Genomic DNA, 57,671 nt, shown 5'->3' with positions numbered 1-57,671 from the left:
AGAATTTGGCCTCGCTTTTCATCCCATCGCCAATGAGGCCTTTGAACTGGTCATCCCCAAAAACATCTATTTCCGCTCTTTGGTTCAGCAACTAATGCAACATCTGGATGACGAGGAGATCGTCAAACAAAGTGAGCAGTTCGGCGGTTACAACCTTCAACATGCTGGCAAGCAAATGTGGGCGGCTGGCTAAGCGCCCACATATTTACCCTTACTCCATTACCTGCAGCGAAGTGATTTCATCATCAGTCTGGATTTTCTCACGCAGATAAAGCGTGAAAGTGGTGCCTTCGCCAAGCTTGGATTCCACCTTAATCTCCCCGCCCAAACCACTGACAATGCCGTGGGTTACCGCAAGCCCAAGCCCAGTTCCTGAGCGGCGCGTGGTGAAGAACGGGTCGAAGATTTTGGTGAGGTTTTCATTGGCAATGCCACAACCAAAGTCCTGCACAGAAATGGTCGCTCCGATGGGATTGCCACTCTCATCTAACCAATCAGAGGAACGCACCACCAGCTTCCCTTTGTCATTCATGGCATGAACACCATTCATCTGCAGATTCACCAGTACCTGCAATAACTGATGGCGGTTGATCTCCACACAACACTTGGCATTGAGCTCTGTCACGACTTCCACATCTGACTTCTTGGTTCCCGAACGAACTAAAGTGACACTCTCTTCAATCACCGGATTGACGTGCTGCCAGGTGATTTCATCCTGCACCCCACCCTGGCGGCTGTATTGGAGCAAGCTCCGGGTGATATTGCGAATACGGTCAATCTGCTCCAAGACCGCACTCATTTCTTCGGACACCAACGTCGCGTTTTTGCCCAGCTCATATTCCATCAACTCAATGTTGCCAAGGATCACCGCAGTCGGATTATTGATTTCGTGGGCAATCCCCGCTGTCAGCTCACCCAGAGCAGCAAGCTTCTCATTTAGCAACAGCTTGCTTCGGGTTTGCTCTAACAAGGTGATGTTCTGGCGGAGTTCTTCGGTGGTTTCGTGAAGGCTTGCAGTGCGCTCTTTGACCTTATCTTCCAGCTCCAAAGCATTCTGTCGAATAGCCTCATTTTGCTGTTTGAGCTGGTCGAGCATAGTGTCGAACTGACGGGCAAGAATCGCGAGTTCATGCTGCGGGTCTAGCCCCAACTTGCCAATGCGTACATCCTGATCAAAGCGCACCAGACGTACGACCCGGTGAATGCGCTCAATGGGCCTGAAAAGGTCTTTCGCGCCACGGTACACCAAAAGCCCTGTGACAAACAAAGTTGCCAAAATGCCAAAGCCTAATTCCACCAAATTAGTGAGATAACGAGAGATCAACGGCCATTCGAGATAGCCCGTGTAAAGCATGCCAATCACCCGGTTATTGAAGTCTCGGATTGGCTTGTACGCCGAGATGTACCAAGCATCGTAAACATAAGCCCGATTAACCCACACATCGCCATTTTCTAGCACTGACTTTCGCACTTCATCCGACACGCGGGTACCGATAGCACGGCCAAACTTGTTGTCGGAATCAAGCGGGACATTAGTACTGACACGGATGTCGTCCATAAACAGGGTGACGGTTCCCACGCTGGCATCTGGCAAGGTACCATCAGGGAATACCAAATCGCGGATCCTATCCACCAGCTCTGTACTGTTATTCAGCAATATGCCGCCATCAATGATCCACTCTAGCTCGCCTGCCTCGTTGAAAAGGGGGAGTAAGCTTCGGCTGATCAAACCTCGGGATTCAATCACCTGCTCGTTGAGAAGCGGAATCTCCGCACGTACAGACAAGTCCGGCGTAATCGCTTCCAGTTCAATGTCCGACATCACCTGAAAGAAAGTGCGCTCGCGACCTTCAATCAGTGGTTTTCGTAAGCTTTGCGGGAGTCTGTCTATCTCAGATGCCGGATACACAGCAAGAAAATCGACACCGTATTTATCAGCCCGAGATTGCGCCCATGAGAAAATATGTTTTGGGTCGCGCTCGATTTGTGTTTGGAAATCATAGGAGTCAGCGATAGCGTTCAATTGCTGCCGCTGTTCACGCTGTAACACTTCCATACTGTTACTGGCGACAGCAAGGTCAGCGTTCACGCCCGCTAACGCGCTTTTCCAGGAGTACGCCAAGGTCCAATACATGGTGAGCGCAATCAGTGCAAGTAAAGTAATAATGATAGGAACAGATGTCAGCACCAAGAGGCGGTAGCGCACCATAGTACGAAAACGCTGTCGCCATTTATTGAGACGATTCATCCTTAATGTTCCACCATGTTAATCGTCATTCCACTCTTTAAATTTACGCTCTAGGGTTTTTCGTGCCACACCAAGTTGTCGCGCAGCCGCAGATTTATTTCCTTCGTGAGCATCGACGACTTTTTCGATGTGCGCGCGTTCTACGTCTTTTAATTGCCATTCTTGCGGATAACCATCCTCGCAGACAGTCACGACTTGGGATTCTCCTCCGGAGGTGGCTTTTAGCAATTCTCCGTCACTCCAGTGTCGGGGATCTGGCTTGCCCAGCAGTACCGCCCTTTCAACGGTATTTTTAAGCTCACGAATGTTGCCTGGCCACTCATAGCCTTGCATTGCGGTTAATTCTTCCGCTGACCACACCACAGGTTTCAATCCCATTTCCCGCGAAAGTGATTCGGAGAAATGATTTAGCAACAAACCAATATCTTCAGTACGTTCTCTAAGCGGAGGTAATTCAACAGAAAGTACATTCAGGCGGTAGTAGAGATCTTTGCGGAATCGACCTGCGTTCACTTCTTCCTGTAAGTTTCGGTTAGTCGCCGCAACGATACGTACATCCACCTGCACTTCCCGCTCTGCGCCGACGGGGCGAATAGTCTTTTGTTCAAGAGTCCGAAGCAGTGAAGCCTGCATCGGCAGTGGCATTTCACCAATTTCATCAAGGAAAAGTGTACCTTTGTCAGCCACACGGAAAAGGCCATCTTTGCTCTTGCGTGCGCCGGTAAAGGCACCGGAAACATGACCGAATAGCTCACTTTCCAAAAGCTCCGGCGCTATAGCACCACAGTTTAAAGGAACGAATGGGCCACTGCGCCCGCTCAATGAGTGCAAAGCACGAGCCACTAACTCTTTACCAGTTCCTGACTCCCCTTCAATCAACACTGCAGCGGGCGAAGGAGCAAGGCGGGAGACCATTTCACGCATAGCGAGGGTTTTGGGTGCTTCGCCAATAATGTCGACAGGGAAAGAGCGGGCGACATCACGTTGCAGGGCGACATTACGCCTTTCCATCATGCGTTTATCGAGGCAACGCTGCACAGATTGCAGCATTTGTTCAAGGTTGAAGGGTTTGAGAATGAAGTCTGATGCTCCGGCACGCAGTGCTTTAATAGCCGTTTCCATTTCGGCATAACCTGTCATGAAAATGATGTCGCTGCGTCTTTCATCATCGGTGAAGGCTTCATGCCAATCAATACCTGATCGCCCGGGAAGATTAATATCAACGATCAGCAAATCGAAATAGTTACGTTGCCGCAGCGCTTCAGCTTCTTCCAACGAAGATGCTGTTTCCACCTGAGTGAGCTTCTTTGACAGCGCTTTATTCAAGATTGCGCGCATGCCAGGTTCGTCATCAACGACCAGCGCGGAGAAACCGAATTGCTGTAATGCGTCCTTCATTCAGTCTAAAGCCTTCATGTTTTAGGGTCTGTTGACCTTTGGTGATTGAATTTTATTCTAGCCCTAAGCGTTTGTGGGGATTTTCTGCGGCGTTATCGGCTTCCCATGTAGGCCAGCTACACATCGAAGCCTCTGCCTTGCATAAAACCCCCACAAACTGCTGCAAAAACCATCACCAAAGTTCAACAGACCCTAGAGAGTTTCATCATACATAGGACATTTTGACTCAGTCCAACAAAGCCTTAAATGGATTATGCATATAAAGTCGGTCATTAGATCGAAAAACTGTGACAAACCTATTTAATTTTCAATTATTTATACTACTAAGTACCTATGAGAAATTTTTGGCATTTTTGTTGCTTTATCCAATATACCCAAGCAGGTTAAGCGAAACCTACATAACAAAAAAGCAATCAAATGTCAGGAAGACAGAATGAAATTCAATAAAAACCATAAATTTTTTGCGCTTATCACATTATTAACCGTTTCCGTAACGGCAAATGCCGCGGAGCTTATTAGGCTGGCAACCACGACCAGTACCTACCACTCAGGTTTGTTAGATTATCTGTTGCCCGAATTCAAGAAAGACACCGGGTATGAAGTACAGATCCTTGCAGCAGGCACAGGTAAAGCACTCAAAATGGGTGAAAATGGAGACGTAGATTTGGTGATGACACATGCGCCAAATGCAGAAGCCAGGTTCGTGGGAAATGGCTTTGGGGTACTTCCAAGAGGCCTGATGTACAACGACTTTGTTCTAGTGGGGCCGAAAACTGATCCTGCCAATGTGAAAGAGAACAATGATGTTACCGAAGCGCTGAAAAAAGTGGCAGCAGCCAATGCAGACTTCATTTCACGCGGTGACGACTCAGGCACCAACAAAAAGGAATTACTCCTTTGGGAAGCAGCCGGCCAACGACCAGAGTTTGGCGCCTACAAAGCTGTTGGTCAGGGTATGGGGCCAACTCTTACTATGGCAAACGAAATGCAAGGTTACACGCTGACTGACAGAGGTACTTGGTTGGCGTATCAGAGTAAATTGGATTTGGAAGTGTTGGTGGAAGGCGACAAGCGTCTGTTCAACCCTTACCAAGTGATTTTGATTAACCCAGGTCGCTACCCAAACATGAACTATGAAGGTGCAAAAGTCTTCAGTGATTGGCTTATCAACCCAAAAGCACAAGCGATGATCAACGATTTTAAAGTGAATGGTCAGCAACTGTTTGTGGCGGACGCGGGCTGATGGATATGCTGGAAACAACCCGACAGGCCGCTACCTTGCTGTTTAGCGGCGATACAACACTATGGGGCATTGTCGGAGTATCGTTTTCAGTGTCACTGTTTGCAATTGGGTTGGTGATTTTGCCAGCTCTTTTGATCAGCTTTGCTCTCGCTTATTGGGATATCCCCGGCAAATGGATAGTGTTGTCACTGGTTAACACCCTTCAATCCGTCCCCACCGTCGTCATCGGACTATTGCTTTATATGTTGCTTTCCCGGGCCGGCCCCATGGGCGACTGGAAAATGCTATTCACTCAAAAGGCGATGATCCTGGGACAGATTTTGATCGCCATGCCGATCTTGATTGCCATGATGCATGCAGCCTTTCAGAACAGCGACCGTCGTGCTTGGGAAACAGCCTATACACTGGGCGCTTCGATCCCCCGCGCCATGCTGACACTGATGTGGGAAATCCGATTCCCATTATTAGCCGCGATCATCACTGCTTTCAGTCGCATCATCACAGAAGTCGGCTGCTCCATGATGGTTGGCGGCAATATTTTGAATTATACGCGAAACATCCCAACCGCCATTGCGTTGGAAACGTCTAAAGGGGCATTCGCCCAAGGCGTTGCGTTGGGCATGGTTTTATTGATCCTCGCGCTCACGATGAACTTCTTCATTAGTTATGCGCGTGGCAACGGTCACCTGAGAACGAGTTAGGGGCAAGGATGAGTCAGATAATTTTGGAAGCCTGCGACTTGTCGGTGAAATATAAGCACCGACTTCTGTTTCACATCCCATCACTGAAAATCACTCCCGGCGATGCTATCTACCTCACCGGGCAAAATGGCATCGGGAAAACCTCCTTGCTCAAAGTGCTAGCAGGTATCCAAAAACCCACCAGCGGCGGCCTGAATCTCAGACGTCCTTCTTTGATGCAACGTTTGGCAGGGTTTGCCGGACAAAGTGGTGTCATCTACATGCATCAGGCCGCTTACCTTTTTGACGGGACAGTGGCAGATAACGTCGCTTACGGCCTGAAAGGTAAGCATTTCTGTCAAAGAACCTGTCGCCAGCTTACAATGCAAGCCTTACGAATGATTGGGCTTGAAAGCCTCAGCCGAGAGCATATCTCTCTGCTTTCCGGCGGAGAAAAACAAAAAGTCGCTATGGCTCGTGCTTGGGCACTTAACCCTTCTATTCTTTTGATGGATGAGTCATGTGCCAACCTTGACCCTGATGCTATCGAAGCGCAGAAGGTCATGGTCGAAGATCTGCTAGATCGTGGCTCAAGCTTAGTGATCACCAGCCATCATTCAAATTCGCTAACCGCTTGCTGCAATCAGAACTGGTTGATCGAGAACCAGCGACTGATCCATAAGCCAAAACTCAACTTAATCAACGAGGATAACCATGCAGCCGCTTCCTGAAACCACGTGGGTCATTCTTGCCGGCGGACAAGCCCGCCGCATGGGGGGAAAAGACAAGGGCCTTGTAAGCCTGAATAACAAACCCCTCATCGATTATGTTAATGACCGCCTAAGCGAACAAGGTGCGAATGTTGCGGTCAACGCTAACCGTAATCAGGAAACCTACGCAAAATATGGGCAGGTTTTCAGTGATGTCTTCGAAGGCTTCCCCGGGCCCTTAGGCGGTATTCATGCCGCGATGGCGCAATTGGACAGTGAGTGGTACGGTTTCGTACCTTGTGACTGCCCTAACCTGCCTCATAACCTGCTGGAAAAGATGTATCAAACTATCTCTGATGATACCGAAATTGTGGTCGCCCATGATGGCGAGTCCGTCCAGCCAGTGGTGACTATGTACAAACGCAGTGTGTTTGAGCGATTAGAAAACTTCCTCAATAACGGTGACCGCAAAATCGTTCTGCTCTACGACATTTGTAAGACAGAGTTCGTTGATTTCAGTGATGAGCATGATGCCTTCATTAATCTGAATACACCTGACGAGCTGGAAAAATTCGGGGCGCTTTCATGAGTCTCTCCAACTGTTCCTTACCTGTACTTGGGTTTGCGGCCTTCAGTGGTACAGGTAAAACCACCTTGCTTGAAAAACTCATTCCGCAGTTGGTGGAATCAGGTGTGCGAATTGCGATGGTGAAGCATGCACACCATGAGTTTGACGTCGATAAGCCGGGTAAAGACAGTTATCGCCTCAGAAAAGCAGGCGCATCCCAAATGCTAATCAGCTCGCGCTATCGCAATGCTTTGATGACAGAAACACCGGAAGAAGAATATTCCCTCAACCAACTGCTCGGCCGCCTTGACCAAAACCTCGCCGATCTTGTTCTGGTTGAAGGCTTTAAGCACGAGAGCTTCCCGAAAATCGAACTTCGCCGCGACGAACTCGCAAAGCAATGGCTGTACAAAGAAGACAAGAACATTATTGCCATTGCCTGCGACAGTAACCCTGATTCGGATTTACCAGCACTCGACATCAATGATGTACCGGCAATTTGCGGTTTTATCCTGCGCTGGATGGAAGGCCACAAAGCACAGACAGCCACCTGTGATTCCTTATCCCCCACGATGCTCTCTGTAGATGCTGGAAGGGAAAAGATTTTAGCAGCCATTGATGAGCCAGCCTCCAGCGAATTTCTCCCACTGGAGTCTTTATCTGGACGGGTTTTGTCAGAAGATGTTATCGCACCGGTCAATGTGCCTTCGAGCACCAACTCGGCCATGGACGGTTTCGCGATTCGCAGTGATGATTTAGAGCGCGACAGCTATCAAATCGTAGGCGAAATTTATGCAGGCCATGGTCTTGGCATACCACTGCAAAAAGGCGAGTGTGTCCGCATCATGACAGGCGCGCCTGTTCCCGAAGGCGCTGACACTGTCGTGATGCGAGAGCAAACAGCGATGGACGGCGATTTGGTGATGTTCGACACCCGAAAAGGTGCCATCCGTCCAGGACAAAATGTACGTCAGGCAGGCGAAGATCTTAAAAAAGGTGCTGCGGTATTTAACGCAGGCACCCGCCTTAATGCCGCCTCAGTGGGTATGATGGCATCACTGGGTTTCAATCAAGCCAAGTGTTACAAGCCTCTCACCGTTGCCCTGTTTTCAACCGGTGATGAAGTGCAGGCACCCGGAGCTCCTGCTAAAGAAAGCTGCATCTATGATGCCAATCGTTTTACGGTTCGCAGCATGTTGGAAAACCTCGGATGCCGAATTCTTGATTTGGGCATTATCGAAGACAGTGAGGAAGCACTGACAAACACACTGACCACGGCAATGGAAAAAGCCGATTTGGTGATTTCTTCTGGTGGAGTATCAGTCGGTGATGCGGACTATATCAAGAACGTGCTGGATGCCTTGGGTGACATTAACTTCTGGCGTGTAAATATGCGTCCTGGTAGACCTCTCGCCTTTGGCAAGTTAGGTAACACACCTTTCTTTGGCTTACCTGGTAATCCGGTAGCCGTTATGGTGACCTTCCTTCAGTTTGTAGAACCAGCCATTCGTAAAATGCAGGGGGATATTCACTGGGAGCCCCAATGTTTCTCTGCATTAACCCAAGAGAAAATTCGATCCCGACTTGGCCGCGCAGAGTATACCCGCGGTGTTTATTCCATCAGCGCCAATGGCCAGATTGAAGTGCGTTCAACAGGTTCTCAAGGCTCAGGCATTTTACGTTCGATGCATGAAGCGAATTGCCTGATTGAGGTGTCGCCGGAAGTAGAAAGCGCAGAAGTGGGTGATCGCGTTAATATTATTCCTCTCGCTTCAAGGTTCTAAACTCACCCCCCCAACAAAAATGCCGCTGAATTCAGCGGCATTCTTTATTCAACTCTGGTTTGTAGATGTCCAGATTACTTACCCAGCGCCTCTTTATAGTGCACCCGGCACACCGACACATATTTGTCGTTGCCACCGATGACCACTTGATCACCATCTGCAATGGCATTGCCTTCTGCGTCAGTGCGGATCACCATATTCGCTTTACGGCCACAATGACAAATGGTCTTTAACTCAACCAACTTGTCTGCCCATGCCAACAGGTATTTCGCCCCTTCAAACAGCTCACCACGGAAGTCGGTACGCAGGCCATAACAAAGCACAGGAATACGCAATTTATCTACTACTTCCGTGATTTGATATACCTGCTCTTCGGTCAGGAACTGACACTCATCAATCAGCAGACAATCGACCTTGTTGTTGGCGTTAATATCGCAAACCGTCGCGTAGATATCGTCTTTCGGCGTGTAGAGTTGCGCTTCCGCCTGAAGACCGATTCGAGAGCTGACTTTACCCACACCGTAACGGTCATCGATTGCAGCCGTAAAAATCAGCGGGTTCATACCGCGTTCCTGATAGTTGAACGAGGACTGCAAAAGTGTGGTGGATTTACCTGCGTTCATCGCAGAGTAATAGAAGTACAGCTGGGCCATGGAATTCTCCCGAAATTAAGACTGACGAATGCTACCGAAAAATGGAGAACGGTAAAAGCGGCGCAAAGCGCGTTACAAGAAAAAAGCCCCCGAAATCGGAGGCTCAGAGAGTAGTTTATGCCAGCTTGCCTGGTCGACGTGACATCCAACCAAACACCGTACATACCAAGACGAATACACACATACCTGCCAGCAGGGAAATGCTCAGTGAATCCGTGAAACCCAGCACCAAATAAGACACAGCTGCAATCAGTGCACCAGCCAAAGCGTAAGGTAACTGAGTCGCTACGTGGTCGATGTGGCCACAGCGCGCGCCGGTAGAAGACAGAATAGTGGTATCTGAAATCGGAGAACAGTGGTCACCAAATACCGCACCCGCCAGAACGGCTGACAACATAGGCAGCATCAGCGCGATATCTGTTGCCCCTGCAAGGTCACCCGCGATTGGTAGCATGATACCGAACGTCCCCCAAGATGTACCTGTTGAAAACGCCATTGCCGCTGACAAAAGGAACAGCAGCACTGGCAACAGTTGCGTTGGCAGATTGCCCTGGATCAGGGTCGAGAGGAATTTACCGGTGGCCATGTCACCAATAACACCGCCGATTGACCAAGCAAAGAAAAGGATCAGGATGGCACCGAACATAGATTTCGCACCAATCCAAGTGGTACGAACAATATCAGAGGCTGCCAGACCTTGTTTAGCCACAGTGATCAACGCAGACAGCAAGCCCATCGCACCACCGTATAGCAGCGACATGCCTACATCTGTGTTCTCAAACGCACCCAGTACAGAGAAAGCTTTACCGTCTGATTCCAGCGACTGTGCACCTGAGTAAACCATCCAAGACATGGTCGCCACGATAAGGACGATAATCGGCACAACCAGATCAGACACTCGACCTTTTTCGCTTTCTTCAATACCAAACTCATCATCAATCGGTTCATGGCCGCTTTCTTCATCACCTAAACGGCTCCCAGTTGATGCCTGATATTCAAAGCGGCGCATTGGACCCACATCCATCTGGAACCATGCGACAGCGAACACCATCAAAAGTGCAAACACAGCATAGAAGTTCATTGGGATCATATGTGCAAATGCGCTGAGCGGACTGTATTCTGTCACGCCATGGCTGACCAGAATGCCGCCAATCACAGTGATGATGTAAGCCCCCCAACTTGAAGCGGGCATAATGACACACATTGGCGCCGCAGTTGAATCGAGGATATAAGCCAGTTTTGCTCGGGATACGTGGAAACGGTCAGTGACTGGGCGACTGATTGCACCCACAGCCAGACTGTTGAAATAATCGTCCACAAAGATGAATACGCCAAGGAAAGCTGCCAACAGTTTCGCGCCGCGTTTACTTTTCACCCGACTCTGCGCCCACTCTGCAAACGCACGAGTACCACCGGAAAGTGTCAACAACGCAGTAATTGCGCCCAACAACAGGAGAAAGGCAACGATACTCATATTCCACGAGTTAATACTGCCATCAGAAACAAACAACCCCTTAATCAGGTTGCCGAGATAAGAAGCAGTGCCGATGGCAGAAAAATCATTGAGAAACAATGCGCCGGAAAAGATACCCAATCCAAGAGACAATAAGACGCGACGGGTCACAACCGCGAGTCCCAACGCCAACACGGCGGGAAGCAAAGAAAGAGAAGAAGAAGAAAAATCGACTAAATTCATGATCTCTGTATCAACCTATTCGGTTGGAGATCTACTGCAGAAATGGAAAACCAGACTAAACGAAGACAACGGTTATACACATCATTAAACACTACAGTAGCGCTCCATAGTTAAATCCCATTACTATGGCAGTGTTGTGCCTTTTCGGTCACAACCCCAGCAGAGTCCCTGATAAATGACATTCTGCTTCGGCGCTATCTCCTTTCATTTGTCCTCACTGGCATCACCCTAAGACAAACTAATGATAAACCGCGCACCTCTACGTGTATCAAACTCAAACAACTTTATACGATCAACGGTTTTCGCACCGATATATACACATAAAGTAAGCCCGTTTGAGCATAAAGCTAGCGTATTTTATGTGACAATGGTCTATTTGCAATACAAAGATAATAATTTTTACACACTAAGCTCAAGATGGTTACAAACTAGCCACATTTCACAATTTCGTTATTCTCTCCGCACATAAACTCTCACAAGTATGACGTGTTTATTGTACAGCCTACCGAAAAAGAAGGGATTTCCTATCAAGTCAATGGGAGGCTTAATATTAGATTTGCACTTTAATTAAAATACATATCTAATATGCACGAAGTTTATTTGTTAAATATTGCAAAGAATTATTTATTCTTGCTATTCTTAGTGAAGCAATAAATTATTACATAACGAGAGAATAGGACTGGCATAATGTCTGATGCACTAAAAGTATTGTTAAACCTGCGCAGCCTTCGTGCCGTTGCGCGTGAACTTACTCTGGAACAACTACAAGAAGCTCTGGAAAAACTACAAGCAGTCGTTAGCGAGCGTGAGGAGGCTGAAGCTGAAGCGCGTGAAGCTGAAAAAGAGCGTGTTGAGAAGCTTGAGAAATACCGCGAAATGCTTATCAAAGATGGTATTGATCCAGAAGAACTTTTGGCAACACTTGGCGGTACTAAGCCTAAATCTAAGCGTGCAGCGCGCCCAGCGAAGTACAAATATATAGATGTAGATGGTTCAGAGAAAACATGGACTGGTCAGGGTCGCACACCAAAAGTAATCAAAGATGCAATTGATGCTGGCGGTAAAGTAGAAGACTTCCTGATCTAATCGGGTAACGTCAGATACGAAGATAGAAAAATACTATTGAAAAAGGAGCAAATTGCTCCTTTTTTATGACTGTTGACAAATCTGTACGCTTCTAAGCACAAAGCACAACTGCGGCATACAAAAAAGCGCGTTAAACACGCGCTTTCTTTTTAGTACACTTCTCAGCCAAATTTAATACGATCAGCCAAGTGGCTTACTGCTAGCGCAAAGTAGTGAGAACGATTCCACTTCATCAAGCTTTGATAATTACCATAGACCAAATAGCTACGACCATATTCATCATCAGGCTGAATTAACCAAGCTTTTAAATCGACATCTGGTAACGAAGCATTATTCAAACGGCGTACGCCAAGTGCTTGCCATTCAGCCAAAGTTTTTGCTTTCTCCTGACTTAAACCTGACAAACCTTTATCGAGGTTTTTAGGAACGATAACTTGGCGTCCCCAAGTATATTCATCATCCCATCCGGCATTTTTTAAGTAGTTTGCTGATGAAGCAAACACATCTGGCTTAGAATTCCAGATATCTTTTTTACCATCATTATTCCCATCTGCAGCGAAGGAGATAAAAGAACTTGGCATGAACTGGCACTGACCCATGGCTCCAGCCCAAGACCCTTTCATCTTATCAATGTCAATGTGACCTTCCTGCAATATTGTTAACGCTGAGAAAACTTCATTGCGGAAAAAAGCCTCGCGTCGGCCATCGTAGGCCATCGTTGATAGCGCTTCAATAACATTATAATTACCCGTGAATTTACCAAAGTTACTTTCAACACCCCACAAGGCGACTAAGAAGCGGGGTTGAACGCCGTATATTTCACCGATGCGTTTCAAATCATCGTAATGCTCATCGTAAAGCTTACGAGCCTGGGCAACTTTCCAATCTGGAACTGCGCTCGGAATATACTCATCCAGTGTTAAACGTTTCTCTGGCTGATTTCGATCTGCTTTAACCGCACGCTCGCGATAAGTTAGATTACTGAATGCTTTTCCAATCAGTGCGGTATCGTAGCCCTTTTCCACACTCTCTTTTTTCAGACCTTCAACGTAGCTGTCAAAACTCTGCTTTTCAGCCAATGCTGACGCAGACAAAGATAACGCAGCCCCAATGAGGATCCCAATTAATCCCTTACGCATAGCGCTCCTTTATAACTTGGTGTTTTTTTGTCTAATGTGCTGCAGCGCTGCATCAGGCGCAGGTGGTAGCTGCAGGTAAAATCCATCGTTCTTAAGGTTTTCACGTACTTTATTGATATCGGCAATCGCCAGTTTTTCGCGTTTGTCTAAGTTGACCATCATAACGAACTGCGGGTTCCCGAAAGTTTGTAACAATTGTTCAGGCACGTCTGAAAAATCATCCTTACGGGTTACGTAAAGATAGGTCGATTCCTTTTTCGTGCTCTTATAAATTGCGCAATACACCTTGTACCTCTCACTATTCATGTCAATTTGCAGCAAACGTTTTTTCGCAGCTCCCCATTTGGAGAAATGGCTTAGAAAATCGCAATAAAATCGGCGATTAAAGCAGCATAATCAGCGTTGGCGCTTGCCGCAAAGATGTCATGAATATACCATGCAGGACACTGTCTGATAATGCACGAAACCTGCTTTCTTCCTCCTGAAAATGGCAAACAAATTAAATTTGTCTGCCACCGGAAAAATTGGGTGACGAAAATTCACGTTAGTGTTGTCAAACCCAACAACACCGTGCCAGCTGGATAACTACCCGAATGACCAAAAATGCTGAACTCAAAGGCAGTTCATTTACACTTTCAGTGCTCCATTTAATGGATGACAACTTGGATAGCGCGATGCAAGTGCTGTCTGACAAAGTCAGCAAAGCTCCGGCCTTTTTTGACGGTGCCCCTGTTGTTGTCGACATCTCTCGGCTTCATGCGCAGCTCGATTTTTTTCAGTTGAAAACCACCATCGAAAAGACTGGCATGCTGGTTGTCGGAGTCACAGGCTGTAAACAAAATCAGGTACGTGAAGCAGCCAAGCTCGCCGGGTTGGCTGTCATGAACCCTGCCAAGCAGGCTAATCGTGTTAATGACCCGATCCAAACGCCAACAAAAGTCATCACAACACCGATACGGTCAGGTCAGCAGGTATACGCAAAAAATGCCGATTTAGTTGTATTGAACCACGTCAGCGCCGGCGCGGAAATTATTGCTGATGGCAGCATTCATGTTTACGGCGTGCTCCGTGGCCGTGCAATAGCCGGTGCCAGCGGACAAAAAGAAGCACATATTTTCTGCCAGAACCTGCAATCCGAATTGCTTTCTATCGCAGGCACGTACTGGCTCAGCGAAACCATTCCGGAGCAGTACGCTGCCCGTCCCGTGAAGGTTTCACTGAAAGAAGACTCATTAAACATTGAACACCTCACACTCTAACTTTCCAAAGGACTGAGGAATGACTCGAATAATCGTAATCACTTCTGGCAAAGGCGGCGTGGGTAAAACCACTTCCAGTGCTGCCATTGCTACTGGCCTTGCGCTGTCGGGAAAGAAAACCGCTGTTATCGACTTTGATATCGGCCTTCGTAACCTTGATCTCATCATGGGTTGTGAACGTCGCGTGGTTTATGACTTTGTTAACGTCATCAACGGCGAAGCTAACCTTCACCAGGCTCTGATCAAAGACAAGCGCGTTGAAAACCTATTTGTTCTTCCAGCTTCCCAAACTCGCGATAAAGATGCCCTCACCAAAGAAGGCGTTGCCCGTGTATTGGATGACTTGAAGGCGATGGATTTCGACTTCATCATCTGTGACTCTCCTGCAGGTATCGAAGCAGGTGCACTGATGGCGCTTTACTTTGCAGACGAAGCAATCGTCACAACCAACCCTGAAGTTTCCTCTGTTCGCGATTCAGACCGTATTCTGGGCATCCTTGATTCTAAATCCCGCCGTGCTGAGAATGGCGAAGAGCCAGTGAAAACTCACCTGCTGCTAACTCGCTACAATCCTACCCGAGTTGTACGAGGCGAGATGCTGAGCGTCGCAGACGTAGAAGAAATATTACGCATACCATTACTGAGTGTGATCCCTGAAAGTCCCTCTGTTCTGCACGCGTCAAATAAAGGTGAGCCGGTAATTCTGGATCAGGAGTCTGATGCAGGTCTGGCATACAGCGACGCCATCACCCGTCTGCTGGGTAACGAGTGTCCTTTCCGCTTCCTGGAGGAAGAGAAGAAAGGCTTCTTGAAGCGACTGTTCGGAGGATAATCAATGGCACTGCTGGAGTTTTTCCGTCCAAAGAAGAAGACGTCCGCATCGCTCGCGAAAGAGCGCCTGCAGATTATCGTCGCTGAACGCCGCAGCGCAGGGAGTTCTGAGCCAAAGTACCTACCCCAGCTAAAGCAAGACATCCTTGAGGTTATCCGTAAGTACGTGGATATCTCTCCTGAGCAGGTTTCAGTTGCCCTTGAACAGCGTGACGACGATTTGTCCGTTCTCGAACTCAACGTTACCCTGCCTGAAGACAAATAATCTTATTTGGAAGAGAGAAAAAAACCGGCAAATTCGCCGGTTTTTCTTATTGTGGTCTCGGGCCATCCGTTATTTATCTAGCACCGCCAACACTTTTTCTTCAAGATAAGCTTTACGCCACCCCGAGAGAATATCCGGTGCTTTTTCTGGGTTGCGGTCATTGATCCACGCCCACTTGAGCACTTGGTGAATTTGTTTTTTTGACCCAATGAACTCAGGGACCATACCCAGTTGTTCAGCGACTGCGTTAGTTTGTTCTTTGATGTTTTTCACCGCTTGCTTGTAGCCCGGCATATCAACAAGACGCTGAATCTCTTCTGGGTAATGAGAAGCAGGCGTTTTGTCTGCCTCCTGCGCCATGCGAATCAGGCGGCTGCCATGGCGTTCAATCTCAAATCGGTCAAAGTCTTCATCCGCCATTTTGTCTAAAGAACGGACGTTAAAACGCGCCATTTTCCAAAGGTGCAGTTCTTTCACCACGAAGTTTAACGCCAAGTCCCGACGCTGAGCTTCTCTCAATCGCCAGCTCGCAAGCTTTTGCAGCACGGCAAGTTGTTTAGGACGTAATTGCCACGCATTTTTAATATCAAGGTAGGCTTTTTCCGGATCGGGTGTTTTGCCGCGCTTGCTCACCATCAGTGCACATTCTTGCTTAACCGCTTCGTCCCAGCCTTCTTCAGTAATGCGTTTCGCTAACAGATTGAAGAGAGGCAACAGGTAGTAAACGTCCGCAGCGGCATACTCGAGCTGTTTTTCACTCAACGGGCGCGCACACCAATCCGTTCTGGCCTCCCCTTTGTCCAATGTTACCTCAAGATACTCTTCCACCAACGTCGCGAAGCCCGTTGACAGACCATGTCCCAGAAAGGCCGCCATGATTTGGGTATCTACCATTGGCGTAGGCATTACACCCGCATGATGATGAAAGACCTCCAGATCTTCACTGCATGCGTGTAGCACTTTCAGCACTGACTCGTCCGTCAGTAACGCCCAAAGTGGCGACATGTCTTCAAGCTCTATCGGATCAATCAGAGAGAGCGTTTCGCCATCATAAAGTTGGATAAGACCAAGGCGCGGATAGAGTGTGCGGGTACGCACAAACTCGGTATCCAGCATCACTGCTGGCACCTGGCATGCTTTCTCGCACACACGTTCGAGTTGGGATAGCTCAGTTACAATTTCAAAATTCACGCTGTCATCCACATTTAGGCTCTGCGCTTATTCTATTAGCGCAGAAAACAAACATGCCGGCCTTAGCCAGCATGTTTTCAAAGGCATATCGTTATTCTACGCGCTTAATGGTTTAAGCGCATGCCTGATTATACTTCTGCGCTTTTGGCATCCTGCTCTTCACGAAGAGCCCGACGCAAGATCTTACCGACATTGGTTTTCGGCAGTTCTTCGCGGAATTCGACCACCTTAGGCACTTTGTAACCCGTGAGGTGTTCACGACAATGCGCAAGAAGCTCATCTTTCGTCAGGCTTGGATCGCGCTTAACCACACAAATCTTCACGATTTCACCAGAGGTTTCGTGTGGCTGACCAATTGCCGCCACTTCCAGTACTTTACCGTGCAGCGCGACAACATCTTCAATTTCGTTTGGATAAACATTGAAACCGGAAACCAGAATCATATCTTTCTTGCGGTCAACAATGTGAAGGAAGCCGTCGTCATCAAATTTGACGATATCGCCTGTTGATAGCCAACCGTCCTCGGTGATCACTTCTTTGGTCGCTTCTGGACGCTGCCAGTAACCCTGCATCACCTGAGGACCTCTCACCTGCAACTCACCAATCTGATCGTTTGGCAGCACGTTGCCTTCCTCATCAACGATGCGGACATCGGTTGACGGCACAGGCAAGCCGATAGAGCCGTTGTACTCTTTCAGATCATACGGGTACGCCGCCACCAGCGGAGAACACTCGGTCAGGCCGTAACCTTCCAGCAGGTGTTTACCCGTCAGCTTCATCCAGCTTTCAGCTACAGCACGTTGTACTGCCATACCACCGCCAACTGTCAGGCTGAGATTGCTGAAATCCAATTCATGGAAGTCTTCATTGTTCAGCAGCGCATTGAACAGGGTGTTTACGCCAGTGATTGCTGTAAACGGATGCTGTTTCAGCTCTTTCACAAACGCAGGAATATCACGCGGGTTGGTAATCAACAGGTTCTGGCCACCCATTTCGATAAACAGTAAGCCATTCACCGTCAATGCAAACACATGGTAAAGCGGCAGCGCAGTGACCACTAACTCACGGCCTTCTTTCAAGACAGGCGCATACATGGCTTTCGCCTGGTTCAGGTTCGCCAGCATGTTGTTGTGGGTAAGAACCGCACCTTTCGCAACGCCTGTAGTGCCACCGGTGTACTGTAGGAAGGCAATGTCATCACCCGTCATGAACGGCTTCACGTACTGCATGCGACGGCCTCTTTTCAATGCAAGGCGCATAGAAGTTGCGTGTGGCAGATTGTATTTCGGCACCATCTTCTTGATGTACTTCACCACGAAGTTAACGATGGTTCCTTTTGCACGTGGCAGTTGGTCGCCAAGGCTGGTCAGAATAACGTGACGCACACTGGTGTTATCGACGATTTTTTCCAATGTATGTGCGAAGTTCGACACGATAACAATTGCGGTCGCACCCGAGTCATTCAGCTGATGTTCGAGTTCACGTGGAGTGTAAAGCGGGTTAACGTTAACTACCACACAGCCAGCACGCAGAATACCAAACAGCGCAATTGGGTATTGCAGCAGGTTTGGCATCATGACAGCCACGCGGTCGCCTTTTTTCAGGCCAAGATCATTTTGTAGGTAGGCAGCGAAAGCACGGCTACGCTCTTCCAGTTTGCGGAAGGTCATCACCTGCCCCATATTGATGAAGGCAGTCTGATCAGCATATTTCTGAACAGACTTCTCGAACATTTCTACCAGTGAAGGGGACATATCCGAAGAAATTTCCGCTGGTACATCTGATGGGTAGCGGTTAAGCCAAACCTTATCCACTTGATCTCTCCTATTTTTTGCCGCGAACAGAAAAAGTCCGCGACAGACGCAATAAATTCAAACGAGTGTTTTAACTCGCAATTAGACCAGAAGTAACATTCAATTAACATCGCTAAGCGCTGTGAGATGTAACTTGGTCACAAAATCAATGATCAAAGACGCCGTTTTTGTCTGACTCTGAAGGTGGCAGTGATGTGTACCTTCCACCATTTCTACGGTCAGGTTCTTGAACCACGCCTTACGTTTTTCAGCCATTGGGCTGCGAAGCTCCGGATAACCGTCTTCGCCAATAATCGCCATCACTGGACATTCAATACCACGGACCAAATGCTCGGCATGATGTGTCGACATCCGGTAAATCGATTCCGTCTTCAACTTGGCATCATGACGCCAGCGCCAGATATCGCCCACTTGCTCAATGCCACGCGTCACCAACGGTGTCAGATCTTCAATGCTGACTTTGTTGATACCCCGGCGAAGTTTCAGCGCCGCATCCAGCGAGGGTAAGTCACGAGGCAACTTCATATTTGCGCGGCTTTCAACACCGTGTTTCAGCCTTTCGACGACTTTATCTTCGCGCTCGGACATTGGACCAAGCGCTTCTATCATCACCAACCCTTTCGCCCTTTCAGCGAAGGCAGCACTCCAGCAAGACGCTACCAATGCGCCCAACGAATGCCCGACCAGATAGATCGGCCTGTCGCCCAGCTGAAGGATCAGTTGGTGCAGGTCGTCCACATAATCAAAGAAGGGATAGAAGCTGTCGGCACCTTTATGGTCGGAATAACCGTGCCCGGGCCAATCTGGCATGACTAGATCAAAGTGCTCGCTGAGCTGAGGGGCGAGTGGAGCAAAGCTTCCGCTATTATCTTGCCACCCATGCAACATCAGAAGAATTGGCGTGTTTCGCTCGGTCAGATAAACCTGCGCGGCGAGATCGCCAAACCTCACTGAATATTTTTTTTCTTGTAATGTCATATTGGACCGTTTGAGAGCGCGCGAAGCCTACCACAGAGAGTGCAGGCCAAGTGGTACGAGGAGTTACTTAAACGAAGACATCTACGCCGAACATGGCGATAAGTTCTTCACGACGGGCCTGGTTTTTTACATCCATGTAAGACTCCAGCGCATGGCGGCTGCGCCCATCGGGTAAATCATAATGAATGTTTTGAAACGCATCTTCCGCCATTTCAGGGTTTCGAATTCCATGGGATACCGCTTTTGCCACCACGGAAGGCTCGGAGACATCGCGTGTCTCCTCTTTCTTTTGCGTGGGTTTGCGTCCAGTTTTTCCTGGACGCTGTATCTGCTGCGGTAATCCCTGAATTGAAACCATGAAAGACCTTATCGGTTAGCTTTAAATAAAACTATTCGCGACCTGGTAATTTCTTCCATGCCACAGTATCACGAAGGTATACCGGGCTTGCATGTTCTGCATCCACTGCCTCTCCACGCGCAAACGCATGATGAGCAAGGATTAACATATCCTGCGATTCAGGATACAACACACCGCTGTCGCTTACCGATAAGTGTAGCTGGCCTTGCAAATCAGGGTAAGCTTGCCAGCCTGTTCCTGCTACAAACCACTCACCTTTTGTCAATTCTGGCTTGAACATTTCAGGAGGCAGTACTGCTTCTTCAACGACCGTTTCCCAATCGCTGTTTTCAAGGCGCACATAGCCACCTGCATAGATTTCGTTCATGCGTGCATCGATGGTGGACAGCACATGGGTTGCCTGCTGTTTACGATGAGCTTGCTCCGCCATTGCAGCCAGCGTGGACACACCGACCATTGGCAGGTCGGCTCCAAATGCCAAACCCTGAGCGATACCAATACCAATACGCACACCGGTAAAACTGCCAGGACCACGACCAAACGCCAGCGCATCCAGCTGGTTCAGCTTTAAGCCCGCTTCAGCCAGTACACTATCGACCATAGGCAGGATTTTCGTGGTGTGTTCACGCGGTGCCATTTCACAACGCGCGATAATGTCGTTCCCCACCTTCAGGGCGACGGAGCAGTTTTCAGTGGCCGTATCGACGGCAAGGATCTTAGAAGCCATTTATACCTCTGACGCTGCAGACGATTCTGCAGACTGGTTGTTCGTATCTATTTCAGCAAGAAATTCACTGACTTTTGCCAGATCACGCGTTCGCGGAATTGGCGGTAAGCTGCGCAGGAATGTTTCACCATAGTTTCTGCTCACCAAGCGGTTATCACAGAGAATGAGCGCACCATGATCGTTTCTATCACGGATAAGTCGCCCAACCCCCTGCTTGAGGATAATCACCGCATCGGGGATTTGAACTTGGGAAAACGGGTCGCCGCCCTGAAGGCGACAATCTTCAATCCGTGCTTTTAGTAGCGGATCATCCGGCGCAGTAAAAGGCAATTTATCGATAATAACACAGCTCAGCGCTTGCCCTCTAACGTCTATCCCTTCCCAGAAGGCACCTGTGGCAACCAAAAGCGCATTACCGAGCTCTAAAAATTCAGCGAGTAGTTTCTGTTTCGACATTTCCCCTTGCACCAACACCGGCAAGTCTGACAATTCGCGGAAACGCTCAGACAAATCACGCACCATTTGATGTGAGGTACAAAGGAAGAAACAGCGTCCATTGTTTTGCTCAATCACTGGCTTGAGCATGTCCACCAGCTTGTCAGCCAAGCCATAGCTGTTTGGCTCAGGCAAAAAGCGCGGCACACAGAGAATCGCTTGAGACTCGTAATCGAATGGACTTGGCAGGGTAAACTGCTCTGTGGGCTCTAAACCCAAGCGGTTGCTGAAGTGACTGAAATCATCATTCACCGCGAGCGTTGCGGAGGTAAATATCCACGCCCCTTCCTGCTGCTGAATTTGCTCGCGGAATTTTTCAGCCACGGACAAAGGTGTGATGTTCAGGCTGAAATGATGACGGCTGCATTCGTACCAGTAGGAATAGCCAGGGATAGAGGTATCTTTTACCCGCTCAAGTCTGGCTTTAAATAAAGTCGCACGATCGAAAGCTGCATCTAAAAGCTGGCTTCGACCCAACGACAGTTTCATCACGTCATGGGCAAGCTCAAGTGCATCAGTCAAACGCACTAGTTCTCTTGCCACGGCTGGCGAAGTGCTTATTTCACGCCAGTTACCGCGAAAGCCCGGCTCACCCAGTACAATGCGTAAATCTGAAGCCGATTGAGAGAGGCGATCAGCGACTTTCTCAAGCTGTTTGGTATCGCGAAGTTCAGTGCGATACGCAATGTTGATGTCTTTGGCGAGTTCCTGAAGTTGGCGACTGGAAAGACTCTGGCCGAAATACTGGCTGGCGATATCGGGGATCTGGTGCGCTTCATCGAAGATAAACACTTCCGCTTCCGGGATCAGCTCACCAAACCCTGTCTCTTTGATTGCCAGATCGGCTAAGAAAAGATGGTGATTCACGACCACCAAATCTGCATCCATGGCGCGCTTGCGGGCCTTCACGACAAAACAGTCTTCATAGCTTGGGCATTCTTTACCCAGGCAGTTGTCGTTGGTTGAAGTAATTGCGGGGATGATTGGGCTGTCTTCTGCCAAATCATCGCATTCGCCCAAATCGCCGGTTTTGGTTTCTGAAGACCAGCTGCGTACTTTTACTAACTGGCTGAGCAGCGTCGGATCGGCGTGACCGTCGTGACTCTCAATCATCTGCCGGCTTAAACGTTCTGGGCAAAGGTAGTTTGCGCGCCCTTTCAGCAAGGCAACACGACCCGAGAAGCCGAGGGTGTCGACCATCAATGGTAGGTCGCGGTGAAACAGCTGTTCCTGAAGGTTTTTCGAACCTGTACTGACAATGGTTTTCTTACCACTAAGTAGAGCAGGCACCAGATACGCATATGTTTTACCGGTACCCGTCCCAGCCTCGACCACAAGTTGAGTTTGGTTTTTGATTGAACGCTCAACTGACAACGCCATGTCGGTCTGTGGCTGGCGTGGCTGGAAGCCCTTTATCGCGCGAGCCAACGCACCTGTGGTGGAGAAAACCTTCGAAATCATTGGTCATTTATACAGTATTTGAAAGGATTGCATTATGCCAACAATCCCCCCTTATCGCCAGACATGCAGAACCTCACCGTCAAGTCTTTGACCTTGAGGTCAATTCAGAGTAAAACGTGATGAATAGCAAATTAAAATTCATCACGAGTAATACGTTTCTATGGAAAGAAAAATCCTGCTGACGGACTGCCCTGACGCTCAAGGCCTCATCGCCAAGATCACCAACATCTGTTACAAGCACCAACTCAACATCATTCATAACAATGAGTACGTTGACCATAGTACCGGTCAGTTCTTCATGCGCACTGAGCTGGAAGGGATTTTCAATGATGAAACCTTCTTGATGGATATTGATCAGGCACTCCCTGCAGGCAGTCACCGCAATCTCGTTGACACCAGTCGCCGTAAACGTGTGGTGATCATGGTGACCAAAGAGTCACACTGTCTGGGTGACATCCTGATGAAAGCCTATGACGGCTCACTGGATGTGGATATTGCCGCCGTAATTGGTAACCACGATAAGCTGGCCGCATTAACGGAAAAATTCGATATTCCGTTCCACTTTGTGAGCCACGAAGGCCTGGAACGTGAAGCGCATGAAAACCAAATCATCGACATCATCGAAGGGTATGAACCAGACCATATTGTTCTGGCGAAATTTATGCGCGTGCTGACACCAAACTTTGTTGCCCGTTTCCCTCGCAAAATCATCAACATTCACCACAGCTTCCTGCCCGCATTCATCGGCGCGCGCCCTTATCATCAGGCGTGGGAACGTGGCGTGAAAATCATTGGTGCAACGGCACATTTCGTGACCAACGATTTAGATGAAGGTCCAATCATCGACCAGAACGTGAAACATGTTGACCACACCTTCAGTGCTGAAGACATGGTGAAAGCGGGTCGTGACGTAGAGAAAACCGTGCTGAGTAATGCACTGAGCCAAGTGATCGAAGACAAAGTCTTCGTTTATGGCAATAAGACCGTCATTCTGTAAGCCGGAAATCGACCAAAAAAAAGGAGCCTCAGGCTCCTTTTTCACTTTCTATCACTTGCTCCAGAGTCACCGGGTGGAGCTTGACGCAAACGCCCTTGAACTTGAATGCCACTGTCGGGTTGGCAATACGCTCGCCCTCGCCAGCAGGAGAACTCAGCTTCACCTTCACACCCAGTGATGCCAGTTGATCCCACTTTGCTGCAAGCGCTGGGAACAAACCAAACACATCATCAAGCAACGCTTCTGGTGTTGTCGCCTTTGACGGTACCACCCATTCAGCGTGTTCCCACCCTTCATCCGGATAAAGCTTATCGCCCGGATAAGGCAACTCGACACAATGCGTTTGCCATTGACCGAAAGACAGAGACTCGTTCGCTTTGATCACCACAATTGGACGACCATTGATGTTATTCACGGAAAGTTCTTCACCCGAAGAAAGCCAGGATTGGTGAAGTTCCTCAGCCGCTTTTCTGTCGTTAATGCGCAAAGCGATGTGGTCGGCCTGATAGGCGCTAAGATCCAACTCCAACACTTCTAACAGCGCATCCATACGAGCAGAAAATTCAGGGAGTGTGGCGAAGAGGGATTCGACGGTTAATGCTGACATGGTCATCTCGTTACCTTCAAAGATGACAGGAATTTACCACAGCGTTGATATCACTGGAACGCACACGCTTTTACTTGCTATGAAATCCACCTATTTCGCAGGATTCAGCTTTTAAACTGCGCCTGTTTGTGGGTATTATTACGCCTACATACGCGCATCACACTTTGATGCCCAAGTTTCAGTGCTAAAGCCGTCAACCATGCCCTGTTTGCCTCAAATTGCAGTGGGTATTGTTGACGGATTTTTTGCTTTAACCCGGCTGAATTTTGCCGGGTGTCAGAATTAAGGTAAGCAAGTGAATATTCAAGCCCTTCTTAACGACAAAGTCGCTGCAGCCATGGTTGTTGCAGGTGCACCTGAAGGCAGCCCAGCGGCTGTCCGTCAATCAGCGAAACCACAGTTTGGTGACTACCAGGCAAACGGCATCATGGGTGTTGCCAAAAAGCTGGGTTGTAACCCACGCGAATTCGCGCAGAAAGTGCTGGATGTTCTGGATCTGGATGGCATGGCGGAAAAAACCGAAATCGCAGGTCCTGGGTTTATCAATATTTTCTTGAGCACTGAATGGCTCGCAGCCAAAGCAGACGAAGCACTGGCGAGTGACCGCCTGGGTGTGGCCGAAGCTGAAAAACAAAACATTGTGGTTGACTACTCTGCACCAAACGTCGCGAAAGAAATGCACGTTGGTCACTTGCGTTCAACCATCATTGGTGACGCGGTTGTGCGAACTCTGGAGTTCATGGGTCACAACGTTATCCGTGCTAACCACCTTGGCGACTGGGGTACCCAGTTCGGCATGCTGATCGCAAACCTTGAGCGCCATGAAGCACAAGGCGGCGACATTTCAATGGATCTTAGCGACATCGAAGGCTTCTACCGTGAATCGAAGAAGCTTTACGACGAAGACGAAGAGTTCGCAAAAACTGCACGTAACTACGTGGTTCGCCTGCAAAGCGGTGACGAGTACTGCAAAGAAAAATGGCAGCAACTGGTTAAGATCACCCTTGAACAAAACCAGCGCAACTACGATCGCCTGAACGTGTCCCTGACAGACAAAGACGTGATGGGCGAAAGCATGTACAACAGCATGCTTGCTGGCATTGTTGAAGACCTGAAAGCACAAGGTCTGGCAGTCGAAGATGACGGCGCCATGGTTGTGTTCCTGGACGAGTACAAGAACAAAGATGGAGAGCCTATGGGTGTGATCATCCAGAAGCGTGACGGCGGCTTCCTGTACACCACAACGGATATCGCGTGTGCGAAATACCGCTACGAAACCTTCAACGCAGATCGCGTGCTGTACTTCATCGACTCACGTCAGCACCAGCACCTGATGCAGGCGTGGACTATCGTTCGCAAAGCCGGTTATGTCCCTGAAAGCATGAGCCTTGAGCACCATGCATTCGGCATGATGCTGGGTAAAGACGGTAAGCCATTCAAAACCCGTGCAGGCGGTACCGTTCGTCTGGCAGACCTGCTTGACGAAGCAGAAGTGCGCGCGAAGAAGCTGATTGAAGAGAAAAACCCTGAACTGTCAGCAGAAGAAAAAGACAACATTGCTAACACAGTAGCAATGGCAGCCGTAAAATACGCTGATCTGTCTAAGCACCGCACCACTGACTATGTGTTTGACTGGGACAACATGCTGGCGTTTGAAGGCAATACTGCGCCTTACATGCAATACGCTTACACCCGTGTGGCCTCTATCTTCAACAAAGCTGGCATTGATGCGAACAGCATCGAAGGCCAAATCATTGTGTCTGAAGAGAAAGAAAAAGCACTGGTTTCCAAACTGCTGCAATTTGAAGAGGCTGTTGATGGCGTTGCACGCGAAGGGCAGCCGCACATCATGTGTAGCTATCTGTTCGAACTGGCTGGTACATTCTCAAGCTTCTACGAAGCGTGCCCGATCCTGAATGCTGAAGGTGAAACTAAGCAAAGTAGAATGAAACTAGCCGCACTGACATCACGCACTATAAAACAAGGCCTTGATCTGCTTGGAATTAATACGCTAGAACGTATGTAACCAAATAAAATCAGATTAAGATCACAATTCTCAAAAACCCTGTACCAATGTACGGGGTTTTTTACATCCAGCGTTAAGTTATCGTACATAATTTCGTATCAATAGCGGATATAGTGTTCGCTAAGGAGACATTAATGAGCGATTATACCTTTTTTGAAGCTACCCGTATTTTCAAACGTGCTATACCTCTAATGGTAAAATACAAGGTACCAACAACGCCTCATTATTTCTCTCTTTGGTATACTTATTGCGCTGGTACATACCCTCAACTGAATAAAGCCATCGAAAATAAAATCAGTCGTTTTGGTGCCTGCTCGATTAGACACTGTGACGAAATTATCGATAACTACCTCATCGATGATGCAAAACGCGAAGTGAATAACTTCCGCCAAAAGCTTGAAGCGCTAACGACTAATCTCGGCGAATCCATGGAGCACACTGTATCGGATACTGAAGAGTTTAGAGACATCCTAAGCAACTCGGTAGATAAACTGGAAAACGTGAAAGGTGATATCGCCAAAAACGGCGAAAGCAAGAAAGTGTTGCATGAACTTCTCAAAGGTTCACAGCATTTACTGAGTGCCACCTCCCAATATCAGTTACAAGTTACCTCGCAAAAAACTGAAATTGACGCACTTAAAAAGCAACTTCAGGAATATCAGAAGCAAGCTTCACATGATGCCTTGACAGGCTGCTTAAACCGTCGCGAATTTGAAAAGCAGCTCGATAAAAACGTTAATCAAGACAATGTATTCAGTGTCATGATGGTTGATATTGATCACTTCAAATCGTTTAATGATGAGTTTGGCCATCAAATGGGTGACAAAGTTCTCCAGATTGTCGCAGCGAAACTCAAACAGGTAGTCGATACGTCCGGCGCAGTATTCAGATACGGAGGCGAAGAATTTGTAGCGATTCTGCCGGGCCTTCCACTTAAATCAGCCTTCATTTATGCCGAAAAAATGCGCTTGACATTGGAAAGGCTATCGGTGACAGACAAACGTTCAGGTCAGAAGATAAACTCGATTACGGCCTCATTTGGCATTGCTGAACATAAGAAAAATGAGTTTGGACATGCGCTGGTAGCTAGAGCAGACGAAGCTTTATACAGTGCTAAACACAAAGGCAGAAATTGTGTGATGCCGCAGGTTAGATGAACGAGCCTGCTATTGGGTTAATTTTGCACCGCCACCAGCAAGCCACTTTAATTCAGCCTCGGTAGAGAGTCTGCCCAGAGACGCATTGCGTGTAGGAAAACGTCCAAAGCGTTTTATTACATCAAAGTTGTTACGGGCATGACGAAAAATATTCTCGAATAACCCTGCTTCTTCCTGTCCGGCTGAACTGCAAAGTTGGCTAAACCTGAAAAGTGCTTCCTCCTGATCTTCTATATGCTCAGAGTGCTGTAATGGCATGTAGAAAAACGCACGCTGAACCGTTGGTAACTCGAAATCCTGCGCTTCTGCCAAGCCACGCTTACACACTGCAAGAGCAAACTCATCATAGCGGAATGCCGCGCTTAATCCGCGATAGATGCGGCGACTGAACTGATCGAGCAATATAATAGTCGCCAACGTTCCTTGCGGAGATGAAAGCCACTGACTTAATTTTCCTTCACCAGCCATACTGACATAAGGAAGGAATTGCTCTCGAATATTCCTGTCCAGACTACCACTACCTTCAAACCACATGAAATTGAGTACATCGTCAGTTTTGGGGGCGTCTGGGTCACCAAACCAAAACTCAAGCACTTCTGTATAGTCCATTCGCGCCTCCATGTGACGCTACTTATTACTCTTAAAGCCTAACCGCATATTTAACAAAACGTGGCTCAATGACACAATTGGACCTAGTTTTGTGATTTTACTATGACATTTTCGCAAAGCGCGCTCAGGCAGACAAACAAGAGTTTAATCTTGGTCAAGCTGCCTTAAGGGGTTAGGCTGTTTTTCTAATCTTAAGAAAAGGTAAGTCAACGATTATTTACATTGGCGCTGAATACAAGTAGTTTTGACCTGATTTCCTGACATCAAGAGAAGATGAGATGCCATTCGAACTCCACCCCCGATTGGATGCAGACACCACATGGCTAGGCGATCTGCCGCTCTGTCGAGTGCTATTAAGTAAAGAAGATATTGGCCCTTGGTTGATTTTGGTTCCTAAAGTCGAAGGGATTAGAGAAATTCACCACCTAACGGAAAGTGAACAACAACAGTTCATCAAAGAATCTTCGTTGGTTGCAGAAAAGCTGGAATCACACTCCAACCCTGACAAGCTCAACATTGGCGCACTGGGAAATATGGTTCCTCAACTGCACGTTCACCATATTGCCCGTTTTCAAACAGACATCGCTTGGCCTGGCCCAGTTTGGGGAAACACCAATGGCGTGCAGCGCCATCAGTTGGCTCAAGTTGAAATGGCCGAAAAGTGGCGTAGCCTGTTGTTAGACTCGGCCGGATTTACCCCAGCAGGATAAAAGCAAAGCGCGGAATCATCCCGCGCTTTTTTGTTTTCTACTGATAGACAGTCACACCAAGCTCAGAATCATCAAGCCAGATGTATTGCCTGACTTCCCCCGATGTTCGCTCTGATACAGTCACCTTGAGTTTTCCCCGTTTAATCCACGCACCCAGCATGGCTTCAACACCATCCTCAGAAAGAGCGAACGCTTTTGATAACTCTTTCAATGAGCATTTGGGGTGAGACTGAATATAATCCCTCAAGGTAAACAAAATCATACCGCAACAACCCTGAGCGCATTACTGAAAGAACCCTTACGTTTAAGTAGTGCAACCGTCGCCACCATTAGCGCAATACTACCCGCAATCCAGAGCCCACTAGCCAGAGGCGTCACCATAAACATCATCGATTGATAAGTAATAGTCGCTACGACTATGCCTAGCAGCATGGTCCACCCTGCAATGAACACGGCAAATGGCCGGCCAAATTCACGCACATAAGCGCCCATGGCTGCTACACAAGGCGTGTAAAGCAAAACGAAGACCAAATAAGCAAAGGCACTGGCAACGGTAAAGTTTGCGCTAAGATTAGCAAAAATGCTCAGGTCAACGTCTTGCTCTTCGGCCACCGCTTCATTGTCTGCTAAATTGCCAACCTTAATACCCAGCGGATCTGCATAGTTGAGCCCCATCAGGTTTTCAGGAATCGTCTGCAGTGCTTCGGTCAAGCTACCCAACAAGTCATACTCTGAAGCTTCGTCACCGCTCGGAGAGGCATAGAGATTATTGAGCGTACCTACGACAGCTTCTTTTGCAAAAATCCCCGTAATGATGCCGACAGTAGCCTGCCAATTGTCTTCCTGAATACCAATTGGCGCAAATACAGGCGTAACAAAATGAGCAGCTTTTGCCAGCACTGAATTCTCTGAATCTTCGTTTCCAAACGAACCGTCACTGCCAATCGAGTTAACGAAGCTTAATATGGTTACGACCACAACTATGGTTTTACCTGCACCCAGCACGAAACGCTTCAGTTTCTGCCAGGTTTTCACATGGATGTCCTTCACTCGTGGCCATTCATAGCGGGGCATTTCCATCAGTAAAGCCTCGCTGTCTCCAGGATAAAGTGTTCTGCGCAATACAACCCCAGTGAAAATGGCAACAGCGATCCCCAGAAGGTAAAGGAGGAACACAATGTTTTGACCATTATCCGGAAAAAAAGCGGCGGCAAAGAGCGCATAAACCGGTAACCTCGCCCCACAGGACATGAATGGCGCCATGGCTGCTGCCAGTCGACGTTCACGTTCTTGATCGAGTGTGCGAGTTGCCATAATGGCAGGTACATTACAGCCAAAGCCCAACACCAGTGGAACAAATGCCTTTCCTGGTAAGCCAATTTTTTGCATAGATTTGTCCAATACAAAAGCCGCGCGTGCCATGTAACCTGACGTTTCAAGTAGTGACATGAACAAATACAAACAGGCAATGACAGGTATGAAGGTTGCAACGGTCTGGATACCGCCACCGACGCCATCAGCAATGATCGTCACCAGCCAAACTGGCAAGTGATTATCCAGCACGTAGTGACTGCCATCGACCAATAATGCCCCTGTACCAATGTCGAAGAAGTCGATGAATGCACCGCCAATATTGATGGAAAACATGAACATCAGGTACATCACAGCGAAGAAGATTGGTAACCCGAAGAAGCGGCTCAATACAAGGTCATCAATCGCATCTGTGATTCTCGCTTTGAGTGGGATCAACTGCGCTTTGGATTCTCTACAAATCTCCGCCACACGCGAATAGCGAACATCTGCAACAGTAAGATCAATATCTGTTGAATCGAGTTGGCTGATAACTCCCGACAATGTTTGAATGGTTTCTTCAGAAACCTGTCGTTTTAACCCGCAGTCTCCACAGAGGAGTCGAATCGCATTGGCACGGGTATAAACCTGCCCTTCTTTTTCCAACTCCTTCGAAAGGGTTTCAATGCCTCTCTCTAACTCCTGACCATAATCCAATATTAACGATGCGTCAGATTGAGTCTCGGCCAACGCATTTGATAATGATGCGTTCAGCGAAGCGACAAATTCCATATCCGTTGCTGTTACCGAATAAACCGGACACTGGAGGAGATTTGACAACTTCAATGTGTCAATCTCAAAGCCCTGTGCTTTAACAACATCCATTTTATTGAGGATAACTGCCATAGGTCTGCCGAGTTCACGGAGCTGAAGCGTAAGGTACAAACTGCGCTCTAGGCTACTGGCGTCAAGAACATTGATAATCAAATCACAAGGGAGATTGAACAAAGCAGATATCGCGATTGATTCATCAAGGCTGTTTTCACCGTCGGCATTATCCAGAGTGTAGATACCCGGTAGATCAGTGAGAGTAGCGTCCTGATCTTCCAGGGTTAGTTTGCCTTTCTTTTTATCGACGGTGACGCCCGCCCAATTGCCGATCTCCTGACGGGAGCCGGTTAGTCGGTTAAATAATGTCGTCTTACCTGAGTTAGGATTACCGACAGTAAGTAATTGCTTACCCATCATGAGAAGTCACCTCGATGTTTTGCGCTAAAGATACACGGAGCGCGATGTCACATCCTCTCACCCTGATTTGAACTGGATCTCCCATTGGAGCGTAGCGAACAACACTGATGTCGGTATCAGGCAGTAAACCCATTGCCATCAGTTTTTTTCTTGGAATTGTGGGTACCATGGAAAGAGATAAAACCCTCCCTGCCATGCCGAGTTTGAGTTCGGTGAGCTTCATAAATACAACCAAAATGAGAATCATATACATTTGCAGTCAAAAGTATTGCAAATTGTTTCAGAAAGAAAGTTGTTTTTGATCAACAAAGTTAGGGGAATTGCGCAAAGTTTGGATGGCCTTCCTTTCAGCATCGCCGTCAAAAACGTTAATTTCTTCGTTAACTTCGTAAATTTCCGGCTAAAACTGCATGATTGACGCACATTACTGGCGGGGTTCAAAGAGAAAAACTTCACGTGGATTTTTCGTCAAAAACGTTAAAAGCTCAAAAAGACGCGTTTTTCACCCCACTAAAATTTAGAGTCGGTGCAAAAAAATGGGGGCTTTTTAATCGAAATGAAATAATGGCGGAAAATTACTATCGGCTGAAACGCTGAAACCGCTTTAATAAACCCAAGTTATTTAAAACCTAATTCCAGATGGTGTGTGGTCTCCCACACACCTCCGGCAGCAAGCGAAGGTGTCTTTGACGCCCGTGGTATGGTCAGCAGGCTATACCACGCTCTTTTTTGCCCCCCTTCTACTTTTCAAGCGCTACAATAAACCTAAGTCTCAAGCATATTTATATTTCCCCGCTTATCCGAAAGTATTTGTCTCAAATCACAAGTAAAAACTTTATTGAGGGTGTTTTATCCCCAAACGAGCTGAACATACTCGCATTCAGAGGCCATCAATGCATTTAATTTAAAGCAAGTTTTGCGGGAAATCGTCGTTCTGTTTCCGTGGAATTTAACGAAGAAGTAGGCGCATTGAGGAACGCCGCGATCACAACGCTAGTCAAACTCACTAAATCCTGCATCTTCAGGTTGCTTGGGTATAGTTATGCGTGTTGTTCACTGCCACACGTATCCCTGAACTGTGAGGGTGTGACGCCATATTTCAACTTGAACGACTTAGTAAAGTAGGAAGGCTCATTAAATCCGCAAGCTACCGCCACATCAGTGATCTTGTCTCCCTGGCACAACATTCGCTTGGCATTCTCCAAACGTGTTGCAATCAATACTTCCTTGAAGGTACTGCCAAGCTCCAGCTTGAATCTTCGTTGTAGGCTCCGCTCAGAAATAAATAGCGCTTTTGCCAATAATGCCGTCGAGTATTCAGGGTCATGGAAATGGTTTCCGATTTCGCACAAGATACGCTCCTGCCAGTCTTCGGCTTCTTTATCAACGCTATTGGACACTAAGCCTGTGGTCATACTGTGAGGTATTTCCACTGATTCAGGTTCCAATAGCGTTAATAATGAATCGCGAGAGCCGTTGCAGGGCCGCTTAGTGGATGCCTCTCGCTTATCAATCTCAATGACTTTGCGATGAACGGTTTCCCTTAACTGCTTGTTCTGCGCCCTAATAGCTGTGTTCTTCTTCCTGTAGTACAAAGCGGTGCAGATGATGACAACACATAACACAAACAGGAAGTACCCGATTCGCTCATGCCATGGAGGCTCAATCACAAAACTGATTACACTCACCTCTTGGCCCGGGCCACTTCCTTTTCTCAACTTGAGAACAAGCGTGTATTTGCCAGTATTCAGAGCGCTGAATACCAGTTTCTGATCATTGGTTGTATACCAGCTATCATCACCATTGCCTTCCAGGCGATATTCGACCTTATCGGTAGTGGCAAATGGCATTTGTCCCACTTCAATCGCTACCGTTCCTCTGGTGGATATACTCAAAGGCTTATCTGAAGAAGGTCCCAGCCTCCAAGGAATTCCATTCACGTATATTGCACTAGGAGAAACAGGGGCAGGTGGAGCATTGAAAAGGAAGGCCAACGTTGGCTCGGGTATTGAGAACACACCGAAGTCACCAGCAATCAGCATTTTCTCTTCGTTCTTTTGACAATAGTGGCGGAGCGAAGGGACTGAATTCGGCGCACCCTGAACAAATTGCAACGCCTGGTTTGAAAACTGATGTCGATATATTCCTTTGCTGGTGACGTACAAAGAAGACGCACCGTTTACGACCAAACACTTAGCAATATCATCAGGTGTATTTACGAAGCGCTCTTGCGGCAGCGCTTGCTTTACTGCGTCATAGGTATAAACCCCACGTTGAGTCAGCATCCACACTTCGCCGTCAGGCCCCACTTTGAGGGACTTTATGGCCCCGACTTGCTCTCGGGTCAGCTTGGGAATAAACCTGCCATCGAAATAGAAATAGAGGCCATTGATCGTTCCTAGCCAAGTACCACTCTCTTCAAGATCTATAACAGAAGTTAACCTGTTGTTGAAAGAGCCCGACCAGTCACTGCCAAAGTCCACCACAGTCTGACCTTTGGGCCAAAAACGCATAATATTAGCCCCTTCAGCGAGCCATAGAGAATGACTGTCACTGATTATACGGTCCACAGGAGTATCCTCGATTGCCTTTGGCACTTTTCCTTCCAGCAACGAAAATGTCTCCGGGTCATAAGCTTTGAGGCCTGAAGCCGAGGCGATCCACAAAACACCATCAAACATGATCATGCTATCGATTGCGGAATCAAACTGTGTCGACTTTAGAGGGTTAAGTTTGTCATCTAGGGCGACTAGTTTATAACGCGTACTTAGCAGGTAATCATTACCATGAGGCACAAGTGCAGAAAGCTGCTCTTCCCCAGGCTCAGGTGACAGAATATACATTGGAAATCGATCAATATGCGTAGCAACCGTGTTGCGGTAATTCAGCCCCACGTCAGTTGCAACCCAAAGCTCTTCCATCGCGCCTAGCTCAAGGTCACGAATAGCGTGCCCGGAAAAGCTAAATACATCATCACTTTGCCCCGCAAGAAGCACGAACTCTTCGTCTTCAGGTTTCTTAAGAAAAAGCCCTGAAGGAGTACCTGCCCATACCCCCTCAGCCGTCACAGCTAAATGGTCAATCCGAATATTGCTAAGATAACGCCTCTGCCCATTTCCTTCTTCAAAGACAAAGATCCCTTGTTCGGTTCCAGCCCAATACTGGTCATTGATTTCCTCAATCGCACTTAGCTCAGTGCTTAATTCAAAAATCAAAGACCCCGAAGGCAACGCAAAGACCTTATCACCGTCCTGGGCAACAGCACGCTCCCCCAACTCGAAGATCCCCGAAAAAGGGACGTCTGAATACGTTTGGGTCTGGAGTGCCTTTTTATCTATCAAATAGGTGTGGGTGACGGTATTAACCCACAAGTGCTCAGGTGTTCCAACAATTTCCGTCACCTTCCCTTTCAAATTGAACGGGGCCAATCGGTTGTTGCTTATGTCATATTGAAGTAGCTGCCCCTTGGAGACCAGCCACAAGTCTCCATTAAACAATTCAATATGCGAAACATCCTGCCCTATGGGTGTAAATGCATCTAGCTTGTGATAGTGGACGCCATCGTAATAGCTAACACGCCCATTGGTATCTAGAAGCCAAACCCCTCTTCGATCCGTATACTCAATCTCTTTAATTTTTGAGGTATCGCTGGCAGAGGGAAATGGAAAGGTATAAAAAATGGGCGACGCCTGAACCGCTACCGACTGCCCGATAAAGGTCAAGATCACCAAGGCGAAAGGTCTATATTTAGCAAGCAAATAGTAAAGCAGTGACATTATTGTTTTGTATGTTTTTTACTGTCACTGCATTTTCGCAGCTTTTCGAAATTGGTCTTCGGCGAAGTTGGAGGTTATGCGAACAATCTCACATTACCTTAGCTCAAATTTCTCCGAAACAAGCCAAATACTGGCTTCCCAATTGATTTAGGAAATCAACGTATTGATCCTTATCTACCTTCAGGTCCGTTCCCATTGGATCAAGAACCAGGACTTTAGCATTAGTCCCTTTTACCAGTGTTGATACCATCGCTGGGTTAAACTGCGGTTCACTGAATACACACTTTGCCTGACCTTTTTTAATAGCGCCTCGAATTGCTACCAAGGTTTTTGCACCTGGTTTACGTTCAGGGTTGATGGTGAGATGTCCCAATGAGTTCAGCTTAAACGCATCTTCAAAATACCCATAGGCATCATGGAAAAGAAAATATCCCTTATTATCGATGACTGAAAAGCGGTTTTGCAGAGAAGATTTCAAATTTTCCAATTCCGTTTTAAACCTGGCGTAGTTAACCTCGTAGTCCTTGGTATTTGAAGGATCAAGTTTGACCAATTTGTCTTTCACTGCCTGGGCAATCACCACACTCTGATTCGGTCCTAACCATATATGACCATCAATTCCGTCATGTGAGTGACCATGATGGTCATGATCATCATGGCCATGTGCACCTTCTTCAAAATAACGCACTGGCATACCTGGGTAAGTCGTCAGACGCACTGCGTTATCCGCGTCACCCAGAAGCTTCTCCAAAAACAATTCCACTTCTGGGCCTACCCAGAATACCGCGTCAGCCTTAGAGATTTTTTTTAAGTCCGACGGTTTAAGCGCATAATCATGCGGAGAAGCACTATCCGGCAGTAAGACTTCCACGTTGGCATGATTACCTGCTATATCTTTGGCTATCAGCCCAAGTGGTTTGATAGTCGTCACCAGATTAGGTTGTGCACTCGTAACAGCCGGAAGGATTAACAAAAGGGCTATGAAAAACGTCTTTGTACTACTGATCATCGTGTCATCCATCATGCGAATTTAAAAACAGCAAGAAATGTTATAATATAACATTTCAATTTTAAACAACTTGTTCAAAATATGTCCTCAGCTCTCGTTAAACTCGACCACGTTTCTGTCATCTTTGATGGAAAAAGTGTATTGGACCGCGTCTCTCTGTCCCTCTACAGAAACAAGATCACGACATTGATCGGCCCAAATGGTGCCGGAAAATCTACGCTTGTTAAGACGGTTATTGGCTTAACAAAACCCTGCATTGGGAAAGTGGAAAAGAGTAAAGGATTGAAAGTTGGCTACGTACCGCAGAAACTCAAACTAAATGAAAGTCTCCCCCTTAATGTGGAACGCTTTTTGAAGCTTTCGCCGGGAGCTAATCGGAAGAGCATTGTTGAAGCGTTGGCACTTGTTGGTGCGACTAAATTGCTCCATGCCAATATGCACACCTTGTCTGGCGGGGAATGTCAACGGGTGTTGTTGGCAAGCGCCGTATTAAAAAAACCTGACTTGTTGGTTTTAGATGAACCCGTTCAAGGCGTGGATGTATCAGGCCAACTTGAACTTTACAGTCTAATAAGCGAATTGAAAGACAAATTACAGTGCTCAGTGCTCATGGTTTCTCATGACCTCCATATTGTGATGGCAAAAACTGACGAAGTTATCTGCCTTCAACACCACGTTTGCTGCTCTGGTGAGCCTGAAGCCATCTCTTCACACCCTAAGTACATTGCTTTGTTTGGTCGTCGTGAATGCGAACAACTGGCACTCTACCAACATCACCATAACCATGAACACGACCTGTCAGGAAGCCCTATTGGTCCCTGCCAACACGGAGACAACCATAATGCTTGAGTTTCTTGCGATCCCACTTTTTGCAGGCATCCTTATTGCTGCAACTGTAGGTCCTCTAGGCTCGTTCGTTGTTTGGCGCAAGATGGCATATTTCGGCGATACGCTGGCACATGGCTCCCTCTTGGGATTAGCTCTTGGATTTATGCTTCAGGTAAACCTGAATATTGCACTGATTTTTAGTTGTGTTGTCATTGGCACTTTGTTGGTTGGACTGCAGCGTAAAAGCAGTGTTTCTACAGATACCCTGCTTGGTATTATTGCTCACACTTCCTTGTCGCTCGGCTTGGTCACGATAAGCTTTGTCGACGATCTGCGCGTCGATTTAATGGCTTATCTGTTTGGTGATCTCTTATCTGTCACAATGGGGGACATTAGTTGGATTGCAGCAGGATGCGTCGTTGTATCTGCTCTTCTATACAAACTCTGGACGCCCTTTCTTGCGATTACCGTTAACGAAGAGATGGCTAGGGTCGACGGTTACAACGTCGATATACTCAAACTTGTTCTGATGCTGTTGGTTGGGTTGGTCATAGCGGTCGCCATGAAGTTTGTCGGTGCGCTTATTACTACTTCGCTAATGATTATTCCCGCCGCAACAGCGCGACGGTTTTCCAAGAGTCCTGAGCAGATGGCGCTACTTGCCAGCGCGATTGGTGTTATTACAGTGTTCGGCGGCATTGCATTGTCGTGGTTTGAAGATACGCCAGCTGGCCCTTCAGTGGTTGTCGCTGCAGGTTTTCTTTTCTTTCTCAGCCAGTTTTACAAGCAAGATGAGTAGCATTTCCTAGATACAAAAAAACCGCTCCGAGGAGCGGTTTTTTAACGTCTGGTGTTTTACCAGCCAGTACGTGAACGCAGTGCTTTACCGATATCGGCTAGGCTTTTCACTGTAGTTACGCCAGCGGCTTCCAGTGCTGCGAATTTGTCTTCCGCAGTACCTTTACCGCCAGAGATGATCGCACCTGCGTGACCCATACGTTTGCCCGGAGGAGCAGTCACACCAGCAATGTAAGAAACAACTGGCTTAGTCACATTCTCTTTGATGAATGCAGCAGCTTCTTCTTCTGCCGTACCACCGATTTCACCGATCATCACAATCGCTTCAGTCTGTGGATCTTCTTCGAACATTTTCAGAACGTCGATGAAGTTAGAGCCTGGGATTGGGTCACCACCGATACCTACACAAGTAGATTGGCCGAAACCTTCGTCAGTCGTCTGCTTAACCGCTTCATAAGTCAGAGTACCTGAACGAGACACGATACCCACTTTACCTGGCTTGTGAATGTGACCAGGCATAATACCAATCTTACATTCGCCCGGAGTAATAACGCCTGGGCAGTTTGGACCAATCATGCGAACGCCAGCTTCATCAAGCTTCACCTTCACTTCCAGCATATCCAGCGTCGGGATACCTTCGGTGATGGTAACAATCAGTTCGATGCCTGCATCAATCGCTTCCAGGATCGCATCTTTACAGAACGGAGCTGGTACGTAGATTACAGTCGCTGTCGCGCCCGTTGCTTCCACGGCTTCTGCCACAGTGTTGAACACTGGAAGACCCAGATGAGTCGTGCCGCCTTTGCCTGGTGATACACCACCAACCATTTGCGTTCCGTACTCGATGGCTTGCTCTGAGTGGAAAGTACCCTGACCACCGGTGAAACCCTGACAGATTACTTTGGTATCTTTGTTAATCAAAACAGACATTATTTGCCCTCCGCTGCAGCAACAACTTTCTCTGCTGCTTCAGTCAGTGAGGTCGCAGCAATAATGTTCAGGCCTGACTCAGCCAGTTTCTTCGCGCCAAGCTCAGCGTTGTTACCTTCAAGGCGCACAACAACCGGTACTTTAACGCCAACTTCTTCTACCGCACCGATGATGCCGTCTGCGATCAGGTCACAGCGCACGATACCGCCGAAGATGTTCACCAGAACAGCTTTTACGTTGTCGTCAGAGAGGATGATTTTGAATGCTTCAGTGACGCGCTCTTTGGTTGCGCCGCCACCAACATCTAGGAAGTTTGCAGGGCTGCCACCATGCAGGTTGACGATATCCATGGTACCCATTGCCAGGCCCGCACCGTTAACCATACAACCAATGCTGCCGTCCAAAGCAACATAGTTCAGTTCCCACTGTGCAGCGTGTGCTTCACGTGGATCGTCCTGAGATGGATCGTGCATTTCACGGATTTTTGGCTGACGGTAAACAGCGTTGCTATCAACAGCCAGTTTTGCATCCAGACAGTGCAGGTTACCCTGGTCAGTGATAACCAGTGGGTTCACTTCCACCAGCGCAACATCGCGCTCGATGAACAGCTTTGCAATACCCATGAAAATTTTGGTGAATTGCTTGATTTGCTCGCCTTGTAGACCCAGCTTGAACGCCAGTTGGCGGCCTTGGTATGGCTGAGGACCAACCAATGGATCGATCGCAGCTTTGTGGATCAGCTCTGGCGTCTCTTCAGCGACTTTTTCGATTTCCACACCACCTTCAGTCGATGCCATGAAAACAACGCGACGTGTACCACGGTCTACTACTGCACCCAGGTAGAGCTCTTGGGCAATGTCAGTACACTCTTCAACCAGGATTTTGCTAACAGGCTGGCCATTTGCATCTGTCTGGTAAGTCACCAGATTTTTGCCCAACCAGTTTTGTGCGAATTCTTTGATTTCTTCTTTGTTGCTAACCAGTTTCACACCGCCCGCTTTACCGCGACCGCCAGCGTGTACCTGACATTTGACAACCCACTTGTTTCCACCAAGTTTGTCAGCGGCTTCAGCGGCTTCTTGAGGAGTGTCACAGGCATACCCTTCGGATACTGGCAGCCCATATTCAGCAAACAGCTGTTTTGACTGATATTCGTGCAGATTCATGATGTTCTATCCGTGTCTATTTCCGTTTTATAGGTTTAATTTGCTTTCCACACAGGGGGCCCCAGCCCCCTGTTATCCGGTAAAAACCGGGCTGCTTATACGTCAAGCAGCAGACGCGTTGGGTCTTCTAAAAGCTCCTTTACAGTCACCAAGAAACCAACAGACTCGCGTCCGTCAATTAAACGGTGATCGTAAGAAAGAGCAAGGTACATCATTGGCAGAATTTCAACCTTGCCATCGACTGCCATTGGACGCTCTTGGATCTTATGCATACCAAGAATAGCAGCCTGTGGTGGGTTGATAATCGGCGTCGACATCAGAGAACCAAATACACCACCGTTGGTGATGGTGAAATTACCGCCGGTCAGTTCGTCAACCGTCAGCTTACCGTCACGGCCCTTGATAGCCAGCTCTTTGATCCCTTTTTCGATCTCAGCCAGGCCCAGGCGGTCACAGTCACGCAATACTGGCGTTACCAGACCACGAGGAGTCGAAACGGCCATGCTTACGTCAAAGAAGTTGTGATAAACAATGTCATCACCATCAATTGACGCATTCACTTCTGGGTAGCGCTTCAAGGCTTCAACAACAGCTTTCACGTAGAAAGACATGAAGCCCAAACGAATACAGTGGCGCTCTTCGAACACGTCTTTGTATTGCTTACGAATGTCCATGATTGGTTTCATGTTCACTTCGTTAAACGTCGTCAGCATCGCTGTGCTGTTTTTCGCTTCGAGCAAACGTTCAGCAACACGCTTACGAAGACGCGTCATAGGAACACGTTTTTCGCTGCGATGACCAAGTGCAGGCTCTTCTTCTTTAGTCGCTGCTGGTGCAGCTACTTTCGCACCACCACTTTTCAGGAACGCATCTACATCTTCGCGAGTGATTCGACCACCAACACCTGTGCCTTTAATTTGCTCAGGAGTTAAATCATTTTCCGCCAGAAGGCGACGAACAGCTGGGCTCAGCGCATCATTCGACTCTTCTGACAGAGATGCAGTGTGACGCTTGTCTGGAGATGCTTCCGAGGACGTTGGAGCATCTTGAGTAGGCTCACCAGCAACAGCGCCAGGCTTAAGCTTAGCGATCAGTTGCTTCGACAGAACCGTTGCGCCTTCTTCTTCAACAATAGCTTCAAGTACGCCATCGTCTGGAGCTGGAACTTCCAGAACCACTTTATCCGTTTCGATATCAACCAGTACTTCGTCACGGCTAACCGCATCGCCTGGCTGCTTGTGCCATGTCGCCACTGTTGCGTCTGCAACAGATTCAGGTAGGTCGGGAACCAGAATTTCGATTGTCATTTCGTTTAATTCCTTAGCTTTCTAGTTCTTAATTCAGGGTAAGAGCGTCTTCAATCAACGCTTTTTGTTGTTTTAAGTGCACCGACATATAGCCTACCGCCGGAGATGCAGAAGCCTCACGGCCTGCATAGCTCAGGGTGGCGTCAGCCGGAATTGCCAAGCGGAAATTGTGCTGGCTACTGTACCAAGCGCCTTGGTTCTGTGGCTCTTCCTGGCACCAGACAAAGTCTTTGGCATTAACATATTCGCTGATCGCAGCCTGTACGTCCTCTTTCGGGAACGGGTAGATCTGCTCAATACGAATGATGGCGACATCTTTAATTTCTTCTTTGCGACGCGCTTCCAGCAAGTCAAAGTAGACCTTACCTGAACACATCACGACGCGTTTGACCGCTTTTGGATCCAGCTCGTCTATCTCGCCGATTGCTGGTTGGAAGTTGCCATCTGCCAGTTCATCCAGTGTTGAAGTACACAGTGGATGGCGGAGCAGTGATTTAGGCGACATCACAATCAGAGGGCGACGCATTGGGCGGAACACCTGGCGACGCAGCATATGGTAAACCTGTGCTGGCGTTGAAGGAACGATAACCTGCATGTTTTGCTCAGCACAAAGTTGCAAATAACGCTCGAGGCGAGCTGATGAGTGCTCAGGGCCCTGACCTTCGTAGCCATGTGGCAGTAGCATGGTCAAACCACACATACGTCCCCACTTTTGCTCACCGGAGCTGATGAACTGGTCTATGACAACTTGTGCACCATTTGCAAAGTCACCAAATTGAGCTTCCCAGACAGTCAAGCCACCTGGCTCTGCCGTCGCATAGCCGTATTCAAATGCCAGTACTGCTTCTTCTGACAAAACAGAGTCAAAAACCTGGAATGGGCCTTGTTTATCATGGATGTTTGTCAGTGGAATGTAGGTGCTAGCATCGTTTTGATTGTGCAATACTGCATGACGGTGAAAGAAGGTACCGCGGCCGGAATCCTGGCCGGTGATGCGAATGCGACGACTTTCATCGACGATTGTCGCGTAAGCCAGTGTTTCGGCCATACCCCAATCCAGGGCTTTTTCACCGTTGGTCATGGCTAAACGATCGTTGTAAAGCTTGTTTACACGACTGTGTAGCTTATGACTCTCAGGATATGTACAAAGGCGTTTAGCCAATTCGACCAAACGCTGTTTATCAAAGGTATTTGGCCATTCAACTGTCCAGTCGTGGCCCAAATAAGGAGACCAGTCAACAGAGTGAAGCGCCATTGGACGGTACTCTTTCACCACGATTTCACCGTGATCCAGAGCATCACGATATCCGTTAACAAGCTCAGTGGCTTTCTCAACGTCAGCAACCCCCTTGTCTGCCAACGCGTCTGCATAGAGCTTGCGTGGTGTGGGGTGCTTTTTGATTTTCTGGTACATCAGCGGCTGAGTTGCATTTGGCTCGTCCGCTTCATTGTGGCCGTGGCGACGGTAACACACCAGATCAATCACAACATCACGCTTGAATTCGTTTCGGTAATCAATAGCCAGACGCGCAACAAATGCCACCGCTTCCGGGTCATCTGCATTCACGTGGAAAATCGGCGCCTGAACCATCTTCGCGATATCAGTACAGTATTGTGTGGAACGGGTATCGTTCGGGTTTGAAGTGGTGAAGCCCACTTGGTTATTAACCACGATACGAATGGTACCGCCAACTCGATAGCCGCGAGCCTGAGACATGTTGAACGTCTCTTGCACCACACCCTGACCTGCAATTGCAGAGTCACCATGGATAGTGATCGGCAGTACCATTGAACCATTTTTGTCGCCAAGGCGATCTTGACGGGCACGTACAGACCCCATAACCACAGGGTTTACGATTTCCAGGTGCGATGGGTTAAATGCAAGAACCAGATGAACATCCCCGCCCGGTGTTGCGAAATCGCTCGAGAAACCTTGGTGATACTTCACATCACCCGTACCCCATGATTCACCATGTTTACCTGCAAACTCGTCAAACAGTTCCGAAGGCTTTTTGCCCAGGACGTTAACCAGCATGTTCAAACGACCACGGTGCGCCATGCCAACAACCACTTCACGCACACCTTGTGTGCCTGAGTGGCGAATGACTTCTTTCACCATCGGGATAAGCGCATCTCCGCCTTCCAACGAGAAACGCTTTGCGCCTGGGAATTTAGCACCAAGATAACGCTCGAGGCCTTCCGCCGCAGTCAGTTCTTCCAACAAGGTCACTTTCTCGTCGTTGGAAAATTCTGGCTGGCCAACGACAGATTCAAGGCGTTGCTGAATCCAGCGCTTCTCTTCTGTGTCGGTAATATGCATGTACTCCGCACCGATAGAACCACAATAGGTCTTGATCAGTGCTTCGTAGAGGTCGGCAAGTTTCATGCTCTCTTGCCCAATGGCAAAAGAACCTACGTTAAATGACTCTTGGAAATCGTCTTCATTCAGACTATGAAAAGATGGGTCTAAGTCAGGCACGCGCTCGCGCTGCCAAAGACCAAGAGGGTCCAGATTTGCTTGTTGGTGTCCACGGAAACGGTAGGCGTTGATAAGTTGAAGAACTTTAACCTGTTTCGCGTCGACGTCCGGATCACTGACTGATGCACTGAAATACGCTGTCTCGGTAGCAAGTCTGCGGAAATATTCACGAACTCTTGAGTGGGGTTGCTCGGTTGCGTTGCCATTCACGACAGGCAGTTCATCAAAAACTGCTCGCCATTCGCTATCTACAGACTCGGGGTCACTGAGGTACAGTTCGTAGAGATCTTCTACGTAAGTTGCATTGGCGCCAGCCAAATGAGAAGACTCAAACCAAGCCTTCATCACGCCATTTTGCATTGTTATCCCTTAACCACTTAGTTTTTATGTTGCTACGACCGGGGGTTAACCGGCGTTCCTTTTAAGCTCCCCCGAAAGGGAGCCTAAATCTTGATATATGTAGGTGTACAGAGGCCGATATTACACTGCGCGTTTGAGCAGCATTGAACGAATATGGCCGATTGCTTTCGTAGGATTTAGCCCTTTGGGACAAACATTTACACAGTTCATGATGCTATGGCAACGGAAAACGCTAAAAGCGTCGTCCAGATCTGATAAACGTTCATCTGTCGCAGTGTCGCGGCTGTCAATCAGCCAACGATATGCAGCCAGAAGCCCTGCAGGGCCTACGAACTTATCTGGGTTCCACCAGAATGACGGGCACGAGGTGGTACAACATGCACACATGATGCACTCATACAGACCATCAAGGTGAGCACGGTCGTCAGGCGATTGAAGGTTCTCACGCGATGGCGGTGTGCCGTCATTAATTAGGTAAGGCTTAACACGCTCATAGTTCTGGTAGAACTGAGTCATATCGACAATCAGGTCACGAACTACTGGCAGGCCAGGCAGTGGACGAATCACAATGCTTGATTTGTCAGTCAAGGCTGACAGCGGTGTGATACATGCCAGACCGTTCTTACCGTTCATGTTAATACCGTCAGAACCACACACACCTTCGCGGCATGAACGACGGAATGCCAACGTTGGATCTTGCTCTTTCAACAGTATCAGCGCATCCAGCACCATCATGTCAGAACCGTCTGGCACTTCCAGCGTGTACCCTTTCATGTGCGGCGCGTCATCAACGTCCGGGTTGTAACGGTATACAGAAAAATTCAGTTTCATACTCTTCTACCTCCCTTAGTAAGTACGCGCTTTCGGTGGGAAAGCTTCACGATGAACTGGCGTCATGTTCACATCACGCTTGGACATCGCTTCTGTTTCCGGGTTGTAGATGGTGTGGCACAGCCAATTTTCATCATCACGCTCTTGGAAATCGAAGCGTGCATGTGCTCCACGGCTCTCCGTACGGTAGTTTGCAGCAACCGCGGTCGAGAAGGCAGTTTCCATCAGGTTATCCAACTCCAGACATTCGATACGCTGAGTGTTGAACTCTGATGATGTGTCATCCAAGCGCGCTTCTTTAAGACGCTCGCGGATAACTTTAAGCTCTTCCAAGCCTTTCGCCATCGCATCGCCTTCACGGAACACCGAGAAGTTATTCTGCATGCAAGATTGCAGGTCTTTGCGGATTTGAACTGGGTCTTCACCTTTCTGAGTCGTGTTCCATCGATTTACTCGCGCCAGAGAGGCTTCAATGTCTGACTCAGTCGCATCACGTGCTTCCACTTGCGCAGCCAAAGTTTCACCCAAGTGCAGTCCCGTTGCGCGACCAAATACCACGAGGTCGAGCAGTGAGTTACCGCCAAGACGGTTTGCACCGTGAACAGATACGCTGGCGATTTCACCACATGCAAACAGACCCTGAACTTCAACATCGTTACCGTTTGCGTCTTGTTTAATGGCCTGACCGGAAACTTGCGTCGGTACACCACCCATCATGTAGTGACAGGTTGGGATAACCGGGATAGGCTCTTTGATTGGATCAACGTGCGCAAAAGTGCGGGACAATTCAAGAATACCTGGCAGACGCGCTTCAAGGACATCTTTACCTAAGTGATCCAGTTTCAGCTTGATGTGTGGACCCCATGGGCCATCGCAACCGCGGCCTTCACGGATTTCAACCATCATCGAACGAGCAACAACGTCACGGCCAGCAAGGTCTTTAGCATTTGGTGCATAACGCTCCATGAAGCGTTCGCCATCTTTGTTGAGAAGGTAACCACCTTCACCGCGACAACCTTCAGTTACCAATACACCCGCACCTGCGATGCCCGTTGGGTGGAACTGCCACATTTCCATGTCTTGCATTGGTACACCGGCACGCAGTGCCATACCTACGCCGTCACCCGTGTTGATGTGCGCATTCGTCGTTGACTGGTAAATACGACCTGCACCGCCAGTTGCGAGAATCGTTGCTTTCGCTTTGAAGTAGCAGATCTCTCCGGTTTCCATGTCCATCGCAGTTGCCCCAACAACTGCACGGTCTTGGTTTTTCACCAGATCCAACGCGTACCACTCAGAGAAGATCGTGGTCTTGTTTTTGATGTTTTGCTGGTACAGCGTGTGAAGCAGAGCATGGCCAGTACGGTCAGCAGCCGCTGCAGTGCGCGCAGCCTGCTCGCCGCCAAATGCTTTAGACTGTCCACCGAATGGACGCTGATAAATACGGCCGTTATCGAAACGGGAAAATGGGAGACCCATTTTTTCCAGTTCGATAATTGATTGAGGGCCAGTTTTACACATGTATTCAATCGCGTTTTGGTCACCGATGTAATCAGAACCTTTAACGGTGTCGTACATGTGCCATTCCCAATTATCTTCATGGGAATTACCCAGTGCTACCGTAATACCACCCTGGGCAGAAACGGTGTGGGAACGGGTTGGGAAAACTTTAGACAGCAGCGCACAAGACAGGCCCTGCTCAGAAATTTGTAGTGCAGCGCGCATGCCTGCACCACCTGCACCGATAACTATTGCGTCGAATTCTCTTACTGGAATACTCACTTACACACCCCACAATACAAAAAAGCCAGTCAACAGGTAGATAAACAGCAGCGCGACAATGCCAAACTGCATAAACATACGCAGCACGGTCGGCTTGATGTAGTCAGTCAATACCTGCCACATACCTATCCAAGCGTGGATAAGTACGCACACTAGCGCCAACATGGTGAAAACTTTGTTGCTTGTTTGTCCCCAGAACTCGACCCAGCTCTGATATGTCAATTCGGGACCAAACGCAAAGAAACCCACCATGTATAGGGTGTAAAGCGTCATGATAATGGCAGTCGCACGGAGCAAGATCCAGTCATGAACCCCGTTTCTGCCGAAAGAAGATACGTGTCCTACCATACTAAAATCCCCGCTAAAACAGACAGCACTGCAGTGATGATGAAACCGATTTTCGCGCTTTGCGAACCACTTTCCATCTCTTCAAAATGGCCCATGTCCATCAACAAGTGACGGATACCGCCAACAATATGATAAGCAAGTGCAGTCAGGATGCCCCAAAGGACAAACTTGGCGAATAAACTATTTACGATGTTCGAGGCGGCTTCAAAACCACTAGGGGATGATAAGGAGAGGCTTAACAGCCATAGAAGGATGGCGACCGAGATAAAGGTGATGACACCCGACACACGGTGCGCAATAGACGCGATCGCTGTGATAGGGAAGCGAATGGTCTGGAGGTCGAGGTTTACCGGTCTTGGCTTTCTTACTTTCACGATATGGCCCACTCAGCTCCATTGAGCAAATTATTGTTATTACACTCTCTGGAATCACATCTCGCTACAGCGCCAGACCTACAACATCATTTATTACGTTTTCACGTGCCACTGCTATTAACTGCAGTTCAAGCACTGAAATCCGCATTGAAAATATCGATTTGAGCCCCGAAACGCCCCGGCATTATGTAATATCCAGAGACCTGCGGGAGAGTATATGCCCCGTAACATTTAAACACAAACCAATAAAATTGACGGAAATCCCGAAACAGAGCATTAACCTAATGCGCACAGAATTTTGATACTTGCGTACACCCGACAAAGTTCACGTCTGCAAATTGACATCTAATGAGACGATCGGTACAACAACGGGGTCCGTATCCGGGATAGGATTATAAAAAAACAAAGGAGAATGTTATGGCAGAGAAGAAAGCTACCCTACAAATTGAAGGGAAAGCACCTATCGAACTGCCGATCAAAGGGGGCACAGTCGGTCCAGAAGTGATCGATGTACGTGCATTGGGTGCGAACGGCTTTTTTACGTTTGACCCAGGTTTCGTTGCAACAGCGTCGTGTGAGTCACAAATTACTTATATTGATGGCACAGCTGGCGTTTTATTGCACCGTGGCTACCCGATTGATCAATTAGCCAATAACGCTGACTATTTGGAAGTTTGTTACATCCTACTATATGGTGAAGCCCCAAGTCCTAAACAATATGAAGAGTTCCGTCGTATCGTAACTCGCCACACCATGGTTCACGAACAAATTGCGAGTTTCTTCCATGGTTTCCGTCGTGACGCTCACCCAATGGCTGTCATGGTGGGTGTGGTTGGCGCACTGGCTGCGTTCTACCACGACTCTTTGGACATCAACAACGACACACACCGTGAAATCACTGCGTTCCGTCTTCTGTCGAAGATGCCAACGCTGGCAGCGATGTGTTACAAGTACTCGATCGGACAGCCGTTCATCTACCCACGTAACGACCTGGATTACGCAGAAAACTTTCTGCATATGATGTTTGCGACCCCTGCAGAAGAGTACGAAGTAAATCCTGTTGTTGCTCGTGCAATGGACAAGATCTTCACCCTTCACGCAGATCACGAGCAAAATGCTTCAACATCTACCGTTCGTCTGGCTGGTTCTTCCGGTGCAAACCCATTCGCATGTATTGCTGCGGGTATCGCATCGCTTTGGGGCCCTGCTCACGGTGGTGCAAACGAAGCATGTCTGCGCATGTTGGAAGAAATCGGTTCTGTCGAGAACATTCCTGAGTACATCGAACGCGCGAAAGATAAAGATGACCCATTCCGTTTGATGGGCTTTGGTCACCGCGTTTACAAGAACTACGACCCACGTGCTACCGTCATGAACGAAGCATGTCACGAAGTTCTTGATGAGCTGAAAATCAACGATCCTCTGCTGGATGTTGCTATGGAGCTGGAAAGAATTGCACTTTCTGACCCTTACTTCATCGAGAAGAAACTCTACCCGAATGTAGACTTCTACTCAGGCATCATCCTGAAAGCAATTGGTATCCCAGTGTCAATGTTCACCGTGATTTTCGCGATGTCTCGTACCATTGGTTGGATCGCTCACTGGAATGAAATGCACAGCGACCCGCAAAACCGTATCGGTCGTCCACGTCAGCTTTACACTGGCTACGACAAGCGAGATTTCAAACCACTGAAAGATCGATAGTAAACTTGCGATAGCTAACCAAAAAACGCCGCTCTGCGGCGTTTTTTATTACTTTTTTAACACGTTAGACTGGGTTATCGATGTCAATAAAGGTCACTTCAAAGCCATGTTGGTCAGCAAGCCACTGCCCCAAAGCTTTCACACCATAACGTTCAGTTGCATGGTGCCCCGCACTGAAGTAATGGATACCTAGCTCTCGTGCAGAATATGTTGTTCGCTCAGAAATTTCACCAGAAACAAACGCATCCATTCCCTTGCTTGCAGCAAGATCGATGAAGTCCTGACCACCGCCTGTACACCATCCGACTTTCTTGATGGGCTTAGCAATAGCGCTTTCAATATGCAGTGGCTCACGGTTTAACTTCGTCGCCAGCAATTTACCAAAATCTTTTGCCGATAATGAACTGGGCAATTCACCCCAAACGGCAACAGAGTTTGGATTGCCATCTTCTAAGCCACCAAGCTGTTCAATCCCCAAAAGCGTCGCCAGTTGAGCATTATTTCCTACTTCAGGATGAACATCCAATGGCAGATGATAGGCATAGAGGTTAATACCACTTTCAATCAAAGACTTGATACGCTTAAACTTCATGCCCTTGAGCGGCTCAGACTCTCCTCGCCAGAAATAACCATGATGAACCAGCAACGCATCCGCGTCTTGCTCAATCGCAGCCTCAATCAAAGCTTGTGAAGCCGTCACACCAGTGACAATTTTTCGCACTTCCTCTTTGCCTTCAATCTGCATCCCATTGGGGCAGTAATCTTTGATTGCAAAAGGCTTTAGAAATTCGTTGAGAACCGATTCCAGTTGGTAATTATTCATTTTCTTCCCGAATCTTTTGTGTCAATTAAGTCTATTCTAACCACCCTATCGATGCAGGTGAACCTCGTTTGCTATATGCTCTCGGTACAACCATCAAGGAAAGTCATCCATGTTCGCAGACAGTGCTCAAGTCCAAAGGGATATTGCTTGGATTCAACAGTCATCAGACATTATCGTTCAAGACGCCGCAAGCGTCGTCCCTCCCACATTCTGGTCTTCTATTTCATTACAGAAATTCCCAGCCTATGAGGGAGGTCAACGGATTGGTTTCTACTACCAATGGCTGATCAAACAATGTTTGCATCACAATGATACTTACCGACTGGTTGCCGAAGAATTACAGGTAGAGAGAGAAAAACGCACACTTAGTGCTGTGGATTTCGTCGTTGCAAGCCCTAACGGAGAGTTGGAACACTGGGAAGTTGCCATTAAGTTTTATCTGGCGTTTGACGGAGAATGGCGAGGCCCGAACGCAAAAGATACGTTGGCGAAGAAGCACAAAAAGATGGTCAAGCAACAGTTGATGCTTACCGATACTGAAGAATACAAAACGCAGTTTTCCCAATACCCGATAGCCAAACGCAGACTGCTCGTTCAAGGCAGACTTTACACCAATCCTTTCTTACCACTCAGTGATTTGCCTTCGCCTCCAGATGTGCAAGAGCAGAGCGTCAATGGATTTTGGTGTTGGCCCTCCCAATTGCCTATAGATGTAAAGTTTTTCGAGCTAACCAGAGCACAGTGGATGGAAGCCCCTTCTTTGGAAGATCTGCCTGTATATTCGCTGCCAGAAACTGTCACGAGGGAAACACATCTTATTGACGAAAACCGTCACCGCTGGTTTGTTGTTCCAGATAATTGGCCTTCTCTTTGAGTCGCCTTGCCTCTTATTTAGATATAAAAAACCACCGCTATGCGGTGGTTTTTCAATTTTTACTTCGCTGAGGAGTATTAAAGCCCGGCAGCCTTAAATACACCACTCACGATGCTTTGTGCTTCTTTCTGGATCAGCGCAAGGTGCTCCTCGCCTTTAAAGCTTTCACAGTAAATTTTGTAAATATCTTCTGTGCCTGACGGACGCGCTGCAAACCAACCAAACTCGGTGGTTACTTTCAAGCCACCAATCGCCTGCCTATTACCCGGCGCATGAGTCAGTTTCGCTGTGATTGTGTCACCGGCCAAGGTTTCAGCCGTAACCATTTCCGCAGAAAGTTTGCTCAACACCGCTTTTTGCTCGCCATTAGCTGGTGCTTGCAGGCGAGCATAGCTAGAGGCACCAAATTTCGCAGCGAGCTCATCGTAGCACTGCTGCGGATTCTTCCCTGTAACAGCGGTTATCTCTGCTGCCAGAAGGCAAAGCAGAATACCGTCTTTATCCGTCGCCCAAGCTGTGCCGTCCATACGCAGGAAAGATGCTCCTGCACTTTCTTCGCCACCAAAGCCTATTTCACCTGAATACAAGCCATCAACAAACCACTTGAAGCCCACGGGAACTTCGCATAATTTGCGACCAAGATTAGCTACCACTTTATCGATGATTGCGCTCGATACCAGTGTTTTACCCACACCGACTTCTGCGCCCCACTGTGGACGATGCTGGTAAAGGTAATCGATACACACAGCGAGGTAGTGGTTCGGATTCATCAGACCTGCTGGCGTGACAATACCATGGCGGTCAAAATCCGGGTCGTTACCGAACGCCAGGTCATACTGGTCTTTGTAGGCGAGAAGACCCGCCATCGCTGACGGTGATGAACAATCCATACGGATCACGCCATCTTTATCAAGTGACATAAAACGGAACGACGGATCCACATCATCATTGATAATCGTGATGTCCAAGTCGAAATACGTAGCAATCGCTTTCCAATAATCAATACCTGAGCCACCTAGTGGATCAACACCTATACGAAGACCTGCTTTTTTGATGGCATCCATATCGACGACAGAAGCCAAGTCCTGTACATAAGGCATGACCATGTCTGTTTCAACAAACAGATCGCTGGCAACTGCTTCTGAGAAAGTCACGCGACGAACGCCTGTCAAACCTTCTGCAATCAGTGTGTTGGCACGCTGCTCAATAGCTTTAGTGAGATCACCTTCAGCGGGACCGCCGTGTGTTGGATTGTATTTGATACCGCCATCTTGAGGTGGATTGTGCGAGGGCGTGATCACAATACCATCCGCTTTGTCGGCATTTTGCTTATTGTGAGTCAGGATCGCATGGGAGATGCCCGGCGTAGGGGTATAACCACCGTCTTTCTGAGCAATCACGGACACGCCGTTCGCTACAAGCACTTCGACCACAGAACAAAACGCTGGCTCAGACAGTGCGTGTGTGTCTTTACCCACAAATAAAGGACCAGTCACACCTTTCTCAGCACGCACCTCAGCAACTGCTTGAGCAATGGCCAGAATATGGTGTTGGTTAAAAGCCACTTTGTCGGCACAGCCGCGGTGACCGGAAGTACCAAACTCCACTTTGTGGGCTGGATTGCTAGAGTCTGGTGTCAATTGGAAGTAGTTCGACACCAACATTGGAATATTATGGAGATCTTGTTGCTGGGCTCGTTGCCCGGCGCGTTCATGGCTAGCCATTTACTCGCATCCTTACAATAATTCTGACGTTAACCAGTTGAGAAGCCGCAGAACCTCTGCACTAAACGCCCAACAGGTCTAGATATAGTGAGAGGCCCGTCAATGACAAGGCCTCTTCATTCATTATGTTTGTTTGGCACCAAACTCTACGAGGTTAAATCTCGCCGACCACTTTCTCAGTGATGTCGTTGGTGAAGCTCATCTTGGTCATCAGTTGCTCAACCATCTGGCGTTTACGTCCAGTATTGGTATTGGTGATCACCCAAAATGGCGTTTTAGGAATGTGTTTCGGTTTGGTCGTCTTGCCGCTTTCCAGTAGCGTCTGCTCATTATCAGCAAAATAAACGCGCGTACGCCCTTTCAACGCTGTCGCTTCAGAAAATGCTTGATTATCAATACGGTATAGGGTCGAAAGTACCAGCATGAATCGGCCAATCGCTTTCTCTTGCGCCGCGAATTCATCTGATATCAACAGGGAGCGCATTTCTTTTACACGATCAACGGTATCGCTTTTGCCCGCGTCTTTACTGACGACAATGCCCTTTTTCTCTGGGCTCGGCGCCAACGTTGCAACGGGTTGTTGCTCCACCTTCGGTGCCATCAGCAGCCTGCGCAGAATGTCCGATGCACTTTCACCAATGTGCTGGGTCTGGCTGGCAATGTACCGGTATAGCTCTTCATCAACCTCAATTGTCTTCATCGTTTGATCATCGTGTCCTGTTTTCAATTCAACACTGTGATTATACAGAGTTAGGGGTACCCGAGCCACCTCAAGATGCTGGTTTCAGCGAGAATAACTCTCTTCGTGATCGAGGTAAGGTTTTGAGTCGCGTTCAGGATCGCTATACTACGCTCAACCATGAATTTAACAGGAAAACCTCTGTGCAATTGAACTTCAAGATCCAGGGCGAAGGAAGCCCGCTCCTGTTGATCCACGGACTGTTTGGCAGTCTGGACAATCTTGGCGGGCTGGCAAAGGTACTGGCAGAACACTATCAGGTCTATCAAATTGACTTACCTAACCACGGCCAGTCTCCGCGCTCCGAAAACGTTGATTATGTATCCCAAGCCACTGCCGTGAAGGATTTTTTAGACCAGCAGAAACTGGAGAAGGTCTCTGTTGTCGGGCACTCAATGGGCGGAAAAGTTGCCATGATGCTTGCACAACTCCATCCAGATCACCTCGAAGATCTTGTGGTTATGGACATTGCCCCCGTTGAATACAAAGTTCGCCGACATGACGCAGTTTTAGCAGGTCTCAATGCCTCAATGGCCCAACCTATTCTAAGCAGAAAAGATGCGGAAGCAGCACTTGCTGAGCATATCCTAGAGCCGGGGGTGCGTCAGTTTCTGTTAAAATCTCTCGCTAAACAAGAAAATGGTACCTTTGATTGGCGCTTCAATGTCCCAACCCTTGAAACACACTATCTGGACATTGCCGGATGGCCTGAGCAGGGTGTTTTCGAAGGTGAAACACTGTTTTTAAAAGGTGCCAATTCAGATTATATTGCAGCCGAACACCGAGCGGATATAGAGCGACAGTTCCCACGCGCCAAAGCACACGTCATTGCGAATACTGGACACTGGCTACACGCAGAAAAACCTGCCACCGTAGCACGTGTGATCACTCGCTTTTTAACAAACTCAGAGCGTTAACAGAGCACTCCCACTTATGCTATAGTGCGCGGCGAAAATGGGTTCCGAACGGAGGCGGTAATGCTATACGAGCACTTCGAATTGCTCGAGAAGATAGGTCTTGATCTGCTATTTGCAGGTATCTTCTTTTTTATTGGTATGGCGATCAAGGACGTGCTCAAAGAGGGAAAAGTTCCACCATTTGGCCGCAGAGTCGTGTGGCTGGTACTTTTCCTCGGGTGCGCAGGTTTTATTACCAAGGGCGTGATCCAGCTTTTCTGGGAAGGGGTAGGCATCTGAGTCTACAGCCACACCACCTTAAAAGATTCCAACGGCAAGAAGGCCGAGCCTTCTTCTACACTTTACATTCTGGGCTGTGTATATTGCGGCTCGATTAACAATAAATAGGTATTCTCTATTATGGCGAGCGTAGGTCTCTTCTTTGGTAGCGATACAGGTAACACTGAAGCTATCGCCAAGATGATTCAAAAACAACTGGGCAAGCAAATGGTCCATGTTCAGGACATTGCAAAGAGCAGCAAAGAAGATATTAATAACTTCGATCTGCTCCTGCTTGGCATCCCGACTTGGTACTACGGTGAAGCACAATGTGACTGGGATGATTTTTTCCCAGAACTTGAGCAAATCGACTTCTCAACCAAGCTGGTTGCAATCTTTGGCTGTGGTGATCAGGAAGACTACGCAGAATACTTCTGTGACGCGATGGGTACCATCCGTGACATCGTCGAAACCAAAGGCGGCACCATTATTGGTCACTGGCCGACGGAAGGTTATGAGTTCGAAGCATCGAAAGCACTGGTTGATGACAGTAACTTCGTTGGCCTGTGTGTTGACGAAGATCGTCAACCGGAACTTACTTCTACCCGCGTAGAAAAATGGGTCAACCAAGTCTACGAGGAAATGTGCCTGGCTGAACTGGAAGGTTAAGTTAAGCAATTACCAAAAACAAAAAACGCGCCCAGTGCGCGTTTTTTATATCTGCTGTAAAGTCTTAAGCTGACTTTTCTTCGCGGTACTTTGGTTTTTTGCGCACATACAATACGCGGCGCACCCGGCTCACCACTTCCCCATTAGCATCTTGCACATTCACGATGAACTCGGGAAACACCTTATCGCCGTTGATAGTCGCTTGCTGAATGGAAGCAACGGTTTCCTCGGAAATCACAAATTCAGCGAACAGATCTGTCGCTCCAGGCTTAATGAAGTTGATGTCAGCCTCTTTGTCCCAAACGAAATACTTTTCACCAAGGATTCCCATCAGCATGAGAGCATAGGTGGGATCTGTCATAGAAAAAATACTTCCGCCATACTGGGTTCGGTTGGCATTTTTATTCCACCAGCGGAGCTTCAAACGCATCTTAACATGCCGAAAATCTTCGCTAATATTCAGGATCTTGATACCCGCTCCCCAGAATGGAGGCCAACAATTCAAGGCGAGTTTCACAATGCCGGGTTTGTAAAATTTGTACACAGGAATCCCTTTTCTGGTCATACCAGCAAATACTGCCAGTTTTACAATGCGACAACAAGCCGCAAAACCAACCAATTAGGCCAGATATTTACCCCTTTGTACTGGCGGCCTCTTATCACATTTGTTACGCTAACTATCAGTTTTCCCGTTCTCTCACACAGGGAAAAGCAATCACGTAGGAAAGAACCGGATGTCAGATAATAACAAGGCACTAAAAGACGCAGGCCTAAAAGTAACGCTGCCTCGCTTGAAGATCTTAGAAGTTCTGCAAGAGCCGGACTGTCAGCACATTAGCGCTGAAGATCTTTACAAAAAGCTTATCGATATCGGCGAAGAAATTGGACTTGCGACAGTATATCGCGTACTTAACCAGTTCGATGATGCCGGTATTGTCACCCGCCACCACTTTGAAGGCGGTAAATCGGTTTTTGAGCTGGCGACACAACACCACCATGACCATTTAGTTTGTCTGGATTGTGGTCGCGTTATCGAATTTACAGACGATGTGATAGAAGAGCGCCAGAAAGATATCGCAAACCAATTCAACATAAGGCTGACAAACCACAGCTTGTATCTTTATGGCCACTGCACTAAGAGTGGATGTAAAGACGACCCTAGCATTCATGACGCTTAATTACGCCGATTGATTGGGACAAAAAAACCGGAGCCAAGCTCCGGTTTTTTGTATTCAAGGCAACTTAATCACCAATTTTCGCCCAGGTGTCACGCAGGCCCACCGTGCGATTGAACACCAATGCGTCCTTTTTGCTGACTTTACTATCTGCACAGAAGTAACCCATACGCTCAAACTGATAGCCTTGCTCTGCTTCTGCCACTTTTAAGCTTGGTTCTACATAGCCATTAACCACTTTCAGTGACTCTGGGTTGATGGTAGCTGCAAAATCATCCGCCGCACCAGGGTTTGGCTGTGTGAACAGGCGGTCATACAGACGGAATTCCGCTTCAACACCGGCATCCGCAGATACCCAGTGAATAACACCTTTTACTTTACGACCATCCGACGGGTCTTTACCCAGCGTCTCTGGATCATAAGTACAGTAAACCGTTGTTATCTTGCCGTCCGCATCTTTGTCACAACGCTCAGCTTTCACCACGTACGCATTACGTAAACGTACTTCTTTACCCAGAACCAGACGCTTGTACTTCTTGTTCGCTTCTTCGCGGAAGTCTTCAGCTTCAATCCAGATTTCTCGGCTAAATGGAATTTCACGCTCGCCCATTTCTGGTTTGTTCGGGTGGTTAGGTGCATTCAGTGTTTCAATTTTACTTTCTGCGTAGTTTTCGATAACCAGTTTGATTGGATCAAGCACTGCCATTGCACGAGGTGCGTTTTCGTTCAGGTCATCACGCACACAAGACTCCAGTGAGCTCATCTCAATAGTGTTATCTTGTTTAGTGACACCAATACGCTTACAGAACTCACGAATTGATGCAGGCGTGTAACCGCGACGACGCAGGCCAGAAATGGTCGGCATGCGTGGATCGTCCCAACCATTAACCAGATTTTCACTGACCAGTTGGCTCAGCTTACGCTTTGACATCACGGTGTATTCGAGGTTAAGACGGCTGAACTCGTACTGGCGTGGCTGGCATTCAATAGTGATGTTTTCCAAAACCCAGTCGTAAAGACGCCGGTTGTCCTGAAATTCCAACGTACACAGTGAGTGAGTAATACCTTCAATTGCATCTGAAATACAGTGAGTGAAGTCGTACATCGGGTAAATACACCACTTGTCACCGGTTTGGTGATGGTGAACAAAACGTACGCGATACAGCACCGGATCACGCATCACCATAAATGGTGAAGCCATGTCGATTTTGGCACGCAGGCAGGCTTTGCCTTCAGCAAATTCGCCGTTCTTCATTTTTTCGAACAGCGCCACGTTTTCTTCCACACTGCGGTCGCGGTATGGGCTATGTTTACCCGGTTCAGTCAGGGTGCCACGGTATTCGCGGATCTCTTCAGCACTTAACTCTTCGACGTAAGCCAGGCCTTTTTCGATCAGCTCTACCGCATAACCATGCAGACGGTCGAAGTAGTCAGACGAATAACAAACTTCACCGTCCCATTGGAAGCCCAGCCAGTTCACATCATTCTTAATAGATTCAACGAATTCGATGTTTTCTTTCTCTGGGTTGGTATCGTCAAAACGCAGGTTGCACTGACCCTGGTAATCTTGCG

The 57,671-nt window shown here is 48.0% G+C and carries 54 protein-coding genes and 1 riboswitch (2 of these 55 cut by a window edge); of the genes, 22 read left to right on the top strand and 32 right to left on the bottom strand.

All coding sequences use genetic code 11. The annotated features are described in order from the left end of the window. Window positions 1-193, top strand: the 3' portion of a protein-coding gene (locus tag GMA8713_RS01310) for a substrate-binding domain-containing protein (protein ID WP_062704971.1). The gene continues 707 nt to the left of window position 1, outside the view; the window shows 193 of its 900 coding nt (coding positions 708-900); its start codon lies beyond the left edge, outside the window; the stop codon is at window positions 191-193. Window positions 194-211: 18 nt separating this feature from the next. On the opposite strand, the gene GMA8713_RS01305 is transcribed toward GMA8713_RS01310, so the two are convergent. Both GMA8713_RS01305 and GMA8713_RS01300 read right to left on the bottom strand, forming a co-directional pair. Beyond that, entirely contained in the window at window positions 212-2,248 is a 2,037-nt protein-coding gene (locus tag GMA8713_RS01305) for a sensor histidine kinase (RefSeq protein WP_062704969.1), read from the bottom strand. Between the two features lie 18 nt (window positions 2,249-2,266). Next, on the bottom strand, window positions 2,267-3,646 hold the full coding sequence (locus tag GMA8713_RS01300; RefSeq protein WP_062704967.1) for a sigma-54-dependent transcriptional regulator: 1,380 nt from the start codon (window positions 3,644-3,646) through the stop codon (window positions 2,267-2,269). Window positions 3,647-4,079: 433 nt separating this feature from the next. Here GMA8713_RS01300 and GMA8713_RS01295 point away from each other — a divergent pair, with 433 nt between their 5' ends. From GMA8713_RS01295 to GMA8713_RS01275, 5 genes are read left to right on the top strand one after another with little or no spacing between them, the layout of a single operon-like run. Next, window positions 4,080-4,889: an ABC transporter substrate-binding protein gene (locus tag GMA8713_RS01295; RefSeq protein ID WP_062704964.1), complete on the top strand. Its 810-nt coding sequence runs from the start codon at window positions 4,080-4,082 to the stop codon at window positions 4,887-4,889. After that, window positions 4,889-5,590: an ABC transporter permease gene (locus GMA8713_RS01290; RefSeq protein WP_062704962.1), complete on the top strand. Its 702-nt coding sequence runs from the start codon at window positions 4,889-4,891 to the stop codon at window positions 5,588-5,590. Before GMA8713_RS01295 ends, GMA8713_RS01290 begins: the two co-directional genes overlap by 1 nt. Window positions 5,591-5,598: 8 nt before the next feature. Beyond that, window positions 5,599-6,300 carry an energy-coupling factor ABC transporter ATP-binding protein gene (locus tag GMA8713_RS01285; protein WP_062704960.1) on the top strand — a complete coding sequence of 234 codons (702 nt, stop codon included), beginning with the start codon at window positions 5,599-5,601 and terminating at the stop codon, window positions 6,298-6,300. Further along, entirely contained in the window at window positions 6,284-6,868 is a 585-nt protein-coding gene (gene mobA, locus GMA8713_RS01280) for a molybdenum cofactor guanylyltransferase MobA (protein WP_062704958.1), read from the top strand. The genes GMA8713_RS01285 and mobA overlap by 17 nt, the downstream gene beginning before the upstream one ends. Continuing rightward, window positions 6,865-8,631 carry a bifunctional molybdopterin-guanine dinucleotide biosynthesis adaptor protein MobB/molybdopterin molybdotransferase MoeA gene (locus tag GMA8713_RS01275; RefSeq protein WP_062704956.1) on the top strand — a complete coding sequence of 589 codons (1,767 nt, stop codon included), beginning with the start codon at window positions 6,865-6,867 and terminating at the stop codon, window positions 8,629-8,631. Before mobA ends, GMA8713_RS01275 begins: the two co-directional genes overlap by 4 nt. A 74-nt stretch (window positions 8,632-8,705) precedes the next feature. Here the strand turns inward: GMA8713_RS01275 and GMA8713_RS01270 are convergent, their stop codons facing one another. Both GMA8713_RS01270 and GMA8713_RS01265 read right to left on the bottom strand, forming a co-directional pair. Then, window positions 8,706-9,284, bottom strand: a complete 579-nt coding sequence (locus GMA8713_RS01270; RefSeq protein ID WP_062704954.1) for a thymidine kinase — start codon at window positions 9,282-9,284, stop codon at window positions 8,706-8,708. Between the two features lie 115 nt (window positions 9,285-9,399). Further along, the gene (locus GMA8713_RS01265) at window positions 9,400-10,980 is read right to left on the bottom strand and encodes a Na+/H+ antiporter NhaC family protein (RefSeq protein ID WP_062704952.1); all 1,581 of its coding nucleotides are present in this window, start codon (window positions 10,978-10,980) and stop codon (window positions 9,400-9,402) included. Between the two features lie 89 nt (window positions 10,981-11,069). After that, window positions 11,070-11,250, bottom strand: a riboswitch (Lysine riboswitch). A 417-nt stretch (window positions 11,251-11,667) separates the two neighbouring features. Between GMA8713_RS01265 and GMA8713_RS01260 the strand changes: the two genes are divergently transcribed. Beyond that, window positions 11,668-12,066, top strand: coding sequence for an H-NS family histone-like protein (locus GMA8713_RS01260; protein ID WP_062704950.1), 399 nt, complete (start codon window positions 11,668-11,670; stop codon window positions 12,064-12,066). A gap of 161 nt (window positions 12,067-12,227) precedes the next feature. On the opposite strand, the gene GMA8713_RS01255 is transcribed toward GMA8713_RS01260, so the two are convergent. Further along, the gene (locus GMA8713_RS01255) at window positions 12,228-13,205 is read right to left on the bottom strand and encodes a lytic murein transglycosylase (RefSeq protein WP_062704948.1); all 978 of its coding nucleotides are present in this window, start codon (window positions 13,203-13,205) and stop codon (window positions 12,228-12,230) included. A 9-nt stretch (window positions 13,206-13,214) separates the two neighbouring features. Continuing rightward, window positions 13,215-13,490, bottom strand: a complete 276-nt coding sequence (locus GMA8713_RS01250; protein WP_062704946.1) for a YcgL domain-containing protein — start codon at window positions 13,488-13,490, stop codon at window positions 13,215-13,217. A gap of 308 nt (window positions 13,491-13,798) precedes the next feature. On the opposite strand from GMA8713_RS01250, the gene minC reads away from it, so the two are divergent. From minC to minE, 3 genes are read left to right on the top strand one after another with little or no spacing between them, the layout of a single operon-like run. Then, window positions 13,799-14,464 carry a septum site-determining protein MinC gene (minC, locus tag GMA8713_RS01245; protein WP_062704944.1) on the top strand — a complete coding sequence of 222 codons (666 nt, stop codon included), beginning with the start codon at window positions 13,799-13,801 and terminating at the stop codon, window positions 14,462-14,464. Between the two features lie 19 nt (window positions 14,465-14,483). Further along, entirely contained in the window at window positions 14,484-15,296 is an 813-nt protein-coding gene (minD, locus tag GMA8713_RS01240) for a septum site-determining protein MinD (RefSeq protein WP_062704943.1), read from the top strand. A gap of 3 nt (window positions 15,297-15,299) precedes the next feature. Continuing rightward, a complete protein-coding gene (gene minE, locus GMA8713_RS01235) occupies window positions 15,300-15,560 on the top strand; it encodes a cell division topological specificity factor MinE (RefSeq protein ID WP_062704941.1) in 261 nt (86 codons plus the stop codon). Between the two features lie 69 nt (window positions 15,561-15,629). On the opposite strand, the gene rnd is transcribed toward minE, so the two are convergent. The 6 genes from rnd to yoaA form a co-directional block, all read right to left on the bottom strand. Continuing rightward, a complete protein-coding gene (gene rnd, locus GMA8713_RS01230; RefSeq protein ID WP_062705088.1) occupies window positions 15,630-16,751 on the bottom strand; it encodes a ribonuclease D in 1,122 nt (373 codons plus the stop codon). A gap of 128 nt (window positions 16,752-16,879) precedes the next feature. Continuing rightward, a complete protein-coding gene (fadD, locus tag GMA8713_RS01225; RefSeq protein ID WP_062704939.1) occupies window positions 16,880-18,565 on the bottom strand; it encodes a long-chain-fatty-acid--CoA ligase FadD in 1,686 nt (561 codons plus the stop codon). 99 nt (window positions 18,566-18,664) lie between these two features. Then, a complete protein-coding gene (locus tag GMA8713_RS01220; protein WP_062704937.1) occupies window positions 18,665-19,543 on the bottom strand; it encodes an alpha/beta fold hydrolase in 879 nt (292 codons plus the stop codon). Between the two features lie 67 nt (window positions 19,544-19,610). Beyond that, the gene (locus GMA8713_RS01215) at window positions 19,611-19,901 is read right to left on the bottom strand and encodes a hypothetical protein (RefSeq protein WP_062704935.1); all 291 of its coding nucleotides are present in this window, start codon (window positions 19,899-19,901) and stop codon (window positions 19,611-19,613) included. Window positions 19,902-19,932: 31 nt separating this feature from the next. After that, window positions 19,933-20,628 carry a tRNA (adenosine(37)-N6)-threonylcarbamoyltransferase complex dimerization subunit type 1 TsaB gene (tsaB, locus tag GMA8713_RS01210; RefSeq protein WP_062704932.1) on the bottom strand — a complete coding sequence of 232 codons (696 nt, stop codon included), beginning with the start codon at window positions 20,626-20,628 and terminating at the stop codon, window positions 19,933-19,935. Next, entirely contained in the window at window positions 20,629-22,584 is a 1,956-nt protein-coding gene (gene yoaA / locus GMA8713_RS01205) for a DNA repair helicase YoaA (protein WP_062704930.1), read from the bottom strand. 160 nt (window positions 22,585-22,744) lie between these two features. Here yoaA and purU point away from each other — a divergent pair, with 160 nt between their 5' ends. Next, window positions 22,745-23,581, top strand: a complete 837-nt coding sequence (gene purU / locus GMA8713_RS01200) for a formyltetrahydrofolate deformylase (protein ID WP_062704928.1) — start codon at window positions 22,745-22,747, stop codon at window positions 23,579-23,581. A 28-nt stretch (window positions 23,582-23,609) separates the two neighbouring features. On the opposite strand, the gene GMA8713_RS01195 is transcribed toward purU, so the two are convergent. Beyond that, a complete protein-coding gene (locus GMA8713_RS01195) occupies window positions 23,610-24,188 on the bottom strand; it encodes a VOC family protein (RefSeq protein WP_062705086.1) in 579 nt (192 codons plus the stop codon). A gap of 295 nt (window positions 24,189-24,483) precedes the next feature. On the opposite strand from GMA8713_RS01195, the gene argS reads away from it, so the two are divergent. Beyond that, the gene (gene argS, locus GMA8713_RS01190; protein WP_062704926.1) at window positions 24,484-26,214 is read left to right on the top strand and encodes an arginine--tRNA ligase; all 1,731 of its coding nucleotides are present in this window, start codon (window positions 24,484-24,486) and stop codon (window positions 26,212-26,214) included. Window positions 26,215-26,348: 134 nt separating this feature from the next. After that, complete coding sequence (locus GMA8713_RS01185; RefSeq protein WP_062704924.1) at window positions 26,349-27,371, top strand: GGDEF domain-containing protein; 1,023 nt, start codon at window positions 26,349-26,351, stop codon at window positions 27,369-27,371. A gap of 9 nt (window positions 27,372-27,380) precedes the next feature. On the opposite strand, the gene GMA8713_RS01180 is transcribed toward GMA8713_RS01185, so the two are convergent. Next, window positions 27,381-27,980: a DUF924 family protein gene (locus GMA8713_RS01180; protein WP_062704922.1), complete on the bottom strand. Its 600-nt coding sequence runs from the start codon at window positions 27,978-27,980 to the stop codon at window positions 27,381-27,383. 278 nt (window positions 27,981-28,258) lie between these two features. Between GMA8713_RS01180 and GMA8713_RS01175 the strand changes: the two genes are divergently transcribed. Continuing rightward, window positions 28,259-28,690, top strand: a complete 432-nt coding sequence (locus GMA8713_RS01175) for an HIT domain-containing protein (protein ID WP_062704920.1) — start codon at window positions 28,259-28,261, stop codon at window positions 28,688-28,690. A 37-nt stretch (window positions 28,691-28,727) separates the two neighbouring features. On the opposite strand, the gene GMA8713_RS01170 is transcribed toward GMA8713_RS01175, so the two are convergent. From GMA8713_RS01170 to znuA, 5 genes are all read right to left on the bottom strand, one after another. Next, the gene (locus GMA8713_RS01170; RefSeq protein ID WP_062704918.1) at window positions 28,728-28,952 is read right to left on the bottom strand and encodes a FeoC-like transcriptional regulator; all 225 of its coding nucleotides are present in this window, start codon (window positions 28,950-28,952) and stop codon (window positions 28,728-28,730) included. Then, complete coding sequence (feoB, locus tag GMA8713_RS01165; protein WP_198159439.1) at window positions 28,949-31,225, bottom strand: Fe(2+) transporter permease subunit FeoB; 2,277 nt, start codon at window positions 31,223-31,225, stop codon at window positions 28,949-28,951. The genes GMA8713_RS01170 and feoB overlap by 4 nt, the downstream gene beginning before the upstream one ends. Beyond that, window positions 31,218-31,451: a FeoA family protein gene (locus GMA8713_RS01160; RefSeq protein WP_062705084.1), complete on the bottom strand. Its 234-nt coding sequence runs from the start codon at window positions 31,449-31,451 to the stop codon at window positions 31,218-31,220. Before GMA8713_RS01160 ends, feoB begins: the two co-directional genes overlap by 8 nt. An 817-nt stretch (window positions 31,452-32,268) precedes the next feature. Beyond that, entirely contained in the window at window positions 32,269-35,004 is a 2,736-nt protein-coding gene (locus GMA8713_RS01155) for a helix-turn-helix domain-containing protein (RefSeq protein ID WP_232314307.1), read from the bottom strand. 103 nt (window positions 35,005-35,107) lie between these two features. Next, window positions 35,108-36,013: a zinc ABC transporter substrate-binding protein ZnuA gene (gene znuA, locus GMA8713_RS01150; RefSeq protein WP_232314306.1), complete on the bottom strand. Its 906-nt coding sequence runs from the start codon at window positions 36,011-36,013 to the stop codon at window positions 35,108-35,110. A gap of 81 nt (window positions 36,014-36,094) precedes the next feature. Between znuA and znuC the strand changes: the two genes are divergently transcribed. Continuing rightward, window positions 36,095-36,862 carry a zinc ABC transporter ATP-binding protein ZnuC gene (znuC, locus tag GMA8713_RS01145; RefSeq protein ID WP_062704913.1) on the top strand — a complete coding sequence of 256 codons (768 nt, stop codon included), beginning with the start codon at window positions 36,095-36,097 and terminating at the stop codon, window positions 36,860-36,862. Beyond that, a complete protein-coding gene (znuB, locus tag GMA8713_RS01140; protein WP_062704911.1) occupies window positions 36,855-37,640 on the top strand; it encodes a zinc ABC transporter permease subunit ZnuB in 786 nt (261 codons plus the stop codon). The genes znuC and znuB overlap by 8 nt, the downstream gene beginning before the upstream one ends. A 56-nt stretch (window positions 37,641-37,696) precedes the next feature. Here the strand turns inward: znuB and sucD are convergent, their stop codons facing one another. The 8 genes from sucD to sdhC all read right to left on the bottom strand — a co-directional run bounded on the left by sucD (window position 37,697) and on the right by sdhC (window position 47,228). Further along, window positions 37,697-38,569, bottom strand: a complete 873-nt coding sequence (sucD, locus tag GMA8713_RS01135) for a succinate--CoA ligase subunit alpha (RefSeq protein WP_002539560.1) — start codon at window positions 38,567-38,569, stop codon at window positions 37,697-37,699. Then, window positions 38,569-39,735: an ADP-forming succinate--CoA ligase subunit beta gene (sucC, locus tag GMA8713_RS01130; protein ID WP_002539561.1), complete on the bottom strand. Its 1,167-nt coding sequence runs from the start codon at window positions 39,733-39,735 to the stop codon at window positions 38,569-38,571. The genes sucD and sucC overlap by 1 nt, the downstream gene beginning before the upstream one ends. A gap of 95 nt (window positions 39,736-39,830) precedes the next feature. Then, on the bottom strand, window positions 39,831-41,042 hold the full coding sequence (gene odhB, locus GMA8713_RS01125; RefSeq protein WP_062704909.1) for a 2-oxoglutarate dehydrogenase complex dihydrolipoyllysine-residue succinyltransferase: 1,212 nt from the start codon (window positions 41,040-41,042) through the stop codon (window positions 39,831-39,833). Between the two features lie 28 nt (window positions 41,043-41,070). Next, a complete protein-coding gene (sucA, locus tag GMA8713_RS01120; RefSeq protein ID WP_062704907.1) occupies window positions 41,071-43,881 on the bottom strand; it encodes a 2-oxoglutarate dehydrogenase E1 component in 2,811 nt (936 codons plus the stop codon). A 120-nt stretch (window positions 43,882-44,001) separates the two neighbouring features. Next, window positions 44,002-44,712 (bottom strand): succinate dehydrogenase iron-sulfur subunit, encoded by a 711-nt coding sequence (locus GMA8713_RS01115; protein WP_062704905.1) that lies wholly within the window; start codon window positions 44,710-44,712, stop codon window positions 44,002-44,004. A gap of 15 nt (window positions 44,713-44,727) precedes the next feature. Beyond that, window positions 44,728-46,494 (bottom strand): succinate dehydrogenase flavoprotein subunit, encoded by a 1,767-nt coding sequence (gene sdhA / locus GMA8713_RS01110; RefSeq protein WP_062704904.1) that lies wholly within the window; start codon window positions 46,492-46,494, stop codon window positions 44,728-44,730. Continuing rightward, the gene (gene sdhD / locus GMA8713_RS01105) at window positions 46,495-46,842 is read right to left on the bottom strand and encodes a succinate dehydrogenase, hydrophobic membrane anchor protein (protein ID WP_062704903.1); all 348 of its coding nucleotides are present in this window, start codon (window positions 46,840-46,842) and stop codon (window positions 46,495-46,497) included. It abuts the gene before it with no gap. After that, a complete protein-coding gene (sdhC, locus tag GMA8713_RS01100; protein ID WP_062704902.1) occupies window positions 46,836-47,228 on the bottom strand; it encodes a succinate dehydrogenase cytochrome b556 subunit in 393 nt (130 codons plus the stop codon). Before sdhC ends, sdhD begins: the two co-directional genes overlap by 7 nt. 405 nt (window positions 47,229-47,633) lie before the next feature. On the opposite strand from sdhC, the gene GMA8713_RS01095 reads away from it, so the two are divergent. After that, window positions 47,634-48,920 carry a citrate synthase gene (locus GMA8713_RS01095; RefSeq protein WP_062704901.1) on the top strand — a complete coding sequence of 429 codons (1,287 nt, stop codon included), beginning with the start codon at window positions 47,634-47,636 and terminating at the stop codon, window positions 48,918-48,920. Window positions 48,921-48,984: 64 nt separating this feature from the next. On the opposite strand, the gene GMA8713_RS01090 is transcribed toward GMA8713_RS01095, so the two are convergent. Beyond that, entirely contained in the window at window positions 48,985-49,743 is a 759-nt protein-coding gene (locus tag GMA8713_RS01090) for a Nif3-like dinuclear metal center hexameric protein (RefSeq protein ID WP_062704894.1), read from the bottom strand. Window positions 49,744-49,852: 109 nt separating this feature from the next. Here GMA8713_RS01090 and GMA8713_RS01085 point away from each other — a divergent pair, with 109 nt between their 5' ends. Then, complete coding sequence (locus tag GMA8713_RS01085) at window positions 49,853-50,617, top strand: DUF1853 family protein (protein WP_062704893.1); 765 nt, start codon at window positions 49,853-49,855, stop codon at window positions 50,615-50,617. A gap of 77 nt (window positions 50,618-50,694) precedes the next feature. On the opposite strand, the gene pgm is transcribed toward GMA8713_RS01085, so the two are convergent. Next, complete coding sequence (gene pgm, locus GMA8713_RS01080; protein WP_062704892.1) at window positions 50,695-52,341, bottom strand: phosphoglucomutase (alpha-D-glucose-1,6-bisphosphate-dependent); 1,647 nt, start codon at window positions 52,339-52,341, stop codon at window positions 50,695-50,697. A gap of 154 nt (window positions 52,342-52,495) precedes the next feature. Then, window positions 52,496-53,041 carry a replication initiation negative regulator SeqA gene (seqA, locus tag GMA8713_RS01075; protein ID WP_062704891.1) on the bottom strand — a complete coding sequence of 182 codons (546 nt, stop codon included), beginning with the start codon at window positions 53,039-53,041 and terminating at the stop codon, window positions 52,496-52,498. A gap of 182 nt (window positions 53,042-53,223) precedes the next feature. On the opposite strand from seqA, the gene GMA8713_RS01070 reads away from it, so the two are divergent. The 3 genes from GMA8713_RS01070 (at window position 53,224) to fldA (ending at window position 54,924) form a co-directional block, all read left to right on the top strand. Beyond that, the gene (locus GMA8713_RS01070; RefSeq protein ID WP_062704890.1) at window positions 53,224-53,997 is read left to right on the top strand and encodes an alpha/beta fold hydrolase; all 774 of its coding nucleotides are present in this window, start codon (window positions 53,224-53,226) and stop codon (window positions 53,995-53,997) included. Between the two features lie 60 nt (window positions 53,998-54,057). After that, the gene (locus tag GMA8713_RS01065; RefSeq protein ID WP_062704889.1) at window positions 54,058-54,276 is read left to right on the top strand and encodes a DUF2788 domain-containing protein; all 219 of its coding nucleotides are present in this window, start codon (window positions 54,058-54,060) and stop codon (window positions 54,274-54,276) included. A gap of 120 nt (window positions 54,277-54,396) precedes the next feature. Beyond that, window positions 54,397-54,924: a flavodoxin FldA gene (gene fldA, locus GMA8713_RS01060; protein ID WP_062704887.1), complete on the top strand. Its 528-nt coding sequence runs from the start codon at window positions 54,397-54,399 to the stop codon at window positions 54,922-54,924. 64 nt (window positions 54,925-54,988) lie between these two features. Here fldA and GMA8713_RS01055 read toward each other — a convergent pair whose 3' ends face one another. Then, window positions 54,989-55,489: a DUF4442 domain-containing protein gene (locus GMA8713_RS01055; RefSeq protein ID WP_198159438.1), complete on the bottom strand. Its 501-nt coding sequence runs from the start codon at window positions 55,487-55,489 to the stop codon at window positions 54,989-54,991. 169 nt (window positions 55,490-55,658) lie between these two features. On the opposite strand from GMA8713_RS01055, the gene fur reads away from it, so the two are divergent. After that, complete coding sequence (fur, locus tag GMA8713_RS01050) at window positions 55,659-56,102, top strand: ferric iron uptake transcriptional regulator (RefSeq protein ID WP_062704885.1); 444 nt, start codon at window positions 55,659-55,661, stop codon at window positions 56,100-56,102. 64 nt (window positions 56,103-56,166) lie between these two features. On the opposite strand, the gene glnS is transcribed toward fur, so the two are convergent. Then, window positions 56,167-57,671: the 3' portion of a glutamine--tRNA ligase gene (gene glnS / locus GMA8713_RS01045; RefSeq protein ID WP_062704884.1), read on the bottom strand. Its footprint extends 163 nt past the window's final position; 1,505 of the gene's 1,668 nt are visible here — the last part of the coding sequence; its start codon lies off the right edge, out of view — the gene reads right to left on this strand; the stop codon is at window positions 56,167-56,169.

Origin of the sequence: Grimontia marina, assembly GCF_900060185.1 — a bacterium.
Classification (GTDB): Bacteria; Pseudomonadota; Gammaproteobacteria; order Enterobacterales; family Vibrionaceae; genus Enterovibrio; species Enterovibrio marinus.
Note: the sequence above shows the minus strand (reverse complement) of the source record. Positions and strands in the feature narration are given on the sequence as shown.

Excerpts from the sequence above, each read along its gene's own strand:
- GMA8713_RS01305 (WP_062704969.1), bottom strand. The coding sequence starts at position 2,248 with ATGAATCGTCTCAATAAATGGCGACAGCGTTTTCGTACTATGGTGCGC.
- GMA8713_RS01300 (WP_062704967.1), bottom strand. The coding sequence starts at position 3,646 with ATGAAGGACGCATTACAGCAATTCGGTTTCTCCGCGCTGGTCGTTGAT.
- GMA8713_RS01295 (WP_062704964.1), top strand. The coding sequence starts at position 4,080 with ATGAAATTCAATAAAAACCATAAATTTTTTGCGCTTATCACATTATTA.
- GMA8713_RS01290 (WP_062704962.1), top strand. The coding sequence starts at position 4,889 with ATGGATATGCTGGAAACAACCCGACAGGCCGCTACCTTGCTGTTTAGC.
- GMA8713_RS01285 (WP_062704960.1), top strand. The coding sequence starts at position 5,599 with ATGAGTCAGATAATTTTGGAAGCCTGCGACTTGTCGGTGAAATATAAG.
- mobA (WP_062704958.1), top strand. The coding sequence starts at position 6,284 with ATGCAGCCGCTTCCTGAAACCACGTGGGTCATTCTTGCCGGCGGACAA.
- GMA8713_RS01275 (WP_062704956.1), top strand. The coding sequence starts at position 6,865 with ATGAGTCTCTCCAACTGTTCCTTACCTGTACTTGGGTTTGCGGCCTTC.
- GMA8713_RS01270 (WP_062704954.1), bottom strand. The coding sequence starts at position 9,284 with ATGGCCCAGCTGTACTTCTATTACTCTGCGATGAACGCAGGTAAATCC.
- GMA8713_RS01265 (WP_062704952.1), bottom strand. The coding sequence starts at position 10,980 with ATGAATTTAGTCGATTTTTCTTCTTCTTCTCTTTCTTTGCTTCCCGCC.
- GMA8713_RS01260 (WP_062704950.1), top strand. The coding sequence starts at position 11,668 with ATGTCTGATGCACTAAAAGTATTGTTAAACCTGCGCAGCCTTCGTGCC.
- GMA8713_RS01255 (WP_062704948.1), bottom strand. The coding sequence starts at position 13,205 with ATGCGTAAGGGATTAATTGGGATCCTCATTGGGGCTGCGTTATCTTTG.
- minC (WP_062704944.1), top strand. The coding sequence starts at position 13,799 with ATGACCAAAAATGCTGAACTCAAAGGCAGTTCATTTACACTTTCAGTG.
- minD (WP_062704943.1), top strand. The coding sequence starts at position 14,484 with ATGACTCGAATAATCGTAATCACTTCTGGCAAAGGCGGCGTGGGTAAA.
- minE (WP_062704941.1), top strand. The coding sequence starts at position 15,300 with ATGGCACTGCTGGAGTTTTTCCGTCCAAAGAAGAAGACGTCCGCATCG.
- GMA8713_RS01220 (WP_062704937.1), bottom strand. The coding sequence starts at position 19,543 with ATGACATTACAAGAAAAAAAATATTCAGTGAGGTTTGGCGATCTCGCC.
- GMA8713_RS01215 (WP_062704935.1), bottom strand. The coding sequence starts at position 19,901 with ATGGTTTCAATTCAGGGATTACCGCAGCAGATACAGCGTCCAGGAAAA.
- tsaB (WP_062704932.1), bottom strand. The coding sequence starts at position 20,628 with ATGGCTTCTAAGATCCTTGCCGTCGATACGGCCACTGAAAACTGCTCC.
- yoaA (WP_062704930.1), bottom strand. The coding sequence starts at position 22,584 with ATGATTTCGAAGGTTTTCTCCACCACAGGTGCGTTGGCTCGCGCGATA.
- purU (WP_062704928.1), top strand. The coding sequence starts at position 22,745 with ATGGAAAGAAAAATCCTGCTGACGGACTGCCCTGACGCTCAAGGCCTC.
- GMA8713_RS01195 (WP_062705086.1), bottom strand. The coding sequence starts at position 24,188 with ATGTCAGCATTAACCGTCGAATCCCTCTTCGCCACACTCCCTGAATTT.
- GMA8713_RS01185 (WP_062704924.1), top strand. The coding sequence starts at position 26,349 with ATGAGCGATTATACCTTTTTTGAAGCTACCCGTATTTTCAAACGTGCT.
- GMA8713_RS01180 (WP_062704922.1), bottom strand. The coding sequence starts at position 27,980 with ATGGACTATACAGAAGTGCTTGAGTTTTGGTTTGGTGACCCAGACGCC.
- GMA8713_RS01175 (WP_062704920.1), top strand. The coding sequence starts at position 28,259 with ATGCCATTCGAACTCCACCCCCGATTGGATGCAGACACCACATGGCTA.
- GMA8713_RS01170 (WP_062704918.1), bottom strand. The coding sequence starts at position 28,952 with ATGATTTTGTTTACCTTGAGGGATTATATTCAGTCTCACCCCAAATGC.
- feoB (WP_198159439.1), bottom strand. The coding sequence starts at position 31,225 with ATGGGTAAGCAATTACTTACTGTCGGTAATCCTAACTCAGGTAAGACG.
- GMA8713_RS01160 (WP_062705084.1), bottom strand. The coding sequence starts at position 31,451 with ATGAAGCTCACCGAACTCAAACTCGGCATGGCAGGGAGGGTTTTATCT.
- GMA8713_RS01155 (WP_232314307.1), bottom strand. The coding sequence starts at position 35,004 with ATGTCACTGCTTTACTATTTGCTTGCTAAATATAGACCTTTCGCCTTG.
- znuA (WP_232314306.1), bottom strand. The coding sequence starts at position 36,013 with ATGATCAGTAGTACAAAGACGTTTTTCATAGCCCTTTTGTTAATCCTT.
- znuC (WP_062704913.1), top strand. The coding sequence starts at position 36,095 with ATGTCCTCAGCTCTCGTTAAACTCGACCACGTTTCTGTCATCTTTGAT.
- znuB (WP_062704911.1), top strand. The coding sequence starts at position 36,855 with ATGCTTGAGTTTCTTGCGATCCCACTTTTTGCAGGCATCCTTATTGCT.
- sucD (WP_002539560.1), bottom strand. The coding sequence starts at position 38,569 with ATGTCTGTTTTGATTAACAAAGATACCAAAGTAATCTGTCAGGGTTTC.
- sucC (WP_002539561.1), bottom strand. The coding sequence starts at position 39,735 with ATGAATCTGCACGAATATCAGTCAAAACAGCTGTTTGCTGAATATGGG.
- odhB (WP_062704909.1), bottom strand. The coding sequence starts at position 41,042 with ATGACAATCGAAATTCTGGTTCCCGACCTACCTGAATCTGTTGCAGAC.
- sucA (WP_062704907.1), bottom strand. The coding sequence starts at position 43,881 with ATGCAAAATGGCGTGATGAAGGCTTGGTTTGAGTCTTCTCATTTGGCT.
- GMA8713_RS01115 (WP_062704905.1), bottom strand. The coding sequence starts at position 44,712 with ATGAAACTGAATTTTTCTGTATACCGTTACAACCCGGACGTTGATGAC.
- sdhD (WP_062704903.1), bottom strand. The coding sequence starts at position 46,842 with ATGGTAGGACACGTATCTTCTTTCGGCAGAAACGGGGTTCATGACTGG.
- GMA8713_RS01095 (WP_062704901.1), top strand. The coding sequence starts at position 47,634 with ATGGCAGAGAAGAAAGCTACCCTACAAATTGAAGGGAAAGCACCTATC.
- GMA8713_RS01090 (WP_062704894.1), bottom strand. The coding sequence starts at position 49,743 with ATGAATAATTACCAACTGGAATCGGTTCTCAACGAATTTCTAAAGCCT.
- GMA8713_RS01085 (WP_062704893.1), top strand. The coding sequence starts at position 49,853 with ATGTTCGCAGACAGTGCTCAAGTCCAAAGGGATATTGCTTGGATTCAA.
- pgm (WP_062704892.1), bottom strand. The coding sequence starts at position 52,341 with ATGGCTAGCCATGAACGCGCCGGGCAACGAGCCCAGCAACAAGATCTC.
- seqA (WP_062704891.1), bottom strand. The coding sequence starts at position 53,041 with ATGAAGACAATTGAGGTTGATGAAGAGCTATACCGGTACATTGCCAGC.
- GMA8713_RS01065 (WP_062704889.1), top strand. The coding sequence starts at position 54,058 with ATGCTATACGAGCACTTCGAATTGCTCGAGAAGATAGGTCTTGATCTG.
- fldA (WP_062704887.1), top strand. The coding sequence starts at position 54,397 with ATGGCGAGCGTAGGTCTCTTCTTTGGTAGCGATACAGGTAACACTGAA.
- GMA8713_RS01055 (WP_198159438.1), bottom strand. The coding sequence starts at position 55,489 with ATGACCAGAAAAGGGATTCCTGTGTACAAATTTTACAAACCCGGCATT.
- fur (WP_062704885.1), top strand. The coding sequence starts at position 55,659 with ATGTCAGATAATAACAAGGCACTAAAAGACGCAGGCCTAAAAGTAACG.